This window comes from Stenotrophomonas sp. YJH_SMC_6 (genome assembly GCF_059371335.1).
The window spans coordinates 1-56416 of the sequence record NZ_JCAFUM010000004.1; the positions used below are offsets into that span (position 1 = coordinate 1).

General features: G+C 66.1%; 51 protein-coding genes (1 of these 51 cut by a window edge). 17 read left to right on the top strand and 34 right to left on the bottom strand.

The window, feature by feature from the left end:
• Positions 1-127 (top strand): integrase core domain-containing protein (locus AC5P9N_RS05010; protein WP_146257439.1); only part of this gene is annotated, 127 nt, incomplete at its 5' end.
• 117 nt (positions 128-244) lie between these two features.
• Here AC5P9N_RS05010 and AC5P9N_RS05015 read toward each other — a convergent pair.
• The 9 genes from AC5P9N_RS05015 to AC5P9N_RS05055 form a co-directional block, all read right to left on the bottom strand.
• Positions 245-667 carry a F0F1 ATP synthase subunit epsilon gene (locus AC5P9N_RS05015; RefSeq protein WP_005411127.1) on the bottom strand — a complete coding sequence of 141 codons (423 nt, stop codon included), beginning with the start codon at positions 665-667 and terminating at the stop codon, positions 245-247.
• A gap of 113 nt (positions 668-780) precedes the next feature.
• Positions 781-2187, bottom strand: a complete 1407-nt coding sequence (atpD, locus tag AC5P9N_RS05020; protein WP_005411128.1) for a F0F1 ATP synthase subunit beta — start codon at positions 2185-2187, stop codon at positions 781-783.
• A gap of 37 nt (positions 2188-2224) precedes the next feature.
• Positions 2225-3088: a F0F1 ATP synthase subunit gamma gene (gene atpG, locus AC5P9N_RS05025; protein WP_005411129.1), complete on the bottom strand. Its 864-nt coding sequence runs from the start codon at positions 3086-3088 to the stop codon at positions 2225-2227.
• A 97-nt stretch (positions 3089-3185) separates the two neighbouring features.
• Positions 3186-4733, bottom strand: coding sequence for a F0F1 ATP synthase subunit alpha (gene atpA / locus AC5P9N_RS05030; protein WP_005411130.1), 1548 nt, complete (start codon positions 4731-4733; stop codon positions 3186-3188).
• Positions 4734-4777: 44 nt separating this feature from the next.
• Complete coding sequence (locus AC5P9N_RS05035; RefSeq protein WP_005411131.1) at positions 4778-5305, bottom strand: F0F1 ATP synthase subunit delta; 528 nt, start codon at positions 5303-5305, stop codon at positions 4778-4780.
• A 2-nt stretch (positions 5306-5307) separates the two neighbouring features.
• On the bottom strand, positions 5308-5778 hold the full coding sequence (locus tag AC5P9N_RS05040; RefSeq protein WP_005419512.1) for a F0F1 ATP synthase subunit B: 471 nt from the start codon (positions 5776-5778) through the stop codon (positions 5308-5310).
• 106 nt (positions 5779-5884) lie between these two features.
• Positions 5885-6190, bottom strand: a complete 306-nt coding sequence (atpE, locus tag AC5P9N_RS05045) for a F0F1 ATP synthase subunit C (protein WP_005411133.1) — start codon at positions 6188-6190, stop codon at positions 5885-5887.
• Positions 6191-6263: 73 nt separating this feature from the next.
• Positions 6264-7064: a F0F1 ATP synthase subunit A gene (gene atpB / locus AC5P9N_RS05050; protein ID WP_005411134.1), complete on the bottom strand. Its 801-nt coding sequence runs from the start codon at positions 7062-7064 to the stop codon at positions 6264-6266.
• Between the two features lie 31 nt (positions 7065-7095).
• Positions 7096-7461, bottom strand: coding sequence for a hypothetical protein (locus AC5P9N_RS05055; protein ID WP_005411135.1), 366 nt, complete (start codon positions 7459-7461; stop codon positions 7096-7098).
• Between the two features lie 457 nt (positions 7462-7918).
• On the opposite strand from AC5P9N_RS05055, the gene AC5P9N_RS05060 reads away from it, so the two are divergent.
• On the top strand, positions 7919-8737 hold the full coding sequence (locus AC5P9N_RS05060) for a hypothetical protein (RefSeq protein WP_032967007.1): 819 nt from the start codon (positions 7919-7921) through the stop codon (positions 8735-8737).
• 454 nt (positions 8738-9191) lie between these two features.
• Here AC5P9N_RS05060 and lpdA read toward each other — a convergent pair whose 3' ends face one another.
• From lpdA to AC5P9N_RS05075, 3 genes are all read right to left on the bottom strand, one after another.
• The gene (lpdA, locus tag AC5P9N_RS05065) at positions 9192-11000 is read right to left on the bottom strand and encodes a dihydrolipoyl dehydrogenase (protein WP_495223816.1); all 1809 of its coding nucleotides are present in this window, start codon (positions 10998-11000) and stop codon (positions 9192-9194) included.
• 108 nt (positions 11001-11108) lie between these two features.
• The gene (gene aceF / locus AC5P9N_RS05070) at positions 11109-12827 is read right to left on the bottom strand and encodes a dihydrolipoyllysine-residue acetyltransferase (protein ID WP_164212738.1); all 1719 of its coding nucleotides are present in this window, start codon (positions 12825-12827) and stop codon (positions 11109-11111) included.
• 167 nt (positions 12828-12994) lie between these two features.
• The gene (locus AC5P9N_RS05075) at positions 12995-13510 is read right to left on the bottom strand and encodes a DNA-deoxyinosine glycosylase (RefSeq protein ID WP_005411139.1); all 516 of its coding nucleotides are present in this window, start codon (positions 13508-13510) and stop codon (positions 12995-12997) included.
• 186 nt (positions 13511-13696) lie between these two features.
• On the opposite strand from AC5P9N_RS05075, the gene AC5P9N_RS05080 reads away from it, so the two are divergent.
• The 3 genes from AC5P9N_RS05080 to glpK all read left to right on the top strand — a co-directional run bounded on the left by AC5P9N_RS05080 (position 13697) and on the right by glpK (position 17631).
• Positions 13697-14332 carry an OmpW/AlkL family protein gene (locus AC5P9N_RS05080; protein ID WP_005411140.1) on the top strand — a complete coding sequence of 212 codons (636 nt, stop codon included), beginning with the start codon at positions 13697-13699 and terminating at the stop codon, positions 14330-14332.
• A 188-nt stretch (positions 14333-14520) separates the two neighbouring features.
• Complete coding sequence (glpD, locus tag AC5P9N_RS05085; RefSeq protein ID WP_099484399.1) at positions 14521-16026, top strand: glycerol-3-phosphate dehydrogenase; 1506 nt, start codon at positions 14521-14523, stop codon at positions 16024-16026.
• 105 nt (positions 16027-16131) lie between these two features.
• On the top strand, positions 16132-17631 hold the full coding sequence (gene glpK / locus AC5P9N_RS05090; protein ID WP_005414549.1) for a glycerol kinase GlpK: 1500 nt from the start codon (positions 16132-16134) through the stop codon (positions 17629-17631).
• A gap of 106 nt (positions 17632-17737) precedes the next feature.
• Here glpK and AC5P9N_RS05095 read toward each other — a convergent pair whose 3' ends face one another.
• Both AC5P9N_RS05095 and AC5P9N_RS05100 read right to left on the bottom strand, forming a co-directional pair.
• A complete protein-coding gene (locus AC5P9N_RS05095) occupies positions 17738-18532 on the bottom strand; it encodes a MetQ/NlpA family ABC transporter substrate-binding protein (protein WP_012481327.1) in 795 nt (264 codons plus the stop codon).
• 26 nt (positions 18533-18558) lie between these two features.
• The gene (locus tag AC5P9N_RS05100) at positions 18559-19530 is read right to left on the bottom strand and encodes a helix-turn-helix transcriptional regulator (RefSeq protein WP_005411144.1); all 972 of its coding nucleotides are present in this window, start codon (positions 19528-19530) and stop codon (positions 18559-18561) included.
• Positions 19531-19611: 81 nt separating this feature from the next.
• Here AC5P9N_RS05100 and AC5P9N_RS05105 point away from each other — a divergent pair, with 81 nt between their 5' ends.
• Entirely contained in the window at positions 19612-20214 is a 603-nt protein-coding gene (locus tag AC5P9N_RS05105; RefSeq protein ID WP_005411145.1) for a LolA-like protein, read from the top strand.
• A 106-nt stretch (positions 20215-20320) separates the two neighbouring features.
• Complete coding sequence (locus AC5P9N_RS05110) at positions 20321-21097, top strand: DUF481 domain-containing protein (protein ID WP_005411146.1); 777 nt, start codon at positions 20321-20323, stop codon at positions 21095-21097.
• Between the two features lie 116 nt (positions 21098-21213).
• On the opposite strand, the gene hemC is transcribed toward AC5P9N_RS05110, so the two are convergent.
• The 5 genes from hemC to mdoH all read right to left on the bottom strand — a co-directional run bounded on the left by hemC (position 21214) and on the right by mdoH (position 27112).
• Positions 21214-22125, bottom strand: coding sequence for a hydroxymethylbilane synthase (gene hemC / locus AC5P9N_RS05115; RefSeq protein WP_099484400.1), 912 nt, complete (start codon positions 22123-22125; stop codon positions 21214-21216).
• Positions 22126-22687: 562 nt separating this feature from the next.
• Entirely contained in the window at positions 22688-23419 is a 732-nt protein-coding gene (locus AC5P9N_RS05120) for a LytR/AlgR family response regulator transcription factor (RefSeq protein ID WP_012481330.1), read from the bottom strand.
• A 10-nt stretch (positions 23420-23429) separates the two neighbouring features.
• A complete protein-coding gene (locus AC5P9N_RS05125; RefSeq protein WP_180863539.1) occupies positions 23430-24473 on the bottom strand; it encodes a sensor histidine kinase in 1044 nt (347 codons plus the stop codon).
• A gap of 3 nt (positions 24474-24476) precedes the next feature.
• Positions 24477-25136, bottom strand: coding sequence for an alpha/beta hydrolase (locus tag AC5P9N_RS05130; protein ID WP_099484401.1), 660 nt, complete (start codon positions 25134-25136; stop codon positions 24477-24479).
• A gap of 50 nt (positions 25137-25186) precedes the next feature.
• On the bottom strand, positions 25187-27112 hold the full coding sequence (mdoH, locus tag AC5P9N_RS05135; protein WP_049395441.1) for a glucans biosynthesis glucosyltransferase MdoH: 1926 nt from the start codon (positions 27110-27112) through the stop codon (positions 25187-25189).
• Positions 27113-27607: 495 nt separating this feature from the next.
• Here mdoH and AC5P9N_RS05140 point away from each other — a divergent pair, with 495 nt between their 5' ends.
• On the top strand, positions 27608-29653 hold the full coding sequence (locus AC5P9N_RS05140) for a TonB-dependent receptor domain-containing protein (RefSeq protein ID WP_049418129.1): 2046 nt from the start codon (positions 27608-27610) through the stop codon (positions 29651-29653).
• 60 nt (positions 29654-29713) lie between these two features.
• Here the strand turns inward: AC5P9N_RS05140 and AC5P9N_RS05145 are convergent, their stop codons facing one another.
• The gene (locus AC5P9N_RS05145; protein ID WP_005411154.1) at positions 29714-29887 is read right to left on the bottom strand and encodes a hypothetical protein; all 174 of its coding nucleotides are present in this window, start codon (positions 29885-29887) and stop codon (positions 29714-29716) included.
• Positions 29888-30103: 216 nt separating this feature from the next.
• Between AC5P9N_RS05145 and AC5P9N_RS05150 the strand changes: the two genes are divergently transcribed.
• Positions 30104-30490, top strand: a complete 387-nt coding sequence (locus AC5P9N_RS05150; RefSeq protein ID WP_024957921.1) for a DUF2628 domain-containing protein — start codon at positions 30104-30106, stop codon at positions 30488-30490.
• Between the two features lie 77 nt (positions 30491-30567).
• Here AC5P9N_RS05150 and AC5P9N_RS05155 read toward each other — a convergent pair whose 3' ends face one another.
• Positions 30568-33099, bottom strand: coding sequence for a methyl-accepting chemotaxis protein (locus tag AC5P9N_RS05155; RefSeq protein WP_099484402.1), 2532 nt, complete (start codon positions 33097-33099; stop codon positions 30568-30570).
• A 209-nt stretch (positions 33100-33308) separates the two neighbouring features.
• Positions 33309-34202 carry an NAD-dependent epimerase/dehydratase family protein gene (locus AC5P9N_RS05160; protein WP_099484403.1) on the bottom strand — a complete coding sequence of 298 codons (894 nt, stop codon included), beginning with the start codon at positions 34200-34202 and terminating at the stop codon, positions 33309-33311.
• Positions 34203-34701: 499 nt separating this feature from the next.
• On the opposite strand from AC5P9N_RS05160, the gene AC5P9N_RS05165 reads away from it, so the two are divergent.
• The gene (locus AC5P9N_RS05165) at positions 34702-35007 is read left to right on the top strand and encodes a KGG domain-containing protein (RefSeq protein ID WP_005411158.1); all 306 of its coding nucleotides are present in this window, start codon (positions 34702-34704) and stop codon (positions 35005-35007) included.
• Between the two features lie 10 nt (positions 35008-35017).
• On the opposite strand, the gene AC5P9N_RS05170 is transcribed toward AC5P9N_RS05165, so the two are convergent.
• Positions 35018-36490, bottom strand: coding sequence for an MFS transporter (locus tag AC5P9N_RS05170; protein ID WP_099484404.1), 1473 nt, complete (start codon positions 36488-36490; stop codon positions 35018-35020).
• Positions 36491-36616: 126 nt separating this feature from the next.
• Between AC5P9N_RS05170 and AC5P9N_RS05175 the strand changes: the two genes are divergently transcribed.
• Positions 36617-37246 (top strand): TetR/AcrR family transcriptional regulator, encoded by a 630-nt coding sequence (locus tag AC5P9N_RS05175; RefSeq protein WP_005414565.1) that lies wholly within the window; start codon positions 36617-36619, stop codon positions 37244-37246.
• A gap of 15 nt (positions 37247-37261) precedes the next feature.
• Here AC5P9N_RS05175 and AC5P9N_RS05180 read toward each other — a convergent pair whose 3' ends face one another.
• Positions 37262-37612 (bottom strand): VOC family protein, encoded by a 351-nt coding sequence (locus tag AC5P9N_RS05180; RefSeq protein ID WP_012481340.1) that lies wholly within the window; start codon positions 37610-37612, stop codon positions 37262-37264.
• 156 nt (positions 37613-37768) lie between these two features.
• Positions 37769-37969, bottom strand: a complete 201-nt coding sequence (locus AC5P9N_RS05185; protein WP_005411162.1) for a hypothetical protein — start codon at positions 37967-37969, stop codon at positions 37769-37771.
• 188 nt (positions 37970-38157) lie between these two features.
• Between AC5P9N_RS05185 and AC5P9N_RS05190 the strand changes: the two genes are divergently transcribed.
• Entirely contained in the window at positions 38158-41514 is a 3357-nt protein-coding gene (locus AC5P9N_RS05190; protein ID WP_099484405.1) for an autotransporter domain-containing protein, read from the top strand.
• A 115-nt stretch (positions 41515-41629) separates the two neighbouring features.
• Here AC5P9N_RS05190 and AC5P9N_RS05195 read toward each other — a convergent pair whose 3' ends face one another.
• From AC5P9N_RS05195 to AC5P9N_RS05210, 4 genes are all read right to left on the bottom strand, one after another.
• Positions 41630-41992: a hypothetical protein gene (locus tag AC5P9N_RS05195; RefSeq protein WP_099484406.1), complete on the bottom strand. Its 363-nt coding sequence runs from the start codon at positions 41990-41992 to the stop codon at positions 41630-41632.
• Between the two features lie 24 nt (positions 41993-42016).
• Complete coding sequence (locus AC5P9N_RS05200; RefSeq protein WP_005411165.1) at positions 42017-42397, bottom strand: hypothetical protein; 381 nt, start codon at positions 42395-42397, stop codon at positions 42017-42019.
• Positions 42398-42463: 66 nt separating this feature from the next.
• The gene (locus AC5P9N_RS05205; protein WP_099484407.1) at positions 42464-44992 is read right to left on the bottom strand and encodes an RHS repeat domain-containing protein; all 2529 of its coding nucleotides are present in this window, start codon (positions 44990-44992) and stop codon (positions 42464-42466) included.
• A gap of 317 nt (positions 44993-45309) precedes the next feature.
• The gene (locus tag AC5P9N_RS05210) at positions 45310-45762 is read right to left on the bottom strand and encodes a PA2169 family four-helix-bundle protein (protein WP_005411167.1); all 453 of its coding nucleotides are present in this window, start codon (positions 45760-45762) and stop codon (positions 45310-45312) included.
• A 554-nt stretch (positions 45763-46316) separates the two neighbouring features.
• Here AC5P9N_RS05210 and AC5P9N_RS05215 point away from each other — a divergent pair.
• Entirely contained in the window at positions 46317-49151 is a 2835-nt protein-coding gene (locus AC5P9N_RS05215; protein WP_099484408.1) for a TonB-dependent receptor, read from the top strand.
• A gap of 260 nt (positions 49152-49411) precedes the next feature.
• Positions 49412-50440: a hypothetical protein gene (locus tag AC5P9N_RS05220; RefSeq protein ID WP_088431962.1), complete on the top strand. Its 1029-nt coding sequence runs from the start codon at positions 49412-49414 to the stop codon at positions 50438-50440.
• A gap of 27 nt (positions 50441-50467) precedes the next feature.
• Here the strand turns inward: AC5P9N_RS05220 and AC5P9N_RS05225 are convergent, their stop codons facing one another.
• Positions 50468-51418, bottom strand: coding sequence for a DMT family transporter (locus tag AC5P9N_RS05225; RefSeq protein WP_180863538.1), 951 nt, complete (start codon positions 51416-51418; stop codon positions 50468-50470).
• A 7-nt stretch (positions 51419-51425) separates the two neighbouring features.
• Here AC5P9N_RS05225 and AC5P9N_RS05230 point away from each other — a divergent pair, with 7 nt between their 5' ends.
• Positions 51426-52229, top strand: a complete 804-nt coding sequence (locus tag AC5P9N_RS05230; protein WP_050557894.1) for an AraC family transcriptional regulator — start codon at positions 51426-51428, stop codon at positions 52227-52229.
• A gap of 85 nt (positions 52230-52314) precedes the next feature.
• On the top strand, positions 52315-52956 hold the full coding sequence (locus AC5P9N_RS05235) for a glutathione S-transferase family protein (protein ID WP_005411173.1): 642 nt from the start codon (positions 52315-52317) through the stop codon (positions 52954-52956).
• Positions 52957-52979: 23 nt separating this feature from the next.
• Here the strand turns inward: AC5P9N_RS05235 and AC5P9N_RS05240 are convergent, their stop codons facing one another.
• Together AC5P9N_RS05240 and AC5P9N_RS05245 are read right to left on the bottom strand one after the other, a co-directional pair.
• Positions 52980-53387 carry a hypothetical protein gene (locus tag AC5P9N_RS05240; RefSeq protein WP_099484410.1) on the bottom strand — a complete coding sequence of 136 codons (408 nt, stop codon included), beginning with the start codon at positions 53385-53387 and terminating at the stop codon, positions 52980-52982.
• Between the two features lie 49 nt (positions 53388-53436).
• Complete coding sequence (locus AC5P9N_RS05245; protein ID WP_005414575.1) at positions 53437-53856, bottom strand: H-NS histone family protein; 420 nt, start codon at positions 53854-53856, stop codon at positions 53437-53439.
• 118 nt (positions 53857-53974) lie between these two features.
• On the opposite strand from AC5P9N_RS05245, the gene AC5P9N_RS05250 reads away from it, so the two are divergent.
• Positions 53975-54367, top strand: a complete 393-nt coding sequence (locus tag AC5P9N_RS05250) for a DoxX family protein (protein WP_099484411.1) — start codon at positions 53975-53977, stop codon at positions 54365-54367.
• Between the two features lie 18 nt (positions 54368-54385).
• On the opposite strand, the gene AC5P9N_RS05255 is transcribed toward AC5P9N_RS05250, so the two are convergent.
• On the bottom strand, positions 54386-56161 hold the full coding sequence (locus AC5P9N_RS05255) for a serine hydrolase domain-containing protein (protein WP_239498889.1): 1776 nt from the start codon (positions 56159-56161) through the stop codon (positions 54386-54388).
• 61 nt (positions 56162-56222) lie between these two features.
• Positions 56223-56416, bottom strand: partial view of a hypothetical protein gene (locus tag AC5P9N_RS05260; RefSeq protein WP_062605565.1) — the 3' portion only. Its footprint extends 448 nt past the window's final position; only the last 194 of its 642 coding nucleotides appear in the window; its start codon lies beyond the right edge, outside the window — the gene reads right to left on this strand; the stop codon is at positions 56223-56225.

The following is a 56416-nucleotide window of genomic DNA, read 5'->3' on the forward strand; positions in this document are numbered from 1 at the left end:
CCAGCGCAATTCCGTGCTGACCCAATGGCTGCACCACTACAACTGGCACCGCCCTCACATGGGGATCGGTGGCCAGCCACCTATTTCCAGAGTCCTGCTGAACAACGTGGTGGGTTTACACAACTAACAGTCGACTCTACCCAGTCGACTCTACCCAGTCGAATCCACCCGGTCGACTCTACCCCGCCACCCGAACAAAAACGCCGGCACAGGGCCGGCGTTTTCGTGGATGCAGCGCGGAACCTCAGTGCTTGAGGGTCTTGCGCAGGCGTTCCAGGGCCTGCAGCTGGACGACGGCTTCGGCCAGCTTCTGCTGGGCTTCGGCCACTTCCATGGCTTCACCGCGGTTGGCCAGGATGCGCTCGGCTTCTTCCTTGGCCTTGCGGACCGAGGCTTCGTCGATGTCCTGCGCGCGGATCGCGGTGTCGGCCAGCACGGTCACCACCTGCGGCTGCACTTCCAGGATGCCGCCGGAAATGGCGAAATCCAGCTGCTCGCCATTCGGCGTGGTCACCACCACCTTGCCCGGCTTCAGGCGGGTGATCAGCGGCGCGTGCTTGGGCGCGATGCCCAGTTCGCCCAGCTCACCGGTGGCCACGACCAGGGTCGCTTCGCCACGGAAGATTTCCTGCTCGGCGCTGACGATGTCGCAACGGATCGTGCTCATGCAAATCTCTTCGCTGTTCGCGGCGGCGCAATGCCACCGTGGGAGTCCACCGGCGCGGGCGGTTGCCCGGCGCCGGCGTCAGGTCGGGCAGGATCGCTCCCGCCCGCCCCGGATCAGGCCTTCTCGGCCATCTTCTTGGCCTTCTCGACCGCTTCTTCGATGCCGCCAACCATGTAGAACGCCTGCTCCGGCAGGTGGTCGTACTCGCCATCGACGATGGCCTTGAAGCCACGGATGGTGTCCTTCAGCGGCACGTACTTGCCCGGCGAACCGGTGAACACTTCGGCCACGTGGAACGGCTGGCTGAAGAAGCGCTCGATCTTACGGGCGCGCGACACGGCCTGCTTGTCCTCTTCGGACAGTTCGTCCATGCCCAGGATCGCGATGATGTCCTTCAGTTCCTTGTACTTCTGCAGGGTCTGCTGGACGCGCTGGGCGGTGTCGTAGTGCTCGTGGCCGATGACCAACGGGTCCATCTGGCGGCTGGTGGAGTCCAGCGGATCGACGGCCGGGTAGATACCCAGCGAGGCGATCGAACGCGACAGGGTGACGGTCGAGTCCAGGTGGGCGAAGGTGGTCGCCGGCGACGGGTCGGTCAGGTCGTCCGCGGGAACGTAGACGGCCTGGATCGAGGTGATCGAACCGTTCTTGGTCGAGGTGATGCGCTCCTGCAGGACGCCCATTTCCTCGGCCAGGGTCGGCTGGTAACCCACGGCGGACGGCATGCGGCCCAGCAGTGCCGACACTTCGGTACCGGCCAGGGTGTAGCGGTAGATGTTGTCGACGAACAGCAGGACGTCCTTGCCCTTGCCGTTTTCGTCCTTCTCGTCGCGGAAGTACTCGGCCATGGTCAGGCCGGTCAGGGCGACGCGCAGACGGTTGCCCGGCGGCTCGTTCATCTGGCCGTACACCATCGCCACCTTGTCGAGGACGTTGGAGTCCTTCATTTCGTGGTAGAAGTCGTTGCCCTCACGGGTACGCTCACCCACGCCGGCGAACACGGACAGACCGCTGTGCGCCTTGGCGATGTTGTTGATCAGCTCCATCATGTTGACGGTCTTGCCGACGCCGGCGCCGCCGAACAGGCCGACCTTGCCGCCCTTGGCGAACGGGCACATCAGGTCGATGACCTTGATGCCGGTTTCCAGCAGTTCGGTGGCCGGGGACTGGTCTTCGTACGACGGGGCCGCACGGTGGATTTCCCAGCTGTCGCTGGCGGCCACCGGGCCGGCTTCGTCGATCGGACGGCCGAGCACGTCCATGATGCGGCCCAGGGTGCCGGCGCCGACCGGCACCGAGATGCCACGGCCGGTGTTGACGGCAACCAGGTTGCGCTTCAGGCCGTCGGTGGAACCGAGGGCGATGGTACGCACCACGCCGTCGCCCAGCTGCTGCTGGACTTCGAGGGTGATCTCGGTGTTTTCCACCTTCAGTGCGTCGTACACCTTCGGCACCGATTCACGCGGGAATTCGACGTCGACGACCGCGCCGATGATCTGAACGATCTTGCCCTGACTCATTGCTGCATCCTCTAATGTGTGCTTTGAACGAACGCGGTCAGACTGCTGCCGCGCCGCCGACGATTTCGGAGATTTCCTGGGTGATCGCTGCCTGGCGCGCCTTGTTGTAGACGAGCTGCAGGGTGCCGATCAGCTTGTTGGCGTTGTCGCTCGCCGCCTTCATCGCAACCATGCGTGCCGCATGCTCGGAGGCGACGTTTTCCAGCAGTGCCTGGTACACCAGCGACTCGATGTAACGCGTCATCACGTGCTCGAGCACGGTCGCGGCATCGGGTTCGTACAGGTAATCCCAGTCGTGGTGAGCGACCTGCTTCTCAGCCGGCGGCAGCGGCAGCAGCTGGTCGAAGCTGGCCTTCTGCACCATGGTGTTCACGAAGCGGTTGTAGACCAGGTACACGCGGTCGATCTTGCCTTCGGTGAAGGCGTCGAGCATGACCTTGATCACACCGATCAGCGATTCCAGCTTCGGCACGTCGCCGATGTGGGTCACGCTGCCGACCATGTTGACCTTCACGCGGCGGAAGAAGGTCGAAGCCTTCTGGCCGATGGTCACCAGGTCCACTTCCGCACCCTTGTCCTGCCATGCCTTGGCTTCGCCCAGCATCTTGCGGAACAGGTTGTTGTTCAGGCCGCCGGCCAGGCCGCGATCGGAGGAGATCACGATGAAGCCGACCCGCTTGACCTGCTCGCGCTCGACCAGGAACGGATGCTGGTAGTCGGTGCTGGCCTGGGCCAGGTGACCGATCACCTGCTTCATCGCCTGCGCGTACGGACGCGAGGTCTTCATCCGATCCTGCGCCTTGCGGATCTTGGAGGCCGAGACCATTTCCAGGGCGCGCGTCACCTTGCGGGTGTTCTGCACGCTCTTGATCTTGGTTTTGATTTCGCGTCCGCTTGCCATCTCTTGTTTCCCGTGGCGCGGGGCTGCTGCCCCGCGTTGTTCAACCGTTTGTCATCTGGTCCAGCGGAGCCAGCGGCTCCGCTCTACAGGACCGCGATTACCAGCTGCCGGTGGTCTTGAACTCGGCGATGCCCTTCTTGAAGGCACCTTCGATGTCGTTGTCCCAACCGCCGGTGGCGTTGACCTTGCTGACCAGCTCGCCCTGGGTGTTGGCGAAGTGGGCGTGCAGGCCTTCTTCGAACGCCAGCAGCTTGTTGACCGGCACGTCGTCGAGGTAACCCTCGTTGACGGCGTAGATCGACAGTGCCTGGTTGGCGATCGACATCGGCGCGTACTGCTTCTGCTTCATCAGCTCGGTGACGCGCTGGCCACGCTCCAGCTGCTTGCGGGTCGCTTCGTCCAGGTCCGAGGCGAACTGCGCGAACGCAGCCAGCTCGCGGTACTGGGCCAGCGAGATACGGATGCCGCCGGACAGCTTCTTGATGATCTTGGTCTGGGCCGAGCCACCGACGCGCGACACCGAGATACCGGCGTTCACGGCCGGGCGGATGCCGGCGTTGAACAGGTCGGTTTCCAGGAAGATCTGGCCGTCGGTGATCGAGATCACGTTGGTCGGAACGAAGGCGGACACGTCGCCGGCCTGGGTTTCGATGATCGGCAGCGCGGTCAGCGAACCGGTCTTGCCGGTGACCTTGCCTTCGGTGAACTTCTCGACGTACTCCTCGGACACGCGGGCAGCGCGCTCGAGCAGACGGGAGTGCAGGTAGAACACGTCACCCGGGTAGGCTTCACGGCCCGGCGGGCGCTTCAGCAGCAGCGAGATCTGGCGGTAGGCGACAGCCTGCTTGGACAGATCGTCGTACACGATCAGCGCGTCTTCGCCGCGGTCCATGAAGTACTCACCCATGGTGCAGCCCGAGTAGGCGCTGATGTACTGCATGGCAGCCGATTCGGAAGCGGTCGCGGCCACCACGATGGTGTGGGCCAGCGCGCCGTTCTCTTCCAGCTTGCGCACGATGTTGGCGATGGTCGAAGCCTTCTGGCCGATCGCAACGTACACGCACTTGATGCCGGTGCCCTTCTGGTTGATCACGGCATCGATCGCCATCGCGGTCTTGCCGGTCTGGCGGTCGCCGATGATCAGCTCGCGCTGGCCACGGCCGATCGGGATCATCGAGTCGACCGACTTGTAGCCGGTCTGCACCGGCTGGTCGACCGACTTGCGCCAGATCACGCCCGGCGCAACACGCTCCACCGGAGCGGTCAGGTCGGTGCCCAGCGGGCCCTTGCCGTCGATCGGCTCGCCCAGCGCGTTCACGACGCGGCCCAGCAGTTCCGGACCGACCGGCACTTCCAGGATGCGGCCGGTGGTCTTGGCGACGTCGCCTTCGCGCAGGTGCTCGTAGTCACCCAGCACCACGGCGCCGACCGAGTCGCGCTCCAGGTTCAGGGCCAGTGCGAAGGTGTTGTTCGGCAGTTCGATCATTTCGCCCTGCATCACGTCGGCCAGACCGAAGATGCGCACGATGCCGTCGGACACGCTGGTCACGGTGCCTTCGTTGCGCGATTCCGCGGCCAGCTTGACCTTCTCGATGCGGTTCTTGATCAGTTCGCTGATTTCGGAGGGGTTGAGCGTGGTTGCCATCGTCAAGTCCTAGTGCCGGCAGCGGGGCCGGACGTTAAATGAATTCAGTTAGCGAGCGCGGTCTGCAGACGGGCCAGCTTGCCCTTCAGCGAACCATCGATGACCACGTCGCCGGCGTCGATCACGGCGCCGCCGATCAGCGAGGCATCGACCGCGGTGGTCACGTCGACCTCGCGGTTGAAGCGCTTGCGCAGCGCGACCTTGATCGCGTCCAGCTCACCGGCCGACAGTTCGGCGGCCGAGGTGACGGTGGCCTTGACCACGTGCTCGGCTTCGGCGCGCAGGGCGTCGAACATGCCGGAAATCTCCGGCAGCAGCGGCAGACGATGCGATTCGGCCAGGATGGCCAGGAAGCGCGAGTAGGTCTCGCCGTGGGACACCGGCGCCAGCAGGGCGACGGCGTCGTCACGACCCAGCTCCGGGTTGGCGAGCAGGGCCGCCACGCGCGGGTCGGCGGCGACGTGGGCGGAGAACGCCAGGGCGTCCGACCACGGCGCGAACGCGCCTTCGTCGCGCGCGGTCGCGAACGCGGCGCGGGCGTACGGGCGGGCAAGCGTGAGGGCCTGGCTCATCCTTAGATCTCCGAGGCCAGCTCGTCGAGCAGCGCCTTGTGGGCGTTGGCGTCGATTTCGCGCTTGAGCAGCTTTTCGGCACCGGTCACGGCCAGCGCGGACACCTGCTTGCGCAGATCTTCACGGGCACGGTTGGCGGCGGCGTCGATTTCAGCCTGGGCCAGTTCCTTCTGACGGGTGGCTTCGGTGATCGCTTCGTTACGGGCAGCATCAACGATCTGGTTGGCACGCGCGTGGGCCTGATCGATGATCTCGTTGGCCTTGGTGCGTGCTTCCTTCAGCGCTTCGTTGACCTTCTCCTGCGCCTGGGCCAGATCTTTCTGGCTGCGGTCAGCAGCAGCGAGGCCTTCAGCAATCTTCTGCTGGCGCTCTTCGATCGCGTTCATCAGCGGCGGCCAGATCTTGGTCGCGATGATCCAGATCAGACCAGCGAAGGCCAGCGCCTGCGCAAGAAGGGTGAAATTGATATTCATGGTTAGCTCGATCGCTGGTTTCGGGGTGGACGCGCCGCCGTAGCGGCACATCCGGCCTTCATCCGAAACCGGGTGCATCAGCACCCGGTCGTCTCAAACCGCTGTATCAGCCGGCCAGAGCCTTGGTGACGGCGCCAGCGAAGGCAGCCGACAGCGGGTTGGCGAAGGCCAGCAGCAGGCCAACGGCGACCGAGATGATGAACGCGGCGTCGATCAGGCCGGCGGTGATGAACATGCGGACCTGCAGGACCGGGATCAGTTCCGGCTGGCGGGCGGCCGACTCCAGGAACTTACCAGCCATGATGGCCAGACCCAGACCGGCGCCCAGCGCGGCCAGGCCGATCATGATGCCGACGGCAAGGGCGGTGGAGCTCTGAATCTGCGCGAAGTTGGTCAGGACGGCGAAGTACATGGTTATCTCCAGGAACTTAAGTTGCTAAGGGTGATGAAACGGATGAAGGTTGAAACGCGTTGAAGCTTGAAACTCAGTGAGCGTCTTCCGACAGGCTCAGGTACACGATCGACAGCATCATGAAGATGAAGGCCTGCAGCGGGATCACCAGCAGGTGGAACAGCATCCAGCCGAGGCCGAACACACCACCGGCAATGGCACCGAAGAAACCGGCACCACCCAGCACCCAGATCAGCAGGAACACGATTTCGCCGCCGAACATGTTGCCGAACAGTCGCATCGCCAGCGAGATCGGCTTGCTCAGCCACTCGACGATGTTGAGGATCAGGTTGAACGGCATCATCCACTTGCCGAACGGGGCCGTCAGGAATTCCTTGATGAAGCCGCCCAGGCCCTTGGACTTGAGCGCGAAGAACAGCATCAGGAAGAACACGCTGATGGCCATGCCCAGGGTGGCATTGACGTCAGCGGTCGGCACCGGCTTCCAGTAGTGCACGCCCGCCCATTCCAGCGGCTTGGCGATGAAATCGGCCGGGATCATCTTCAGCAGATTCATCAGCAGAATCCAGAAGAAGATGGTGATGGCGATCGGCGTGACCAGCTTGCTCTTGCCGTGGTAGGTGTCCTTGGCCTGGCGGTCGACGAACTCCAGGCAGATTTCAACGAAGGCCTGCCACTTGCCCGGCACGCCGGCGGTGGCCTTGCGGGTGCCCAGCCAGAACGCGACAACGATCACCAGGCCCATCAGGACCGCGGTGAGGAAGGTATCGACGTGGATATGCCAGAACATACCCTCACCCTTGCCGACCGGCGCGGTCAGGTTGTGCAGGTGATGCTGGATGTAGCTGGTAGGGGTTAGAGCCTCGCCCGCCATGTGTCCGGAACCTTCAGTTAATTGAATTCTGTCAACGCCTGGCCATCGCCAGGACCTGGAACATCAAGCCGACGGCGATACCGGCCAACAGCGCCAATGCAGGCAGCTTGAAGACCAGGAACCCCGCCAGCAGGACGCCGAAAACCACGACCCACTTGGCCACGATCGCAATGATCAGGCGAGCCATCGCCGATCCTGCGGCCAGTGCCCCACCGCCCAGTGCCATCCGTGCCGCCACCCAGCCACCGGCCGAAATGGCCACACCGGACGCCAGCGCGCCGAGGGCGTATTTCGGACCTACCAGCAGGAAGGCCAGGGCCAGGACAGCCACTGCGGCCAGCGGGTAGACCGCGGCGCGCAGCATCAGTCGCCGACCCGCATCAACGGAGTTCAGCACAGGACGTCCCGCGTGGTTGCAAGTGGAGGGCTGAGGCGGCTACAGCAGGGGGGCCTCATCGAGCCGCCAAATTATAGCAATGGGACAATTTGCGAGACAACCGCTCCCTGTTCATCCCTGGAAGCCGCAAGTTGCGGTAACGGTTACATTTTTGCGTGCCACCAGGGGGACAATGACGTCCGCACCATGTTGCGACGCACTATTGAACTTTGGTCGCAGGCTGCGGAACTTTCGTCAGACATGCCGGTCCGATCATTCGACCTGCCTGCAGCATCCTCGTCGGCTCCGCCCCGCAGGTCCCACGATGGCCCCGAAGCCCGGCTCCGGGGCCATCTTTTTGCATCGTCGCGACAGCACTGAACCGTACACATGCCATGGACCATACGTTCACGCATGGTGGACGGGCCTGTCCGGCACAGTGGCCTTCATTCTGATGAACCACTGCAAGGACTCTTCGATGCGCCCCGTACCCACCCTGCTCGCCCTCTCCCTGCTCGCTGCCGGCGCCTCGTTCGCCAATGCGGCCCACGCCGCCGAAGGCGATGACCGCTTTGCCATCCGTCTGGGTGCGATGAACATCGATTCGGACAACACCCTCCGCGGCAGCACCACCGTGGCCGGCCAGGACATCTCCCTGAACCAGGACTTCAAGCTGGGTGGCAAGGAATGGGAGCCGCGCATCGACGGCATGTTCCGCATCAGCAACCGTCAGCGCCTCCTGTTCAACTACTTCAAGTACGACAAGGACCGCCGCGAGACCCTCGACCAGGGCATTTCCTTCGGCGGTGAGAACGTGCCGGCCGGCAGCTTCGTGAAGGGTGAGCTGAAGTACCAGGTGGCCAGCCTGGTCTATGACTACTCGGTGGTTGATACCGACACCTTCGACCTCGGCCTGCAGATCGGTGGCGAGTACGCCAAGGTCAGCACCAAGGGCTACGCCGACCTGGGCACGGTGTACGAAGGCCAGTTCCTCGACGAGAAGGCCGATGGCGTGGCACCTGTGGTGGGCGCCCGCATGACCTTCACTCCGTCCGAGCGCTGGATGATCACGCTGCAGGGCCAGTACCTCAACACGCGCTGGGGCAGCTTCGATGACTACAAGGGCGACCTGAGCCGCGCCAATGCCATCGTCGATTACCGCTTCACCAAGAACTTCGGTGTGTTCGCCGGCTACGACTGGTTCAAGCTGGACGTGGACAAGAAGGGCAGCGACGGTACTGTCGGCCTGAAGCAGGAATTCAAGGGCCCGGTGGCCGGTATCAGCTTCGTGTTCTGATCCCCCGCCCCTTCCACGGCACCCTCTCTCCTGGCGCGGCCTCCGGAACATCGGGGCCGCGTTTTTTGTGGCATCGTCGAGCAGAGAAGCAGGTTGGTCGAGCGCGGGGGGAGAGGGGCTTGCGTGCGAATGTCCCCCGGCGCCGGCCTACGGCCGACGCCTCCTCCTTTACTTCGCACACAAGCCCCTCTCCCCCCGCGTGTCAGGAATCCGGGCGGCTTTGGCACTGGCTCTGACTATCCGCAAGCCGAGCCACTGCGCGGGTGGCGGGCGTTTCGACAAAGTAAAGGAGGAGGCGACCGCCACAGGCGGGCGACGGGGGACATTTGTCGAAATGCCTGCCACCCGCGCAGTGGCCCGGACCCTCGCGATGACAACAGCCGAAGACATTCCTGCAGCCAACAAAAAACCCCGGCAGAAACCGGGGCTTTTCGTTCGGAACGGCGCGGGCGCCTTACTTCTTCTTCGGCATGTACAGATCGGTGATCGTGCCGTCGTAGATTTCCGACGCCATCGCCACCGACTCGCTCAGCGTCGGGTGGGCATGGATGGTGTGGCCGATGTCTTCCGCCTCCGCACCCATCTCGATCGCCAGGCCGATCTCGGCCAGCAGGTCACCGGCGTGCACGCCGACGATCGCACCGCCGATGATGCGGTGGGTTTCTTCGTCGAAGATCAGCTTGGTGAAGCCCTCGGTGCGGCCGATGCCGATCGCGCGGCCACTGGCGGCCCACGGGAACTTGGCCACGCCGACCTTCAGGCCCTTGGCCTTGGCTTCGGTCTCGGTCACGCCAACCCAGGCGATTTCCGGGTTGGTATAGGCCACCGACGGAATCACGCGGGCCACCCATTCCTTCTTGTGCCCAGCAGCCACTTCGGCGGCCAGCTTGCCCTCATGCGTGGCCTTGTGGGCCAGCAACGGGTTGCCGACGATGTCGCCGATGGCAAAGATGTGCGGCACGTTGGTGCGCATCTGGCGGTCAACCGGGATGAAGCCACGGTCGGTCACCTGCACGCCGGCCTTCTCGGCATCGATCTTCCTGCCGTTCGGCGAGCGGCCCACGGCCACCAGCACGCGGTCGAAGGTGCCCTGCGCCAGCGCAGGCGCCTGGCCTTCCTCGGCGGCTTCGAAGGTGACGGTGATGCCCTTGGCATCGGCGGTGACACCCGAGGCCTTGGTCTTCAGGTGCACTTCGATGCCCTGCTTCTTCAGGCGGTCGGCCAGCGGCTTGACCAGGTCCTTGTCGGCGCCCGGCATCAGCTGGTCCATGAACTCGACCACGGTGACCTTGCTGCCCAGCGCGCTGTACACGGTGGCCATTTCCAGGCCGATGATGCCGCCGCCGACGACCAGCAGCGAGCCCGGCACTTCGGCCAGCTCCAGCGCGTCGGTGGAATCCATCACGCGCTTGTCGTCCCACGGGAAGTTCGGCAGCTTCACCGCCTGCGAACCGGCGGCGATGATGCACTTCTGGAAGCGCAGCAGCTGGGTGCTGCCGTCAGCAGCGGTGATTTCCAGCTCGTTGGCCGAGATGAACTTGCCGACGCCCTGCACGTTGCGGACCTTGCGCTGCTTGGCCATGCCGGCCAGGCCCTTGGTCAGCTGGTTGACGACCTTTTCCTTGTACTGGCGCAGCTTGTCCAGGGTGATGGTCGGCTTGCCGAACTCGACGCCAAAATCACCCGCGTGGGCCACTTCGTCGATGACCGCTGCGGCGTGCAGCAGCGCCTTGGACGGAATGCAGCCCACATTGAGGCAGACGCCGCCGAGGCTGGCGTAGCGTTCGACCAGCACCGTATCCAGACCGACGTCGGCAGCGCGGAAGGCGGCGGTGTAGCCGCCCGGGCCCGAGCCCAGCACGACCATCTCGCATTCGATGTCGGCCGGCTTGCCGCTGGACAGCGCCGGCTTCGGCGCAGCCGGTTCGGCCGGGGCGCGGTGCGACGGGGTCACCGGCGGCTTGCTGGCCGGAGCGGCTGCAGCCGGAGCCGGCGCAGCGGCCTTGGCCGGGGCTTCGGCGGCGCCTTCAGCGTCCAGCACCACGACCACGGCGCCTTCGGACAGGGTGTCGCCCAGCTTGACCTTGATCTCCTTGACCACGCCGGCAGCCGAGGACGGCACTTCCAGGGTGGCCTTGTCCGATTCCAGGGTCACCAGACCCTGGTCCTTCTTCACCGTGTCGCCGACGGCGACCAACACTTCGATCACCGGCACATCGCTGTAATCGCCGATGTCGGGAACCTTGACTTCAATCGTGGCCATGGTGGGTTTTCCTCATGCCCGCTCGGCATGGCCGGTGGGCTGTCACTGCATCTGTTCACGCGGCCGCGCCAGGGGCTGCGGCCGCACGGTGGGGGCGAAGCGGGTGCCTTACAGCAGCACGCGGCGCATGTCGGCCAGTACCTGGGACAGGTACGTGGTGAAGCGTGCGGCCAGGGCGCCGTCGATGACGCGGTGGTCGTAGCTCAGCGACAGCGGCAGCATCAGCTTCGGTGCGAATTCCTTGCCGTTCCAGACCGGCTGGATGGACGACTTGGAGACACCGAGGATGGCCACTTCCGGTGCATTGACGATCGGAGTGAACGCGGTGCCGCCGATGCCGCCCAACGAGCTGATCGAGAAGCAGCCGCCGCTCATGTCGGCCGGGCCGAGCTTGCCGTCGCGTGCCTTCTTGGCCAGTTCGCCGGTTTCCTGCGCGATCTGCACCACGCCCTTCTTGTCCACGTTGCGGATCACCGGCACGACCAGGCCGTTCGGAGTGTCGGCGGCGAAGCCGATGTGGAAGTACTTCTTCAGGGTCAGGTTTTCGCCGCTGGCATCGAGCGAGGCGTTGAATTCCGGGAACTTCTTCAGCGCTGCGGCGCTGGCCTTGATCAGGAAGGCGAGCATGGTCAGCTTGATGCCGGCCTTCTCGTTCTCCTTGTTCAGCGCCACGCGCAGGCTTTCCAGGTCGGTGATGTCGGCCTGCTCGAACTGGGTGACGTGCGGGATCATCGCCCAGTTGCGGGCCAGGTTCGCACCGGAGATCTTCTTGATGCGCGACAGCGGCTGCACTTCGGTCTCGCCGAACTTGCTGAAGTCGACCTTCGGCCACGGCAGCAGGTTCAGGCCACCGCCGGCAGCGACAGCAGCACCGCCGGCAGCCGGCACGCCACCACTGAGCGCGGCCTTGACGAACTTCTGCACGTCACCCTTGGTGATGCGGCCACCCTTCTCGGTGCCGTTGATCTGCAGCAGGTCCACGCCCAGTTCGCGGGCGAACACACGCACCGCCGGGGTGGCATACGGCACCTTGGCGGGCAGCACGCCATCGGCGTTGAACTGCACCGGCGGGCTGGACGGGGTACCGGCCGAGGCGATCTCGCGGGCCGCCAGCTTGTCCGGCTGCACCGGCACAGCGACCGGCTCGACCTTGGTGGCGGTCTCGGCGGCAGCCGGAGCGGCCGCAGCGGCCGCCTTGGTCGGCGCCGGCGCGGCAGCGCCCTCGGCTTCGATGATGGCGACCACATTGCCCTGCGACAGAGTGTCGCCGACCTTGACCTTGATCTCCTTGACCACGCCGGCCACTGACGACGGCACTTCCATGGTGGCCTTGTCGCTTTCCAGCGTGACCAGGCCCTGGTCCTTCTTGACCGTGTCGCCGACGGCGACCAGCACTTCGATGACCGGAATGCCGGCGTAGTCGCCGATATCCGGCACCAGCGCTTCAACCGCACCACCGCTGGCAGCCGGGGCGGCCGGCGCAGCTGCGGCCGGGGCCGGTGCGCTCTGGGTGGCGGCAGCCGGGGCAGCGGCCTTGGCCGGTGCCGGCGCGGCAGCCGTCGGCTTGGCGGCTTCGGCATCGCCTGCGGCCACTTCGATCAGGGCCACGACCTTGCCTTCGGACAAGCTGTCGCCGACCTTGACCTTCAGTTCCTTGACCACGCCAGCCACCGAGGACGGCACTTCCATGGTCGCCTTGTCGCTTTCCAGCGTCACCAGGCCCTGGTCCTTCTTGACCGTGTCGCCGACGGCGACAAGCACCTCGATTACCGGGATATCGCTGTAGTCACCGATATCGGGGACAAGTGCTTCCTTGATTTCGGCCATGGGGATAACTCCGGCAATCTGGTGTAGGGAAACGTCTATTGTGCGGCCAGCGGGGTCCAGCGCCAACCGTTACAGGTGTTTTCAGTACGCACGCAGCCGGGACAGGCTGTTGCCCATGGGTCGCGGCCGCGACCAGTCGGTAGCGTATTGTCCGGACGATGTCCGCTTCATGTCGCCCGCGCGTCGGCCACCGGCTGCCAGGCCTGGCGCAGGCGCGGCAACGACCACGCCGCATTGGCAGGGCTGGTCGACGGCAATGCGACCAGCTTCGGCGGGGTTTCCAGCCGTGGCAGCACCCAGCGCTGGAATGCCTGCAGCGAGGCACCACCATTGCAGCCGATCAGCTTCAGCTCAGGCAGCGTGGCGATCAGTTCCGGCAGCGCATTGGCCACTTCCGTGCCACGCACGATGTCGGCATCCAGGCTGCCGCGCCGCTCGCAGCGGCCGATCACATCCCACAGGCCGATGCCCGCGGCGTTCAACGCCTGCAGCCGTTGCACATAGGGCAGAGCCGCGTCGAAACCGCAGATATCGGCCATCAGCGGCCAGAAGCGGTTGCGCGGATGCGCGTAGTAGCGCTGCTCCTGGAGGGATGCCACGCCTGGCATCGAACCCAGCAGCAGCACCCTGCAATCCACGTTCACCTGCGCTTGCAGGCCGACGCACAGCGTTGCCGCGCTCACATCTTCTCCAACTGAATGAATGCCACTGACGACCAGAAACCCCATGGATACAGGCTTTTCGCGCTGATCGCTGAACAAGGAAAACTATTTTTTAACGCGCGTCGGATTCGATTCATGTTGAGGCGACTACGGTGTGCTCGCCCCGCAACCGGGGGCCCAAAACAAGAAACATTAGGAGATACCCCCATGCGCTCCATCCGTATCCTGAGTCTCGCCCTGCTGACCTCCGCCGCCTTCGCGCCGGCCGCTTTCGCCCAGGACAGCAGCTCCACCGATACCGCTTCGGGCAAGCATTTTGCCGTGGTTGGCGGCGTCGCGCTGCTGCAGCCGAAGAATGATCCGATCGACGGCATCAAGAAGGTCGATGGTGGCCCGGCGCCGACCGTCAGCTTCAGCTACTACATCAACGACAACTGGGCCGTTGAACTGTGGGGCGCCGCCGACAAGTTCGACCACAAGGTGAAGGGCCCGAACAATGCCCGCCTGGGCAACGTCGAGCAGCAGCCGGTCGCGCTGAGCGGCCAGTACCACTTCGGCCAGGCTGACAACGTGTTCCGTCCGTTCGTGGGCGTGGGCTACTACCAGTCCAGCTTCAGCAATGAAACGCTGGCCGACGGCAGCAGCTCCGACATCCGCCTCAAGGACGCCAAGGGCGTGATCGGCACCGTCGGCGTGGACATGAACATCAACTCCACCTGGTTCGCCCGTGCCGATGCCCGCTACATGCGTTCGCGTCCGGACGTGAAGGTCGGCGGCGAGAAGATCGGCGAAGCCAAGATGGATCCGTGGACCGTCGGCTTCGGCATCGGTGCCCGCTTCTGATCCAGGCAGCACCGGCTTCACTGATGTAACGCGACGGGCCCTTCGGGGCCCGTCGTCGTTTCCGTCACCCGCGTTCTGTAGAGTCGACTGCCAGTCGACTGCTCTTTCAAAAGTCGAGCATGGCTCGACTCTACAAAAGGCAGTCAACTGACAGTCGACTCTACGCACACACAGGACACGGAGACGCGATGGACGACGTCGACCTGCTGGTGATCGGTGGCGGCATCAACGGCGCCGGCATCGCCCGTGATGCGGCCGGCCGCGGCCTGCGGGTGCTGTTGTGCGAGCAGGATGACCTGGCCGCGCACACCTCCAGCGCCAGCAGCAAACTGATCCACGGCGGCCTGCGCTACCTTGAACAGGGCGAGTTCGGACTGGTGCGCAAGGCACTGGGTGAACGCGAAGTGGTGCGGCGGCAGGCCCCCCATCTGGTCCGTCCGTTGCGCTTCGTGCTGCCATGGGAACCCCACCTGCGACCGCGCTGGATGCTGCGCGCGGGCCTGTGGCTGTATGACCATCTCGGCCGGCGCAGCCCGAGTTTTCCCGCCTCGCGCGCACTGGACCTGCAACGCGACCCGCTCGGCCCCTGGCTCTCCCCGGCGCTGCGGCAGGCCTTCAGCTACGCCGATGCGCAGGTCGATGACGCGCGGCTGGTACTGCTCAATGCGCTGGACGCCGCCGGGCGTGGCGCACGGGTACATGTGCGCAGCCGCTGCATTGAACTGCGCCCTGTGCTGGGCCGTTGGCAGGCCACGCTGGAAGCCACCGACGGCCGGCAGCAAACGGTGATCGCCCAGGCCGTTGCCAACGCAGCCGGCCCTTGGGCAGGAGGCCTGCTGGAACGTATGCAGGCGCGCGATGGCGGCCCCGCCCTGCGCCTGGTACAGGGCAGCCACATCGTGCTGCGCCGGCCCTGGCCCGACGACAGCGCCTGCCTGCTTCAGCAGCCCGATGGCCGCGTGGTGTTCCTGCTGCCGTTCGCCCACGACCACCTGCTGGTCGGCACCACCGACACCGACTACCGTGGCGACCCGGCCCGGTGCAGCGTGCTGCCTTCGGAGGTGGCTTACCTGTGCGAGGCCGCCAACCACTACCTGCGCGAGCCGATCACCCCGCAGGACGTGGTCTGGCAGTTCGCAGGGGTACGCCCGCTACTTGCCGATCCAGATCCGCGTGCAGCGAAGCTGAGCCGTGACTACCGCCTACAGTTGCAGTCCGGCCCGGCGCCCGCGCTGCATGTGCTGGGCGGCAAGCTGACCACGTACCGCGTGCTGGCCGAAGAAGCGCTGGACCTGCTGCGCCCCGCCCTGCCGCAGATGGGACCGGCATGGACGGCAACGGGCCACCCACTGCCGGGCAGCGACTGGGGCGACGCCACGCAGGCGTGCTCGCGCCTGCAGGCACTGGCACCGTGGCTGCCCGCAGAGATTGCGCGCCGCTGGGCCGGCGCCTACGGCAGCCGCAGCGCGGAGCTGCTGCACGGCCTGCGGGGTATGAACGATCTCGGCGAGGACTTTGGCGGCGGCCTGCATGCGCGGGAAGTGGCTTTCCTGCGCGACCACGAATGGGCGCGTAGCGCCGAGGACGTGCTGTGGCGGCGGAGCAAGCTGGGGCTGCGGCTGGATGCGGCGCAGGTGGCGCGGCTGCAGGCGTGGATGGGGGGTCGGATCCCTTTCCCAGGGAAAGGGCTCTGACCCCCGTATTGCCACGTGTGCCAACCAAGGTTGGCAGCTACCAGGGTGGCCGCGCGCGACGCGATCGATGCATTAGGATTTCCCCATCGCCACCGGAGACGCTGCATGACGCCCCGCTACGTGCTGGCCATCGACCAGGGCACCACCAGTTCGCGCGCGATCCTGTTCGACCGTGCTGGCGACATCGTCGGCAGTGCGCAGCGCGAGTTCGCGCAGATCTTCCCGCAACCCGGCTGGGTCGAGCATGACCCGCGCGAGATCCTCACCAGTGTCTATGCCACGCTGACCGAACTGCTCAGCCGCGAACAGATCGACCCGCGTCATATCGCCGCGCTGGGCATCACCAACCAGCGCGAGACCACCGTGGTCTGGGACCGCGCCACCGGCCAGCCGATCCACAATGCCATCGTCTGGCAGTCGCGGCAGAGCCATGCCATCTGCGAGCGACTGAAGTGCGACGGGCATGAGGCACTGGTCCGCGAACGCACCGGCCTGCTGATCGACGCCTATTTTTCCGCCACCAAGGTGCGCTGGATCCTCGACCACGTGGAAGGTGCGCAGCAACGCGCCGAGCGTGGCGAGCTGCTGTTCGGCACCATCGACAGCTGGCTGGTATGGAACCTCAGTGGCGGCCAGGCGCATGTGACCGACTACAGCAACGCCGCACGCACCCTGTTGTTCAACATCCACACGCTGGACTGGGATGACGACCTGCTGGCGCTGCTGGACATACCCCGCGCGATGCTGCCGCAGGTGCGCGATTCCAGCACGGTGTATGCGCACACCCGGCCGCAGTTCTTCTTCGACCACCCGATCCCGATCGCCGGCATCGCCGGAGACCAGCAGGCGGCGCTGTTCGGCCAGGCCTGCTTCCAGCCGGGCATGGTCAAGAACACCTATGGCACCGGCTGCTTCATGCTGATGCACACCGGCACGCAGGCGGTGCGCTCGCGCAACGGCCTGCTGACGACCATTGCCTGGGGCCTGGACGGGCGCGTGGAATATGCACTCGAAGGCTCGATCTTCATCGCCGGCTCGGTGGTGCAGTGGCTGCGTGACGGCCTGCGCATGATCGAGCGTGCCAGCGACAGCCAGGCACTGGCCGCGCAGGTGCCGGACAGCGGCGGCGCGTATCTGGTGCCGGCATTCGTCGGCCTGGGCGCGCCCTACTGGCGCAGCGATGTGCGCGGCGCGATGTTCGGCCTGACCCGTGGCACCCGCAAGGCACACTTCGTGCGTGCCGCGCTGGAGGCGATGGCCTACCAGACCCGCGACGTGCTTGATGCGATGCAGTCCGATGCGGGCATCGCGCTGACCGAACTGCGCGCCGACGGCGGTGCGATCGGCAACGACTTCCTGGCCGGCTTCCAGGCCGACATCCTTGGGGTGCCTCTGCTGCGGCCGCGGCTGACCGAGACCACCGCGCTGGGCGCGGCCTACCTGGCCGGTCTGGCCGTCGGGTTCTGGTCCAGCCGCGAGCAGATCGCCGCGCAATGGGGCCTGGACCGGCGCTTCGAGCCACAGATGGAAGTGGCGCGGCGCGAGAAACTCTATGCAGGCTGGCAGCAGGCCGTGGCGGCCACCCTCGCCTTCCACGTCGACTGAAGGTCGTGCCGGCCGCTGGCCGGCAACCCCATGATCCTTGGCGGCGTTTGCAGATTGCCGGCCAGCGGCCGGCACGACCGCATGGCCAGAACGCCCGGAGCGCCGGTCAGAACGCCGGCAGCACCGCGCCCTTGTACCTGGTCTCGATGAAAGCCTTCACCTGCGGGCTGGTCAGGGCCTTGGCCAGCTTCTGCACGCGGGCGTCGTCCTTGTTGTCCGGCCGCGCGACCAGGAAGTTCACGTACGGCGAGTCCTTGCTCTCGATCGCCAGTGCATCCTTGGTCGGGTTGAGGCCCGCATCCAGCGCGTAGTTGGTGTTGATCAGGGCCAGGTCGACCTGGTCCAGCACACGCGGCAGCATCGCCGAGTCCAGCTCGCGGAACTTCAGGTTCTTCGGGTTGGCAGTGATGTCACGCAGGGTCGACAGCGCGTTGGCCGGATCCTTCAGCTCGATCACGCCGGCCTTGTGCAGCAGGATCAGCGCGCGGCTGTTGTTGCTCGGGTCGTTCGGGATCACCACGTCGGCACCGTCGCGCAGCTCGGCCAGCGACTTGACCTTGCGCGAATAGGCACCGAACGGCTCGATATGCACGCCGATCACCTTCACCAGATCGGTCTTGCGATCGCGGTTGTAGGCATCCAGGTACGGCTCGGTCTGGAAGTAGTTGGCGTCCACCTGCTTCTGCACCAGCTGGTCGTTGGGCTGCACGTAGTCGTTGAACACGCGCACGTCCAGGTCCACGCCTTCCTGCTTGAGGATCGGCTTGACCACCTCAAGGATCTCGGCATGCGGCACGGCCGTGGCGGCCACCACCAGCTTCTGCGAGGGCTCGCCGGACTTGCCGCAGGCGGTCAGGGCCAGCGCAGCGGCGAGCAGGGGCAGCAACAGGGTCTTCTTCATGGGCGGAGGAGTTCTCGGGGGGAGTGTCAGGATTTTTCGTAGTTGCTCAGGGCCAGCTCGAGCAGCGCCTTGGCCTGCTCGCGCAGCATCACCGGCTCGACGATTTCGGCATCCGAGCCGTAGTGCAGCACGTCCATCAGCAGTTCGCGTGAGACGCTGTACGGCACCTTCAGTTCATAGCGGCCATCGGCCAGGAAGCGGCCCTGCTGCTTGGAGTGCCAATGCTCGTCGGCCACCCAGCGCGCGGCCTTGGCACTGAACAGGATGGTCGCCCAGCCCTTCGGCGCACCGGAGAAGATGCCGTAGCTGGCACCCAGCTGCTCGTCCAGCTCGCTGTCGGCGACGTCACGGGCAGTGCTGTCGACCACGCGCGCCTTGTGGATGCGGTCCACGGCGAAGCTGCGCAGGGCTTCGCGGTCATGGTCCCAGGCATCCAGGTACCAGTTGTCGCGGTAATGGGTCAGGCGCTGCGGCGAGACGGTGCGCTTGGTCGGCTCGTCGGTGGAACGGGCACGGTACTCGAACGCCAGCTGGCGGCGCTCCAGCACCGCCGAGGCCACGCTGCGGAAGCTGCCTTCATCGAACTTGCGGCCGCGGTGCGGGATTACCCGCACACGATCCACCGGCCAGTTGGAGACACCGGCCTGGGCAGCCAGCAGGCTCTCGATACGCTGCTGCAGCGGCGCCAGCACCGAGGACAGCACGCCGCCGCCGGTACGCGCCAGCAGGTGCTGCGAGGCCAGCAGGGCGTGCAGCTCCTCCGAGCTGAGCCACAGGCCAGGCAGTTCGAAGCGGTCGCTCTCGTCGGCCTGGTAGCGGAAGCCGGCCTCGCCGTCGCCCTCGATCGGTGCCATCAGCGCATCGCGCAGGAAGGCCAGGTCGCGGTAGACGGTGGCACGGGAACAACCGAGCTTGTCCTGCAGGGTCGCCACCGTCACCGGATAGCGCGCGGACTTGAGCAGACGATGCAGGGCGGTGATGCGTTCGTATCGGTCCATACCCCCGATTATGTCCGAGTCGCGGGTCTTGTGTGGGACGTTTGGGCTATCGTGGTCGCCCCCACCCCCATGGAATGCCCGATGCGCCGGTTGCCCGCCCTGTCCCTGCTGGCCTGCCTGCTGCTGGCTGCCTGCGATCGCGCACCGGCGCCGGCCAGGACCGAAGCCCCCGTGCCCGCGGCCAATCCGGCCCAGGCCGTACTGGGCGCCAGCCAACGCTTTGCGGCCCTGGGCAGTTTCCATGCCGAGCTGGAGGTGCTGGGCGCGCCGCAGCCGGTGCGCAGTGCCATGGACTTCGTCGCCCCCGACCGCTTCCGGGTGCAGACCCCGGGCGGGCCGCAGACGATCATTGGCGACACCATGTTCCTGCAGGCCGACGGTGCGATCCGCCAGGTTCCCACCCCGCCGGGCCTGCTGGAGCAGTGGCGCAATCCCTTGCCGGCCGACGCCCTGCCTGCCGAGCTGCAGGCCGAAGACCTGGGCAGCCAATCGCTGGATGGAGTCGAGACCCGCCACTACCGCCTGCGCGGCGCGCAGGCCGGCGAACGCCTGGAGTACTGGGTGGACGCCCAGGGCCTGCCACGGCAGATCGTGCGCAGCGGCAGCAGCAACGGCCGCAATTTCCAGCTGCGCCTGCGCTATTCGCGCTTCAACGACCCGGCATTGCGTATCGATCTGCCCTGAATAGGCGTCCGCGGCAACGTCTGCTGAAGCGCGCCTTGGATCGATTCTGACCGCCATCACGCTTCCAGTATCATCACCGGCTGTCAACCGCTTCGGAGAAGCCCCGATGTCCCTGCGCGTGTCCCTGCTGATCCCCCTGCTGCTGTGCGCGCCGCTCGCGTATGCACAGGATGCCTCCGAACTGGCGGCGATGTCTTCGCCGTGGAGCGGCAGTGGCGGCGAGCTCGGCTTCGCCTCGGCACGCGGCAACAGCAGCACCGAGAGCTTCAACGGCCGCCTGCGCCTGCGCTACACCGACGGCGACTGGGTACACAGCATGGACCTGGCCGGCCTGCGCTCCAGCTCCAAGGTAACCGAGACCCGCGACGACGGCACCACCACCCGCCGCAACAACACCACCGCCAACCGCTACACCGGCAGTGCCGGCAGCGCGCTGCAGCTGGGCGAGCACCGCCAGCTGACGGCCACGGTGCGTACCGAGCGCGACGACTTCGCCACCTACGACCGCCAGAGCTCGTTCGGTCTGGGTTACGGCACCCGCCTGTGGAACACCGAGCGCTTCTCGTTCGACGCGCAGATCGGCCCCGGTGTGCGCCGCACCCACAGCACCGAGGACGACCGCACCCGCACCGGCATGATCGGCCGCGGCCTGTTCGACATGAAGTACTCGCTGACCGACAACACCGACCTGGTCAACACCCTGCTGGTCGAATCCGGTTCGTACAACACCTTCGGCCAGAACGACTTCGGCGTGTCGGTGAGCATGAACGAGCACCTGGCGCTGAAGGCCGGCTGGCAGGCGCGTTACAACAGTGACGTGGCCGAGGACAAGCGCAAGACCGATACGCTGACCACGATGAACGTGGTCTACAAGTTCAAATAAGCAGAACGGGCGCCGAGGGCGCCCGTTCTTCTTCCGGTAGTGCCGGCCGCTGGCCGGCAACTGCATTCAACTGGGCACGAGGTTGCCGGCCAGCGGCCGGGACTACCCGCGGTGGCTCAGACGTTCAGCAGTTCGCCGGCGCCATCGTCCAGCAGCAGCTTCGCCACGCGCTGGCCCAGCGCTTCCGGATCACTGCCTGGGCCCACGGCTTCGGCGCGCACCGCACGGCCGTCGCTGGCGCTGCCAACCAGCCCCTGCAGGTGCAGGTCATCGCCCTGCCACTGCGCGATGGCCGCCACCGGCACGTGGCAGCTGCCATGCAACGCACGGTTCATCGCCCGCTCGGCTTCCACGCAGGCACGCGTGGCCGCGTCATCAAGCGGGGCGAACAACGCCATCAGCCGCGCATTGCCACCATCGCACTCCACCGCCACCGCGCCCTGCGCCGGGGCCGGCAACCACTGCGGCGGTTGCAGGCGCGCGACGATGCGCTCGCCCAGACCCAGACGCTCCAGGCCGGCCACGGCCAGCACGATGGCGTCGTAGCCACCGTTGTCGAGTTTGGCCAGCCGGGTGTTGACGTTACCGCGCAGGTCGAGCAGTTCCAGGTCCGGTCGCAGCGCGCGCAGCTGCGCCTGGCGACGCAGCGACGAGGTCCCGACCCGCGCACCGATCGGCAGCGCGTCCAGCGAGGCGTACAGGTTGGAGACGAAGCCATCGGCGGGATCGTGGCGGGTCAGCATTGCCGGCAACGCGAACGGCGGGTCCAGTTCCATCGGCACGTCCTTCAGCGAGTGCACCGCGCAGTCGGCCTCACCGCGCAGCATGGCCAGCTCCAGCTCCTTCAGGAACAGGCCCTTGCCACCGATGGCGGCCAGCGAACGGTCGAGCACTTCGTCGCCGCGGGTGCTCATCGGCACCAGTTCCACATGCAAGCCGGGATGGGCCTGGCGCAGGCGGTCGGCGACGTGTTCGCTCTGCCAGAGGGCGAGCGGGCTCTTGCGGGTGGCGATGCGGACGGTTTCCATCCGGTCATTATCGCGCCTTCGGCGCGGATACGGCCAACGGCGGAGCCCCTCGTGGCTGGCGGAGGGGTCGTGAAAGCAACAGCCGCGCTTGGCCGGACGGGGTGGGGTCACGGGGGACGCCGTGAATCCGTCCGTGGAGGCTTGGCCGCGGCATCCATGCCGCGGACACCCCCGCGACCCCACCCCGCCCGACCTCTGACAGCTTCAGTGCGCGTCAGCCACGGAAGATCAAAAGAAAAAAGCAGAAGCAAAAGCAACAGCCGACGGCTTCCGGGGTCAGATCCCTTTTCCGCAGGAAAAGGGATCTGACCCCTCTTTCCAAGCCGATAACAACAATGCTCTTGCTGTCCGATGCGTTGAAGAACGAGAGGGTTGGGCCGGGGTGGGGCGGCGGGACCGTTGGCGCCATGGATGGCGCCATCGAGCTACATGGATGTACTTGCAGCGTGTCCCGCCGCCCCACCCCGGCCCAACCCAGCACGTAGAAACAACGAGCCATGACCCGCTGTTGCTGTTGCTGTTGATTTCATAGCAGTCGCGGCCGCAGGCCGCGCGGGACCACTCACAGATGCCGCAGTTCCTGCTTCAGCGTCGCCACGCAGCGGCGGCTGACTTCCAGCGGCTGCTTGCCATGCCGCAGCACCGCCTGCACTTGACCACCCGTGCCTCGACGCAGCTCCACCAGCTCGTGGCGCGCCACCAGGCAGTTGCGATGGATGCGGATGAAGCGGCTGGCGAACTCTTCCTCCAGCGACTTCAGCGACTCCTCGATCAGGTCCTCGCCGCGCGCATGGTGCACCACCACGTACTTCTCTTCCGCCTGCAGGTAGTGGATGTCGTCCAGCGGGATCAGCCGCAGGCTGCCACGCAGGCGTGCGCACAGCATGCTGCGGGCCTGCTGCCCGCCGCTGTCCTGCGGCTGGCCGTCGCGGCCGGCCAGGAACGTGCGTGCACGTGCGATCGCTGCCGCCAGTCGCTCGGCACGCACCGGCTTCATCAGGTAATCGATGGCCGCCGCCTCGAACGCCGACAGCGCATGCGCGTCATAAGCCGTGCAGAACACCACCGCCGGGCGCGGCTCGAAGCTGGCCAGGTGGCGGGCGGCTTCCAGGCCGTCCAGCCCGGGCATGGCGATATCCAGCAGGACCAGGTCCGGCTGCAGCTCCGCGCACGCATGCAGGGCCTGCTCGCCGTTGCCGGCCTCGGCCACCACGTCCACCCCGTCCTGCGCCGCCAGCAGGCTGCGCAGGCGTTCCCGCGCCAGCGGTTCGTCATCGGCGATGACTACCCTCACGGTCGTCCCCTCACTGGATCGGCACTGTCACCTGGCAGGCATAGTAGCCCTCGCTCCAGCCAGCCGTCATCCGCGCGGCGGCGCCGAAGCGCCAGGCCAGCCGATGAGCGATGCTGTGCTGGGCATGGCCGGCACCGCGCGCCAGCGCCAACCCCGGCGCCTGCGGATCGGGCGCGGGATTGCGCACGCGGATCTGCAGCTCGTTGCCCTCGCGCACCAGCTGCAATTCGATGGTGCCGCCTTCGGGCAGCCGCGAAATGCCATGCAGCACTGCGTTTTCCACCAGCGGCTGCAGTACCAGCCTCGGCAGTGGCAGGTCCCACGGCAGCGGCTCATCGCGCTGCCAGCGCACCTGCAGACGCTCGCCGAGGCGCAGCGACTCTATCGACAGATAGCGCTCGGCCAGCTCGCATTCGTCACGCAGGGTGGAGTCGCCCTCGCCCGCGCCCAGGGCAGCACGGAACAGATCGGACAGATCCAGCACCGCGCGCTCGGCCACCGCCGGATCGCGATGCAGCAGGCTGGCGATCAGGTTCATGCTGTTGAACAGGAAGTGCGGCCGGATCCGCGCCTGCAGCGCGTCGGCCTGGGCACGCGCGTTGGCCTGCACCTGCGCGGCCCAGCGATCGCTCACATAGAAGTAGCGCAGGGCAAGTGCGGCGATCAGTGCCGTGGTTGCCGCACTGCCCAGGGTGAAGCGCCAGAAGCTGATGCCGCGGGCGAAGTTGTCGCCCAGCACCGCGTAGAGTGCATGCACGATGCCGGCACAGACCACGGCGATCAGGGTCGCCAGCGCGATCGCCGCGACAGCGCCCAGCACCTGCGGCAGCCTCGACAGTGCCTGCCGTAGGAGGCACAGGCTGGCGGTCACCGCCAGCGCCAGCCACAGCGCGAAGCCGCTGGCCGACAGCAGCTCGCCGAAGGTCCAGTGGCGGCTGCCATCGGGCGCCAGCGCCAGCACCACCACCACCAGCTGGGCCAGGCCGAGCATCGCCGCCAGCCGCGGCAGGCGGCACAGTTCCGGCATCCACGGCGATGTGCTGGCCGGGGGCATGGCTCAGGCAGCGCCCAACCGTTCCTGCAGCCAGTCACCCAGCGCCTGGATCTCTTCGGCGCAGACCTGGTGGGCCATCGGGTAGCTGTGCCACTCCACCTCCAGGCCCAGCGCCTGCAGGGCCTGCGCGCTGTGTACGGCCACCGCCTGCGGAATCACCGGGTCGCTGCTGCCATGGGCCATGAACACCGGCACCTGCACCGCACCGTCAACGCGCCTGGCGCTCTCGGCTTCCGGCAGGTAAGTGGACAGTGCGATCAGGCCGGCCAGTGGCGCGGTGCGCGCCAGCGCGGCGGTCAGGATGATCGCCCCGCCCTGCGAGAAGCCGGCCAGGAAGATCTTCTCCGGCGCGACGCCGCGCTCGATCTCACGTGCGATCAGCGCATCCAGCTGCAGCACCGACTCCTGCACGCCGGCCATGTCGGCACGCGACCGGAAGTCCATTCCGACGATGTCGTACCAGCCGCGCATCGGCACGCCGTTGTTGATCGTGATCGGCCGCACCGGTGCGTGCGGGAACACGAAGCGCAGCGCCGGCCAGTGCGGACGCACCAGTTCCGGCACGATCGGCGCGAAGTCGTGGCCGTCGGCGCCAAGCCCGTGCAGCCAGATTACCGACCACTGTGGCGAGGCGCCGGTTTCCTGTTCCACCGTTTGCAGCATGATGCGGCTCCTTCAAGTTCGAGCCGCATTATGCCGCTGGTGCAGGGCCATCAGTACAGCGGCGGTTGCTCGGCGGCTTCCCGGCGCAGCTGCGCGGCGCGCACCAGCACCGGTGGCGGAATGTTCTCTTCGGGGATGTCGAGCAGGCCGAGGCGATGCAGGAAGGCACCCGGGCCGCGCGAGGAGGTCAGCGCCACCACCGGAACGGCCAGCACCATGCCGATCACCACCGGCGCCATCCAGGCTGCCAGCGACGGCGACACCGCCCACGCCAGCACACCCATGAACGCACCAAACACACCCAGCCCGCCGTAGCCACGGATCAAGGCCATCCACGAGATGCCACCATCGTCACGCTGCTGTGCGTCCCAGCCGGAATCGCGGCCGGACAGCACTTCGGCCACGCCGCGCGACTGCACGTACATCACCACCGGTGCCATCAGTGCGGCCAGCACGGTCTCCACCAGCATCGACACGAACGCACGGATCGCACCGCCGCAACCGCGGCGGTCGACAGGGTCCAGCAGCATCGCCAGGTAGCCCAGCACCTTGGGCAGCAGCAACACCGCCATGGTGGCGGCGAACAGGCGCACCACCTGCTCCTCGTCCTGGGCCCGCCAGTACACGCTGGGTGACAGGTGCAGCAGGGCGTTGAAATCGATGCCTTCCTGGAACAGCGGGATCGCAATGCCGATCAGCATCAGCATCGCCCACATCGGCGCGGTGAAGTAATGGCCGATGCCGATCAGCATGTGGGTGCGGCTGATCCAGTGCAGGCCACGGCTGCCGACCACCTTGCCGTGCTGCAGGTTGCCCTGGCACCAGCGACGGTCGCGCACCAGCAGGTCGGTCAGGGTCGGCGGGCCTTCTTCGTAGCTGCCCCCCAGGTACGGCACCATGTGCGCGGCCCAGCCGCCACGGCGCATCAGCGCTGCTTCGACGAAATCGTGGCTGAGCACGTGGCCGCCGAACGGCTTGCGCCCCGGCAGCGCTGGCAAGCCGGCGTGGTCGGCGAAGGCACGGGTGCGGATGATGGCGTTGTGGCCCCAGTAGTTGCTCTCGGCGCCATGCCACCAGGCCACGCCACGGGCGATCACCGGGCCGTACACGCGACCGCCGAACTGCTGCATGCGTGCGAACAGGGTGCGGCCACCAATCACCGAGGGCAGGGTCTGGATCAGGCCGACATCGGCGTTGTGTTCCATGCCGGCCACCAGGCGCACGATGCTGTCGCCGGTCATCAGGCTGTCGGCGTCCAGGATCAGCATCTGCGGGTAAGCGCCACCGAAGCGGCGCACCCAGTCGGCGATGTTGCCGGCCTTGCGCCCGCTGTTGTCGCCACGGCGGCGGTAGAACAGCCGCGTCTGGCCGTCCGGCACGCGCTCGCGCAGTTCGGCGAATACCTGCTCCTCGGCGCGTGCGATGTCCTCGCGCCGGGTATCGCTGAGCACGAAGAAGTCGAAGCGTTCGAGCTGGCCGGTGGCGGCCACCGACTCGTAGATCGCCTGCAGGCCCGCCAGCAGTCGGCGCGGATCCTCGTTGTAGGTCGGCATCAGCAGCGCGGTGCGGCTGTGCACGGTCGGCAGCGGCTTGTCCGGGTCGATGCCAAGGCGATAGCCACGGTCGAACACGGCGGTCAGGAAGCCGGCCACGGCGCTGGCGAAGGACAGCGCGATCCAGGCAAACAGGCCGACGAACAGCACCAGCAGGCAGGCTTCCAGCACGCTGATGCCATTGGCCGACAGCACCCGCCACATCATGCGGGTGGCGATGGCGGTCATGGCCAGGGTGCCGCCGAAGATGTAGAACCGGCGCAGGCCGATCAGGCGTGGCGAGGTACGGTGCCGACGGACCTTCAGCTTGCCTTCGCGCAGGGTCTGTTCGGGCATCGGCAGCGGAGATTCGGCCGGCAGCAGCGCCCAACCGGCGTCGAGCCGGGGCGCATCCGCTTCCGCGTGGATGGTGTGACCCCCCATCACCGCTTACTCCCCACGATCGGCATGGCCGGCCGTCCCGGCCGGGCTGCATGCGCGAAGGTTCCCGGCGCGCCTTCCCGGCGCCCGCACTTGTCCTGGCTGTACCGGCCCTTGGCCGCACAGTCGCTGTCTGTCACTACCGGAACCCACACGATCTCCAACGGGGCGGAATCGAAAATGCGGCCCAGTCTAGGGCGCCGGATGTAAGCCGAGTGCGAAGGTCTACGCCGGGATTTATCCCCATTCAGCAAACAGCAGGCGATGGCGGACCGCGCAGCGGAATGTCGCTTCGTGGCACCGGGTACTGGATCGTAACAAACGCGAACGGTTATCATTTCATTAACCAGGCAGGTCGCCGTCTTCCGTACGGCCGAGACCCACCCAGCTGCGCCGGCCCGAACCGTGCGCCCTACGACCCATGGAAGGGGGCCTGCCTGCTTGTCTGCGTGTGCCCGCTGCTTCCATCCGGTCCCCCCTCATTCGATGGAAGCCGTCATGTCCCAGCCGTTCCGCTCCCGTTCCGCGCGCCTGCCGCGCACCCGCCTGGCCAGTGCCCTGGCCACCGCCTGCCTGCTGGCCCTGCCCGGCGTGGCCGCTGCAGAGGCCAGCGCCGATGCCTCCACCAAGGACCTGGATACCGTGGTGGTCACCGCCTCGGGCAACCAGCAATGGATCAAGGATGCGCCGGCCAGCATCAGCGTGATCAGCCGCGAGGACATCGCGCGCCAGCCGGTGCACGACCTGGCCACCCTGCTCAGCCGCGTGCCCGGCGTGACCGGTGGCCTCAGTGCGGTTGGCGAGCAGTCCAAGATCAAGCTGCGCGGCATGCCGTCGAACTACACGCTGGTGCTGGTGGACGGCAAGCGCATGGGCAGCTCGGCCTCGACCAACTACCGGCCGGACCTGGGCCGCCAGGACCTGAACTGGATCTCGCCCGACCAGATCGAGCGCATCGAAGTGGTGCGCGGACCGATGTCGTCGCTGTATGGCTCCGACGCCATGGGCGGCGTGATCAACATCATCACCCGGCGCATCGGTGATGACTGGAGCGGCAGCGCCACCCACAGCTATACCCGCCCGGGCGACGGCAAGCGCGGCGACACCCAGCAGATCGGTGCGACGTTCTCCGGCCCGCTCGGCGAGCGCTTCGGCCTGCGCATCGGTGCCAACAGCATGCGCCGCGATTCGGATCGCTCCAATGGTGGTGTCTACGGCAACGCGTATGCAGGCGAGAAGGACCGCAATGTCGATGCGCTGCTGCAGTGGAAACTGAGCGACGCGCAGGAACTGTCGCTCGAAGCCGGCCATGGCGTGCAGCAGGCCTTCATCGACGCTTCGCTGGAAAAGCAGGATGAAGGCGCCTGGGGTGCCAGCGAACTCAAGCGCAGCTCGCTGGCGCTCAACCACGATGGCAAGTGGAGCTTCGGCAATTCGAAGATCAGTGCGTACTGGACCGAGTACAGGAACGACATCGGTGCTACCGGCCGTTCCGAAGCCACCGATACGATCATCGAGGGCAGCCTGACCACGCCGTTCACCCTCGGCGTTGAACACCAGTTCGCCGTGGGCGGCCAGTGGAAGCGCCAGGAGCTGACCAACACCGACACCATCGGCCGCGCGCCGATCGACTATGCCGGCAATGCCGTCAGCGGCTCCGATCTGGAAGTGGATACCTGGGCCCTGTTCGTCGAAGACGAAGTGAAGCTGCACCGCACCCTGGCACTGACCCTGGGCGCGCGCCTGGACCACCATGAGACGTTCGGTGGCCACGTCAGCCCGCGCGCCTACCTGGTCTGGCATCCGGCCGAGCAATGGACCATCCGCGGTGGCGTTTCCAAGGGCTTCCGCGCCCCCAGCCTGACCGAGAACTCCGCCAGCGCCGCCACCCAGTCCGGTGGCCGTGGCTGCACCTCGCTGATTCCGCTGGGCTATACCCGCGGCGGCTGCTACATGGCCGGCAACCCGGACCTGGACCCGGAAACCAGCACCAACCGCGAAATCGGCATCAGCTTCGACAACGATCTGGTCGATGCCGGCCTGACCTACTTCCACACCGACTTCAGGAACAAGATCGAGTACGCACCGCTGGGCAGGTTCAACGGCATCTGGTGGACGCGGATGAGCAACGTGCAGCGCGCACGCACCAGCGGCATGGAAGGCAGCTTCAATGTCCGCTTCGGCGAGCACTGGCGCTGGCGCACCTCGGCGACATGGATGAAGGAAGCCAGGAACCTGACCACCGGCCGCAACCTGATCGATACCCCCGAATTCTCGGGCTATTCGTCGCTGGACTGGACGCCCGACGCGGTGTTTTCCAGCAGCCTGTCGGCGCAGTACACCGGCAGGCAGGCCGGCACGGCGACGACCTTCCTCAAGGCCTACACGCTGTATGACCTGACCGCCGCCTGGAACGTCAATGAGGTACTGACCCTGCGTGGCGGCGTCAGCAACCTGGCCGACAAGAAGCTGTATGCGGAAGGCTCCACCGATTACTTCGTGGCCGGGCGCAGCTACTTCCTCAGCATGACCGCGCGGTTCTGACCAAGAGCGTCCGCCGCGATCGCGCTGGCGACGGGCCAGCGCGATCGGCGGTGTTGCGGATTACTCGCTTTCCAATGCGGCGGCGGGCGCCGCGCTCTGCGTAGCCGCCGTGCGTGCACGGTCCATCGCCACCGCCAGTTGCTGGCGTGCGAGCAGCTGTTGTGCCTGCACCACTTCAGGTGTCGGCAGGAGCACCGGTCCCGGTGCGTTTTCCGGTGTAGCAGGTGTGGTCATGCAACCTCCATGGACATCCCGCCGCCGCACGGATTCAGCTGGTGCGGCAGCGGAACTGCGCACCCTATCCTAAAAACAAGGCGGGCGGGTGACGGTGCGCGCCCCTGCCGCAGCAGCCGGAACAAGGCAGGCGTCACATTTTTGACGGTGACGCTTGGATCCTGAATAGGACTTGTCCTATCATGAAAACGTTTTCTCACAGGGATGTCTCCCCCAATGAATACCACTGACCTGTCCCAGTTCAGCCCGAAGTGGCAGTTCCGCTTCAACTTCTTCCGCCAGCACGGCGCCCCCAAGAACCCCGGCTTCAAGCAGGCCTGGAAGGCGCTGTCCTTTGGTGACCGCCTGAAGATCAACCTGAACTTCTTCGCGTTGTTCTTCGGTGCCATCTACCTGCTGATTCTTGGCATGTGGCGCAAGGCACTGGTGGTGATCGGCATCAACATCGCGCTGGCCATCATCACCATGTTCCTTCCGGACGTCGTCGGGCGCATGCTGTTCATCGCCATGAACCTGCTGGTCGCCTCCAGCACCAACTACAGCTACTACCTGGAGAAGGTGGAAGGACGTACCAGCTGGAACCCGTTTGAAGGAATGTTCTGAGCCATCAGACCTGCGCAGGATGCGCGGCAAGGATGCAACCGACGCCCGGCCCCCGCCGGGCGTCTTCGTTTCCGGGATCAGGCCGCGCGGCGGGCCATGGCCTCCGGTTCGGCCTGCAGGCGGAAGCGCGAGACCGCCACGGCCAGCTGCTCGGCCTGCTCCTCCATAGCCCGCGCCGCGGCGCTGGCTTCCTCCACCAGCGCGGCATTCTGCTGGGTGGTCTCATCCATCTGCACCACGGTCTGGTTGACCTGCTCGATGCCGGCGGACTGTTCGCGCGACGCAGCCGAGATCTCGGCCATGATCTCGTTGACGCGCCCCACCTGGCCGACGATGGCCTGCATGGTACGGCCCGCACCGTGCACCAGCTGCGCACCGGCACCGACCTGCGCCACGGATGCGTCGATCAGTTCCTTGATCTCCTTCGCTGCGCCCGCCGAGCGTTGCGCCAGCGCGCGCACTTCGCTGGCGACCACCGCGAAGCCGCGGCCCTGCTCACCGGCCCGCGCCGCTTCCACCGCCGCATTCAACGCCAGGATGTTGGTCTGGAAGGCGATGCCGTCGATCACCGAAATGATCTCGGCGATGCGCTGCGAGGAGGCCTCGATCTGCTCCATGGTCTGCACCACCTGGTTGACCACTTCCCCGCCCTCGCTGGCAACGTCAGCGGCGGATGCTGCCAGGGTATTGGCCTGCAGCGCGTGGTCGGCGTTCTGGCGCACGGTGGAGGTCAGCTCCTCCATCGAGGCGGCGGTTTCTTCCAGGTTGGCGGCCTGCTGCTCGGTACGACGCGAGAGATCGCTGTTGCCCGCAGCGATCTCACCCGCCGCCAGGCGGATGCTGGCGGCCGACTGCTGGATCTGGCCGACGATCTGGGTCAACTGCTGCACGGTGCTGTTGGCATCGTCGCGCATCACCGCGAACACGCCATGGAAATCGCCGCGCATGCGTGCGCTGAGGTCGCCGGCGGCAATCGCGCGAAGCAGCGTCGAAAGCTCAGCCAGGTTGTGATCGCTGACCTGCATCATGATGTTGAGGGTCTCCACCATGCGGCGGAAATCGTGGTCGAAGCGCTGGGCATCACCGCGTACAGCGAAGTCGCCGGCCGCCGCGGCGGCGGCCAGCTGCTGGATCTGCTCGTTGATCGCGGCCAGGTTGCTCTTGGTGGTGGCCATCGCTGCGGTGAACACCGCCTTCTCGCCCGGCAGCGCTTCCATGTCCACGCTGAGGTCACCCACCGCGTAACGCTGCATCACCTCGACCAGGCGCTGGGTGACCGCATTGCTGGAAGCCACCAGCTGGTTGCTGTCGGCCACCATGCGGCCGTACTCGCCGGGGAAGGCAGTGGCGTCCATGCGGTAGCTCAGCTCGCCAGCATCGTGGCGGCGCGCCATTTCCGCCTGCGCCGCCATCACCGCCTGCAGCTGCCCGCGCATGCCCTGCATCGCGTCCAGCAGGCGGCCCACTTCATCGTTGCTGCGCGCAGGCAAGGTGCTGTCGAGCTTGCCGGCGGCGACGTCACCCGCCACCCGCACCGCTTCGGCCAACGGGCGGATCGCCAGGCGGCGCAGCAGCACGTAGACACCGGCACTCAGCGTCAGCGCGGCCACCACGCCCACCAGCAGCGTCAACCACAGCAGCTGGCGCGCCTCGGCCACGATCACCGCGTGCGGCATCACCACGCCCAGCGCGAAGCGCTGCGGGGCATTGCCCACGCGTAGCGGCACGTAGACGCGCACGTTGCCGGCTGCATCGGGCGTGAAGGCTTCGAACCGGCGGTCGGCGGCGATGTCGGCCAGCATGCTGCGGGTCAATGCGTCGGTGCGCGGCTTGCCGATCTCGGCGGCATTCGCCGAGGCGAGCACCACGCCGTTGGGCGAAAGCAGCTCGACGCGGCCTGCGCCCATCGGCGTCAGCGTCGCCAGGTGCTTCTGCAGCGCCGCCAGCGAGAAGTCGACGGTGAACACGCCGAGGAAGGTACCGTTCTCGACGATCGGCGAGCTCAGCGTGCTCATCAGCACCTGCTGGCCGGCGATGTCGTAGGCATAGGGTTCACTGACCTTGGGCAGCTTGTCGCGGCTGGGCACCACGTACCAGTCGGCCGAACCGTCGGCGGCTTCGGTGTAGTCGGTCATGGTCGACTGCTGCGGCTTGCCGTCATGCCAGGCCCAGTAGCTCATGTAGCGGCCGCTGGCATCATGCATCTCGGTATTGGCGAACTCGGCATCCTTGCCATCGAAGGCGTCGGCCTCCCACATGGTGCTCTTGCCCAGCCATTCCGGGTGGGTACGCAGCTGCTCACCGAGCACGGCCGCCAGGCTGGCGCGATCAGGCACGTCACCCCGCGCACGCTGGGCGAGCACGGCTTCGACCATGGCATCGTTGCTGGCGAACGCCGTGCCCAGGTCGGCGGCGACCTGGCGCGCTTCGGCGTTGGCCTCGCTGGTCATGGTCTGGCGCGAGGCATCGATCAGGCTGGCACTGGCCTGGCGATAGATCAGGAACGCCGTCAGGCCGAAGCACAGCAGCGCGATGACAGCGGTGCCCAGCATCAGCTTGTGGGCGATGCTGCCCGGACGGCGGGCAGCGGCGGAACGGGAAGAAGGCATGGAGGGGTCCGCAAGGCAGTTCAGGACGACCGGCACCGCGAGGGCACCGCGCAGGCGCGCGATCCGTCGCGCAGGCCACCGGCCGCCGGGACCCGCCCGGCGCAGGAAGCGCACCGGGTTAGCGGCCGCCTGCCAACGAGGTTGAGGCGACTGGTCTACACATTCCTGAATGCACTCAGGGACGGGACAGAAAGCCGTCCCGGCGTCCCCTATTCGGCCACCCGATCCTTGATCCACTCCGCGCGTGGCAACACCTCGATGCTGCCTGCGGCGTACTGCTGCAGCACAGCGTCCGGCCCGAAACGCGGTTGCCACCCCAGCTCCCTGCGGATGCGGGCGCTGTCGTAGACGCGGTCGACGCTCAGCGGCAACGGCCAGCCGCGGCGCTCGAACTCGGCCAGCAGCTGCGGTATGCGCCGGGCCAGTACATTGCGCGGCTGGGTGGCCAGTTCCAGGCAATCCTCGCGCCGGAACGGGGTTGCGGCGCAGGCGATGTAGCGGGCGAAGGCCGGCCCCTCATCCAGCAGCAGCGCGGCATGGGCACTGGCCACGTCACGGGCGTCGATCCCACGATGCAACCGGAACATCGCCATCCGTTCCGGCGGTTCCGGGAAGCAGCGCCCCATCCGCAGCACGCGCACCCCGAAGTCCGGTGCGGCGGCAGCTTCAGCCAGGGCCTCGGCCTGCAGCTTGCTGCGATGGTAGATCGTTCGCGGCAGCGGCTCGGTATCCTCATCGATCCAGCGGCATCCCCCTGCCACCACCGCGTGGCCGTACAGCGCGGTGGTACTGGTCAACACGAACCGCCGTGCGCCTGCCTCGCGCGCGGCCTGCAGCAGGTGCGCAGTCGCGTCCACGTTGATCTGCTGGAACACCGCGTCCGGTACCAGGCCGACGTGTGGCGCATGCAGGGCCGCGGTATGGATGACCGCGTCGACGCCCTGCACCGCGCGCACGACGGCTTGATGATCGGTGACATCGGCAATGATGCGCGTGGTGGCAAACGGACTGCGGTCCAGACCCACCACTTCATGGGCAGCCGCCAGCGCGCCGAAGATCGCGCGCCCGATCCGCCCGGAACTGCCGGTCAACAGAATCTTCATTGAGTCCATTCGCTCGAAGCGCCCGGGAACTACCGGGATGCTTCGATTCTAGGCATGCAACGGAACATCTGCGATAGGACGACCGCGCAACTGTGCGTTCATCTTGACGACTTCGGCGGAGCCAGCAGTTGACGCGCGATGGAGAGTGGATCGTCGCCGCCTGCCGCGTGGGGCGCGACACCGGTCCGTTCGCCGTTGCCACCGGTGCACAGTCTGATCGGTTGCCGGTCCGGAACGTTTATCTGATAGCCATCGGGCAGCAGCACAGGATCATCAAACATATGTGCGGCACCGCCACTGCGGCCGCCGGCGTTGCCGCACATCCGAGGGCCGCAGTGAATACGCGACGAATTCGGCCGCCGGGCCGGCTGCGTGATCATCCCGGTGCGCAGGGCGCGTGAAAACCGGGGCGAAGATGGCGACCTGGACTTAGCGTGCGATGGCCAAGCATGGACGCCGTCGTCCACGAAGGCGGCGTCCACACTGCAGGAGATTTCACATGACTGAGCAGAACCCGCGCAGCTCCAACCGGGGCTTCGCCTCGATGGACCAGGACAAACAGCGCGCGATCGCCGCCAAGGGCGGGCGCGCGGCACATGCCTCCGGCAATGCGCACGAATTCAGTCCGGCCGAAGCACGTGTCGCAGGCCGCAAGGGCGGCGAAGCGATCAGCCGCGACCGCCAGCACATGGCCACGATCGGACGCGAAGGTGGACACGCACGCCACGCCAACGCGCGCCAGCAGCAACAACAGCCTCAGGCGATCGAACGCACGACAGAGGACCCGCAACGCCAGCAGGGCTGAATGCTGCGCGTCAAGCCGATGAACGCTGCCGATGCAGCCCAAGCGCCGCAAGCAGGGCCAGCGCACCCGCCACCGCCATCGCCCAACCGAACCCGCTGGCCATCGCACTGCGGTACCAGGTCAGCACCTGCGGCGTGGCGTGCATCGAGCCCGGGTGCAGGATCAGTTCACGCGCCTGCGCAACAAGCCGCTGCTGCCCTGCGGCCTGTGCGCAGGCGGCGAACTGCTGTACGGCACGCTTGCCCATCAAGCTGCCCATCAGCGCGATGCCCAGGCTCATGCCTGCCTGGCGCAGCGCGTTCATCGTGGCTGACGCGATACCTGCGCGTTCGGCCGGTGCGTTGGCCATGATCGCCATGCCGGTCGCCGGCACCGCCAGCCCCATTCCAATGCCAAGCAGCATCAGCACGGCAGTGGCATAAGCGCGCGAAGTAGCCGCTTCGAACGTGGCCATTGCGCACAGCGCCACACCGGCCAGGACGTAGCCCAGCACCAGCGCGGCATGCAGCCCGAGGCGGGCAACCAGGCGCCCGAACAACAGCGAGACAACACCCATCAACAGGAACTGGGGAGCCAGCTGCGAGCCTGCCAGCGCGGCGCTGTGCCCCTGTGCCTGCTGGAAGAACAGCGACAGGAAGAACAGGCTCGCATAGGCGGTGAAGCCCAGCACGAACGAGGCCAGGTTGAGCATGCGGAAGCGACCGTCGGCAAACAGGTCCAGCGGCAGCAGTGGGCGTGCCACCCGCCGCTCGACGATGCCGAACAGGATCAGCCCCGCAGTTGCGGCGCCCAGCGCCAGAAGCGTCACCGGGGCCAGCAGGCCCTGCTCGCCGATCGCGATCAGGCCATAGCACAGTGCGCCCAGCGCGCCGATACTGAGCAGCTGCCCGGCCGGATCCAGCGCGGCGTGCTGCGGGTGCCGTCGCTCGGCGATGCCCCAGGCGCCAAGCACAAACGCCAGCAGCCCCAAAGGCAGGTTGATCAGGAAGATGCTGGGCCAGCCGGCCCGCTGCACCAGCGCACCGCCCAGCAACGGGCCAAGCACCAGGGCAAGCGCGCTGAAGGCGGACCAGCCACCGATCACGCGTGCACGCTGGCCCGGATCGGGAAATGCGTGACTCAGGATCGGCATCGCACTGGGAATCAACAGCGCACCTGCCACGCCCTGCACCGCGCGCCCGGCGACCAGGGTCGAAAGGTCCTTGGCGCAGGCGCACAGCAGCGAGCCCATGGTGAAGGTGGCGACGCTCAGCAGCCACATCCGCCGATGACCGTAGCGATCCCCCAACGGACCGGCCGACAGCATCAGCGCCGACAGTGCGATCGCATAGGCGTTGATCACCCATTGCAGGCCCGCCATGTCGGTCTGCAGCGCCTGCTGCAGGGTTGGCAGGGCCACGTTGACGATGCTGATGTCCAGCGAAGCGAGGAATGTACCGAGGTAGGCCGCCAGCACCAGGGCGGGCCGTTGGAGGCGTCTCATGCGTGGATCCGGGGGGAGGATGTGCGCGCATCCTATCGACTGACTGACCGTCGGTCAATGACTGGCGGTCAGTCAGTGCGAAGGGGCAGCTAGAATGGCGTCCGTCACACCCGGATACCGCCCACCATGCAGACCCCAGCTGTCGCCAGGCCTCGCACCAAGCCCGCCGAAACCCGCCAGGAGGAACTGATGGACGCCGCGCAGGCGTTGTTCCTTTCGCAGGGTGTGGACGCCACCACCATCAGCGACATCGTCGCCGCGGCCGACGTGGCCAAGGGCACTTTCTATACCTATTTCGCCTCCCGCACCGAGATCCTGCAGGCGCTGGCGCAGCGCTACACGCGGCAGTTCATGGACGAGGTCGAGCAGGCAGTGCAGCAGCACCCTGCCGGTGATGGCGCAGCGCGCCTGCGCGCCTGGATCCGCGCCAACATCGAGATCTACGCGCGCACCCACGCGTTGCATGACGTGGTGTACGCCAACCATCACCACCACCAGCGGGGCAATGCCGAGCGCAATGCGATCCAGCAGCAGCTGCTGGGCATCCTGGAAGCGGGCAACGCAGCCGGACTGTGGCAGCTGCCTGCTCCACAGGTCACCGCCTCGTTGATCTATGCCGGCGTGCACGGTGCCACCGACGACCTGATCGCCACACCCGCACAGGATGCCGATGCCTTCATCGCCGCTGTGGAAGCGGATTGCCTGCGCATGGTCGGCGTTCCGGCAGCGCCGACGCGCAGCGGCAGACGCCGCTGAAGGAACGCTTCCCGCTCAGGTGTGGGCGAGAATGTTCAACAGCCGCCCGAACGGGTCGCGGACGAAGAAACGACGCACTCCCCAAGGCTCGTCGGCAGGGCCATACTCCAGCGGGATGCCGGCCGCGTGCATGCGCTCCAGCACCTGCTGCAGGTCGTCCACTTCGATCGACAGATCGGGCACCGCGGTGCCGGAACCTCCTTCGCTGGCAAAGCTCACCTGCGCCAGCGCACTGCCCTGCCCGCCATGGGTGACGATCCAGCCATGATCCATCACCACCGGCATGCCCAGCAGCCCGCCATAGAACGCTGCGGCACGCGCCGGGTCGGGCGTGGCGATGTTGGCGACAATGCGTCTGACGGCCATGTGCAGCGGCTCCGGTGCGATTTCCCATCCTCGCCGCTGCGTGCATGGCCCGCAAGCGGGCTCGGGCCAGATGACCGCATCGCCATCTGAGGCGATCGCTGGAACAGAAGAGCCCCGTTGATGACGGGGCTCCGCGTACGGCTCAAACGGCGCGACTCACACGCCCATGCACAGATCGACCACGCAGGTGTTGTACGCCTGCTGGCATTCACCGGCATCGGTGCCACTGGCCAGGCACATCTGATAAGCCCGCCAGCACGGCTGGTCGCAGGGCTCGACCGGCCCTGCCACTGCCACCGAACCGGTACACGCCAACGCGAATACCGCCACTGCGATCACCTTCCTGACAACACGCATCGCCATCACTCCTTGATAAGCCTGGTGAGCCCAGGCCGGCCCACGTTAGCGAGGACACGGGGAGACGAAGTGAAGCCCACTGTCACGCACACTTAACCTGTTCACAATTTTCCTTTCACATGCATGGGGGATGTCGCCACGGATTGGCGTTAACGGCCTTGTTGCCCGTCCACCAAGGAAGTTGCCCGATGAATCACCCGCTGCACGGCCGTTCGTCCCACTCCCGCTCCCCGCTGCACAGCCGCCTCGCGCTGGCCGTGTCCAGCTCTCTGTTGCTTGCCGCTGCCGCGCCCGCCATGGCCGGCGAGGCGCTCGACGCATGGCAGCAACAGCGCCAGCTGCAGGCGGCGTGGGCACAGCCCGCCGTCAGCGCGCCTGCAGCATCGACGGCCGCCACGCCCGCGGCAACCGCCACCGCCCTGCTCGGCATTCCGGGCGATGCCGCCAGCTGGCGCAGCGATGAATTCAACGCCGACTGGGGCCTGGGTGCGATGGGGGCCGACCACGCGTATGCCCGCGGCCTGACCGGCAAGGGCGTGCGCCTGGCGCTGTTCGACACCGGCTCGGCACTGGCTCACCCCGAATTCGCCGGCCGCAACACCTCCAGCATCACCATCGGCCCGAACTGTGCGTCACCGGGAACCGTCGGCGGTACCGGCGCGTGCAGCCAGACACAGGGTGATCAACCGGGTATCAACTACTACACGCTCGGCGCGGGCGTGCCTGCTTCCCTGCAGGCCAACATCATTGCCGCAGGCCGTGAATGGGGTTTCCGCTATGCCGATCACGGCACGCATGTCCTCGGAACCATTGGCGCCAACCGCAATGGCACGGGGATGCACGGCGTCGCCTTCGGTGCCGATCTGACGACCGCCCGTGTATTTGGTGACACTTACTACGAATGGAGGCGCCAGGCGAGCGGAGGCTACCTGCCTGAAGCCGTGGAACGGACGGATCCCGATGGTGCCGCAAGGCTGGACATGTACGCGCAGCTGCAGGCACAAGGCGTGCGTGCCATCAATCACAGCTGGGGCATCTCCACCCGCAACATGACCGTGGCCGCACTGGATGCCCAGTACGCACGCATCGGTGCCGGCTACGACGTATACGGAAGCATCTACAAGGACAGTGCAAACGCGCCCGCTTCGCAGTTGATCCAGGTCTGGTCGGCCGGCAATGGCAGCGGCGCCGTCGCCGGTATCACCGCGGCCCTGCCGCGCTGGAAGCCGGAGATCGAGCCCTACTGGCTGGCCGTCGCCAACGTTCGCCAGCCCAATACAGCCAATGGTGAAACCGACTACGTGATCAACGCAGGCTCGAGCATCTGTGGCGCTGCCGCCAACTGGTGCATTTCCGCACCCGGCACGGCAATCCTCAGCACCATCGTTTCCGGTGACATCCAGGGGCGGCTGGAGAAGACCGCAGACTACGTCCGTCTTCTCATCGACAGCCAGAATCCCACGTACGACTACGGCCTGAAGACCGGCACGTCCATGGCCGCCCCCCATATCACCGGCGCACTCGGCCTGTTGATGGAGCGCTTCCCCTACCTGGACAACGCCCAGGTGCGCGACGTCCTGCTGACCACCGCGCGCGACCTCGGTGCGGCAGGCGTCGACCCGATCTACGGCTGGGGCATGGTTGACCTGCGCAGGGCCATCGAGGGCTATGGCTCGCTGCGCGTGGATACCAACGTGGTGATGAACCAGAGGGCCGGCGGCCTGAAGGTGTGGGAAGGCGATGCCTGGGACGACTGGACCAATGACATCGGCGGCCCCGGCACGCTGACCAAATCCGGCATCGGTTGGCTGCGCCTGAGCGGCGACAACAGCTTCAACGGCGCGGTGCTGCGCGAGGGCACGCTGGAGTTGAACGGCAGCAACACCCTCACCTCGGCGGTCGATGTGCAAGGCGGCCGGTTCCTGCTCAACGGCAGCCTGGTCTCCACCGCACTCACCACCGCCGGTGGCGTCAGCACGGTCAGCGCCAGCGGCGTTCTGAAGGACGGGAACCTGACCGTCAATGGCGGCGTGGTGTCCTTCAATGGCATGCAGACCGGCGGCACCACCACGGTCGGCAGCAACGGCCTGCTGAAGGGTATCGGCACGTTGGGCAGCACCCGAGTGGACGGCACCATCGCGCCCGGCAATTCGATCGGCACGCTGACCATCAACGGCGACTACGTGCAGGGCGCGACCGGCGTCTACGCCGCCGAACTCGCGCCTGGCGGGCGCAGCGACCAGTTGCACGTGACCGGTACTGCCACCCTCGGCGGCACGCTGGTCGCGTTGCCGGAACCAGGCATCTACTATCTCGGCGAGCAGTTCAACTTCATCCGCGCCGACGGTGGCATCAACGGCCAGTTCGCGAAAACCGACTTCAGCGCGTTCTCGCCGTTCCTGCAGTTCAGCCTCGCCTACGGAGCCAATGGCACCCGCATCGACGTGGCACGCGGTGCCTCGCTGGCCAGCGCCGCCACCACCCCGAACCAGCGCGCGGTGGCCGCCGCGGCGGACCTGCTGGCAATCAACCAGGGCCTGCCCAAGCCGCTGACCCAGCTGTTCCCGCAGCAGGTCGGCGGCGTGCTCGACGGCCTCAGCGGCGAACTGCACGCAGCCACGCCGCTCACACTGGTGGAAGGCAGCCGCTACGTACGCGATGCCGCGCTGTCCCGCCGTGCAGGTGCAGTCGCGCCAGGCGCCGATGCGGGCGACGCCACCGGCGCCTGGGTGCAGGCTCTGGGCGGCAACAGCAGGCTGGACGGCAACAGCAACACCGCCCGCACCGAAGCCAACAGCAACGGCCTGCTGGCCGGTATCGACCACGAGTTCTCTGGCTGGCAGGTCGGCGTGCTGGCTGGCACCGGCCGCACCGACGTCAAGCAGCAGGCGCTTCGTGCCAAGTCGAAGATCGACAACACCCACTTCGGTGCATATGCCAGTCACAACTGGGGCGGCCTCGGCCTGCGTGGCGGCGTCGCCTGGAGCAAGCACAAGGTGAAGAGCACCCGCGATGTCGACTTCGCAGGGTTCAGCGACAGCCTGAGCGCCCGCTACAACGCGCATACCCGCCAGGCCTTCATCGAAGCCGGCTACCGCTTTGGTGGCCCAGAGGCCGGGCTGGAACCCTACCTGCAGGTCGCGCGCGTAGAGGTGGACCTCAAGCCGATCAACGAGCGCGGTGGTGCAGCCGCCCTGCACGGCAAGGTGGATGACACCGGCACCACGATCGCCACCGCGGGCCTGCGCTTCGACAAGGGCCTGAAGGCATCGTTCCAGCAGGACAGCTGGCTGCACCTGCGTGGTGGCGTGGGCTATCGCCGTGCCTCGGGTGACCGCAGCCAGCTGGCCGACCTCGCATTCGCCAACAGCAGCACCACCTTCGTGGTCGAAGGCGCCCCGATTGCCGACAGCGCCGTGGTGGCCGAGCTGGGGCTGTCGGCTTGGCTGACCCCGCGCCAGCAGCTGGAGCTGGGTTACAGCGGCCAGTACGGCAGTGAAAGCCGCGACCACAGCGCCAACATGCGCTGGTCGGTTCGCTTCTAGACGCGTGTTCTCCTGACGGTTTGGGGCGGCCTCAGGGCCGCCCCTTTTTTATCCACGCCCCAGGGCTGTGCGCGATACCCCAGGATCATCGCGTCCTGGATCCATCCGTGGCAGATCAAGCGCGAATGGTGACCGACTGAAGCCCGGTCGCCCAACCATTGCAACCGGTGGAATTCAAGACCTCAAGCCGGACCTTCTTCCCCGATGTCAGCGCCGCCAGTGCCGCCGCATACGCTTCCTTTGCGCCCGGCATGGACATATCGATGGTGAAGATGTCCGTACTGCAGAGGTCCATGCTCGAAACGTGCACGTACACGACTCCCGCGGTGCCCCCAATGTACGGACGCAGCGAAAGGATCGTCAGATTGTCGCCGGACGGCTCCGCCTTCAGTGGTGCAGACAAGCACAAGGCCAACGTCAAGGCCAACCCCGCTCCCAACCTCCTGCGGAAGCCCGGCGTCGCGTCACTCATCATCATGTAGTTCCCCTGTGGATTCAGACATCAGGCCTCAGGCATCGTCACGGCCCTCAGCTGCATTACTCCGGAGGTGCAGCCGTCGACACGCAATCCGACACGCAGCTTGTTCTGCCAGGCGATGAGCAGCATCGAGACCATCTCCCTCTGCATCGGATGATCATTGAGGAGAATGAAGCGATTGCCACCCCCACAATCCGAGCCCGCTGGAAGCACACCTTGCGTCACCAGGTAGAACCCTTCCCCGCCCCAGCCAGTTGCGACGGATACGATCCGATGGCCTTCCAGATTGTAAGGCTCAGCATTTGCCGTTGAGGCCAGGCCAGTTCCCAGCACTGCCACCACCGCCAGCAGGACCTTGCCGCCGATGGCGCCACGCGGGCGCGATACAGCACGTACTCCAGCCATGTTCTTCCTTCCCCTGTCATGAATAACCGGTTGACGGTGCACTGCGGCCGGTGCAGCCCGCTACGCTCAGCCCAGCAGCAGCTGGTACAGCAGGGGCACGATGTCACCCTGCGGACGCTGGACATGCGAGACATCGGACACCGGCGTGCAGCTCCCCGTGGCGCCACAGGCAAGCACGCGATACGCATAGCTGGTGGCAGGGCGTGCGGCCGACGTCCAGTTCGCGGCGTTGCCTTCGTAGACCGTGGTCCAGGTCACCCCGTCCACGCTTTCCTCGACGACGTAGCGGACGGCAGAGGCCACAGGCGACCACCCAACGAAGTCCTTCGCGGCCGGCGAACGCCGCATCGGCACCGCTGCCTTGGCGACCAGGCTTCCGCCCAGGGTGATGTAATCGGTCCGTTTGTCCTCGCGCTCGCTCGCCTGGTAGCGGAGGACGCCGGCGTGGTCGTACATCGAGGTGATCCGTCCGAACGATGAATCTGTCTGTGTGCGGCGACCGTCAGCGTCGTAACGGTAGCTCTCGGAACCTGCCGCCGCACGCAGCCGGTTGCCGAAGTCGAAGGCGAACGGCTGCCCGTTCTTCGCCCGCAGATTGCCCTGCGCATCGTAGGCCAGGCCGACCACGGTTGACCCTCCGCAACCGTTGACCTTCACGTTGGTCAAGCGCCAGGCGTTGTCATAGCAGTAGTGATGGTCACGGTCGAGAATCGTCACCCGCGTGAGGTTGTCCAACGCGTCATAGCTGTAGCTCGCCGAGCCGAACATGGGCGAGGAAGCCGAAACGAGCCGATCCAGCGCGTCATAGCCCAGATTGCGGTTGCCACGCTGGTTGCGGCCCGTGGCACCGTCAGTAATTGCCATCACATTGCCGACCGCATCGTAGTCGTAGCCGTCGCTGAGGATCCGGGTTGCGCCAAGCGTGTCCTGGCTTTCATCCGGCAACTGGCGCGCGTTCTGCACCATCGTGTGGACAATACCGTTGCCATAGGTGAACTGACGAATCGCCCCATTGGGGTAATAGACCACGCCAGCGGCGTAGGAGCCCGCCTGCCCGGCCTGTCCCAGTGCGTTGGGCGCATACGCGACCACGTTGCCGGAGGGATAGCGATGCGCGGACAGGTTGCCCAGTGCGTCGTAGGCATACCCCATCGCCAGCGCTTCGCCATCGGTGGGGCTTTGCACCTCACCGATGAGCAGCCCGCGACGGTTGTACGCATAGCTGTTGTGCGTCTCCACCCCGGCGTTCAACGTTGTGACCTGCTTGACCAGGCCATCGGGCCAGTAGCTCCAGCGCTGGTTGCCATTGCCGTCGGGGAACTGCAGTGATGCGAGCCGGTTGCGTGCGTCATAGGAACGCACCACCCGGCGCCCGCTCGCCGCGGCACTGTCCTGGTTGCAGTTGCCTGCATCGGACAGGTCCAACCCCTGCGCGCTTCCCACCGGGTTCGATGCGGCGTCGTAGTCAATTACGGTGGCGCCGGTTTCCGGTTTGATCGTCTTGCACAACCGCTGCGCCGCATCGTAGACATAGCGCCGGGTCGACGTCACCGAGCCATTGCTGGCCCTGCGGGTGATCGACGTCGGCTTGCCGAAGACGTCCCGCGGGATATCCAGCACGGCTCCCTCTGCCAGTTCGATACGTACCGGCCAGTCAAGCTTCGCGGCATCTGCACCGGTGTAGGTCACGACGGTCGGGATACCCCTGGCATTGGTCGTGCGCACGCGCCGCCCCGGCAGGTACTCGGTTGTGCTGATCAGCGCGCCAATCTCGGAATCCTGGCTGACCTGGACCACCCGCCCAAGTGCGTCGTACGTCGTACGGACGCCAGTTCCGGCGTCCTGGACCGTACCGACCCCCGCGACAGGATAGGACTGGAAGGTGACCCGCCCCTCCGTGTCATAGGCGGTCACCGAGGCCCGCTGCGTGCCGGCTTCATTGCCCGCGTCGTACTCGCGCACCAGCAATGGGCGCCACAGCGCATCGTAGTAGGTGACCTTGCGCGCATTGCCGGTGCTGACCGTCTGCCGCCAATGACCGGCAGGAATGCCGTACTCGGCGCCGCCCACCTGGGCAAACTGTGTCGTGGTGGACGCCCAGTCCACCGTATCGCCGTCGGGGTAGTCGACCAGCGACATGCGCCCCATCGCGTCGTAGTCGTAACGCGTGGTGTTGCCCCGGCCATCGGTGATCCAGCGTATCCAGCCATTGTCATCCACGCCGGCAGACTGGGTCGAACCATCCGCATACTGGATGTTCCCGGGGATGCCGCGCTTCCAGCCGGACAGGCTCACCGTATTGCCACGCCCATCCACCACGGCGCGAACGGTACCGTCGCTGTTGTAGTGAATGGTCTGCTGGAGCTGGCCGAAGGCATGGATCCGCTGGGGCTTCGCGGTGGCCGGGTCATAATCCACCTGGGACTCGGTCCGGCCCGTGTCCTGGTTGACCGACGTCCGGACCTGGCCAAGCACCCACTTCGATAGATCATCGTGATAGGTGATGACGTTGGTCTTGCTGTAGGACTGCGCCCCCGCACTTCCCACAACCGTGCCCAGCAACATCATCGCGGAAAGTGCATTGACTCGACGCATCGTCAGTGGGCCTGTTCGCAATGGATGGCGATGGGACAACCAGGATCAGGCAACGGAAAGACCGGCGAAGCGCACATCACAGCAAACCGCGCACACGCACAAAGCCGGACGCGACTGCATCCGGTTGGCGATTGACGTTGATGCTGGACGAAGCCCCCTTCGTCATGCCGCGCCTGTTCCCTGGACTCGGCCAAGTATAACCATGGAAACGGGGCCGGACGCCCGATCCTTCGCAGCCCTGCCGGGCTGCGAAGGTTCCCGGGCCATGACGCGCCTCCGGGGCTCGACGGCCGCGATCGGCCGCCCGGCGCGGGACGTCAGGCAGCCTTCATGGCGTGCTTGCGTGCCCGCATGACGTTGTGGCACTCCTGCACATCCGGCAGCAGCTGGGTCACTTCCTGGCGCACCGCGGGCGGCAGATCGTTGTCCTGCAGCACATCCTTGAACGCGCCCAGCAGGCGGTCTTCGGATTCTTCCAGTTCGGCCACGTAGCCGTAGTTGGTATCACCAAACGCGGCGCGCACCTTGCCGTAGAACTGCTGCATCGAACCGACCATGGTGCCGTGCTCGGCCGGCTTGCCGCCGCTGGCGGCGACCGAACCACTCAGCGCCGCGACGATCCGCGCCTTGACCCCGGCGATACGGGTGAACAGTGCCGACAGTTCGGCATCCTTTACCTTCGTTGCGGCTTCCTCATAGAAGGACTTGCCATCACGCGCGATCTCGATCAGGTCGTTGAGGCGATGTTCGATGGTGGACTGGGTGCTCATGGCGTCGCTCCTGTGTGCTCGAAAGTCAGTGGAGAATGACAGCGCGTCGGCACTGCCTTCGACCTCACTATCACCGTCCTCGTGTGCCGGCCGGGTGAGTACGAATTGATGTACACATCACCATGCGGAACACGTGCTGACTTCTTCATTGCCGGCATCATTGAATGTTCACGGAAAACAAGCATGCGATGCCTGCCTCACCATGGCGCGATGACGATGATCACACTGATCAGCAGCGCAATCGCCAGAATCACCAGCAGCACATGCCATTGCTTCCAGCTGGGTTTCGGCTTGCCAGGCGTATTCATCGGCGGCCTCCTGTGTATGCCGGGAAAGGAGCTGCCAGACTGAAGCGAAACGACATTGCACAACGTCGACGCGACGTGCACTCCCCGTGCAGGACAGCGGCCAAGGGCGCGCGAAGATAACGCGTCCATAACGCAGTTCAAATGTGAGCGGGATGTTAGGTTCCTCTCGATTCCGGGTAACGGAATGCAGACCGGTCGTAGCGCCGCGCGCATTGCGACCACACAACGGATTTGGAGAGAGAAACAATGCACTACAAATACACTCTGCTTTCGGCAGGGATCGGCGCCGTGTTGGCTGCCGTTTTCTCGCCGGCTGCCAATGCACAGGACGACGCTGCGAAGTCTCCGAAGAACCTGGACCGCATCCAGGTGACGGGATCGGCGATACGCAGCGTGGATGTGGAAACCCAGCAGCCGGTGCTTGCCATCTCGCGCAAGATGATCGAGCAGCAGGGCTTCACCACCATCGCCGACGTCCTGCAGAACCTCACGTCGGCCGGCGCACCAGCGCTCTCGCGTTCGCGCACGCTGTCGTCCGGCGAAGACGTCGGCGGCAGCTACGCAAACATCCGCAACCTCGGCGCCACCCGCACCCTGGTGCTGGTGAACGGCAAGCGCCTGGGCGCCAGCACCAGCGGCCTGCAGGACCTGAGCCAGATTCCAATGAGCGCGGTCGAGCGCATCGACGTGCTCAAGGATGGCGCCTCGGTGCTCTACGGATCCGACGCCATCGCCGGCGTCATCAACATCATTACCCGCAAGAGCGTCGAGGGGCTGGAGCTTTCGGCGCAGCATGGCCAGTTCAGCCAGGGCGACGGCAAGGACAGCACGTTCTCGCTCGTTACCGGCGCGCGCGGCGAGCGAGGTGGCTACACCTTGGCCCTGGAATACCAGAAGGCCGACCCGGTGTTCGCCCGCGACCGCTGGTTCTCCAAGCATGGTGGTGCGGGGCCGGGTTATCCGCGCGCGGGCTGGAGCGACCTCAGCCAGAACGGCTCCTGGTGTGACCCGGCGCTTTACGACTGTGCCACCGGAAATTCCGTGTTCAAGACACTCAATCGTGGTGGCGACCCGAAGAACCCGAACGATTACCATCCGATCACGCCGGCCGAGTATTCCAACGGCAACGAGCAGATGCATGTGCAGACCGGCATCGAGCGCCGGTCGCTGTTCCTCAGCTCCGACTATGCACTGAGTGACCAGATCACCTTCACCACCGATATCGGCTACAACGAGCGCATCTCGGACCAGCAGATTGCCGGCTACCCCTACGAATCGACCAAGTTCGGGACGCCGCTGGCCGGCAACAGTGCGTTCAATCCGGTCGGCCATGACATCGCCTTCAACCGCCGCCTGTGGGAGCTTCCGCGCACGACCGAAAGCAAGCTGAAGTCGCTGCGCGTGGCACCGACGCTGTCGGGCTACTTCGAACTGGCCAGCAAAACGTTCGACTGGGAGGTGGGCGCGCTGTTCAACCGCAACGAGGTGACCAAGACCGGCCGTGGTGACATGAGCCTGATCGCCTCGCGCCAAGCGCTGGGACAGTCCTTTGTTGATGGCAACGGTGTAGCACGCTGTGGCAGCGCAGGTGCACCGATCGCCGGCTGCCTGGCCTGGAATCCGCTGCTGCCGTACGGCGTTGCTGGCGCCGGCTCGCTTGCCGACCCGGAACTGCAGCGCTTCCTGTTCCCCACGTTCACCGATACCGGCATCACCAAGACCCGAAGCTACTTCGCCAACATCTCCGGCCCGGTGCTGGAACTGCCGGCGGGCGAGCTCTCGGTGGCGATGGGCTACCAGTACCGCAAGGAAGAAGGACGCTACGTTCCCGACGCCTTTGCCCAGTCGCGCCAGAGCACTGCACTGGGGGCACAGACCACTGCAGGCGGTTACAGCCTCAATGAAGTCTTCGCCGAAGTGAATGTGCCGGTGCTGCGTGACCTTCCGTTCGCCAAGGAGCTGACCGTCAACGTTGCGGCACGCTATTCCGACTACAGCAACTTCGGCAGCACCACCAACACCAAGGCCAGCTTCGCCTGGCGCCCGGTCGAGGAGCTGATGGTCCGCGGCACCTTCGCCGAGGGCTTCCGTGCTCCCAGCATCTCCGACCTGTATGGCGGCCTGGGCACCAGCTTCGAAACCTACGTGGACCCCTGCGGCATCGGCGCCACCAACAGCGTCAACGGCAACGCGGCCTGCAACGCCGCCGGTGTTCCGCGTGGCTACGAGCAGCTGGCCCAGGGCCTGAAGCCCTGCACCAGCTACCCGTGCGCCACCCCGAACGAGTTCACCACGGGCTCGAACCCGAACCTGCGCCCGGAAGAGTCCAAGAGCAAGACCGTCGGTGTGGTCTGGAGCCCGCGCTGGGTCAACGGTCTGGACATCAACCTGGACTGGTACAGCTACAAGATCACCAACATGATCATCGAGGACAACGTCGATCGCATCCTCCGTGACTGCTACGTGCTGGGCAATGCCTCGCGCTGCGGCAGCGTCAAGCGTGCCGCTGATGGCCACATCACCAGCATGTTCTACGGCCTGACCAACCTCGGCGCGATGAAGACCGAGGGGTGGGACCTGGGCATCCGTTACCGCCTGCCGGAGTACGCGTTCGGTCGCTTCACCCTTGACCTGCAGAACAGCTACGTCTCCAAGTACGACGAGGAGAAGCAGAACTCGGCCGGTGACACCATCATGGACGGTCGTATTGGACGCCCTGGGGTGTTCCGCCTGCGGTCCAATCTCGGCGTCAACTGGCAGCTGGGCAACCTCTCGGCCCAGTACACGGTCCGCTACTACTCCGGGATGATGGAAGGCTGCATGCCAAACCGGCCCTGCACCGCGCCCGAACGCATCGCCAACGGCGAACCGGATGCCGTGCGCAGGGTCGGCTCGAATGCGTTCCACGACATCCAGGTCAGCTACAGGCTGCCCTGGGATGGCACCGTGGCAGTGGGCTCGAACAATGTGTTCGACCATCGCGGCCCGATCATGTTCTCCAAGCCGGAGAGTTCCTTCCCCTACTACGGCGGCTTCGACATCGGCCGCACGGTGTACGTGAAGTACTCGCAGCGCTTCTGACCGTAGCGTCCGTGCACGTGGCCGGCGGAAGGGGAGTTCCGCCGGCCACGCCGCACACAACCTCCACCCAATCTCCACGCTACTTCGACCCAATCTCCAACATCCGCGGCAACACTGGCGCAACGGCAGCAGATGGAGCAGGCAAGCGAGGAGCGCCCGCGTGGCATCCACCTCGCCCGACCTCTCCGGATTCACCACTGAATGCGATGGACCACCCCCTCCCCGCTGCGGGGATGAGGCTGGTCCAAGGGAAGCAAGCGATGACAACGGCAGTACACAGTGGCTTGACCGATCTGGTCATGGATGCGCAGCGCTACCTGCGCCGGATCCTGCCCGGCCTGGCCTCGGTGGTCGGCCCCGTGGCTGCGGCACGCTTCATCCCGCAGACCATGGCCTCGCGCTATCACATCGCCGAGCTGACCCTCTATGGTGAAACGCCGGCGATGCTGGCAGTTCCACGCGTCCCGGGCGAATCCAGCAGCCGCGTCATCCAGGATGTGAAAGTGCTGCGCTCAGCGGCAAAGGCCATGGTGCTGTATGTCTCGCCGTACCTCACCCCCACCCAGCGCAGGTTCCTGGTCGAGAACCATATCGACTTCGTGGTACCGCACAACCAGCTGTACGCCCCCAGCCTGGCGATCGAATTCCGCGATGCGCCCGACCACGAGAAGAAGGCGATTTCGCTGCTGCCTTCGGCGCAGGCCGTGCTCATCCACGTACTCCTGTCCGGCCAGGCACGCTGGTGGTCGCCGCGTGAGGTCAGCCGTGCTGCCGGATACACCTCGATGACCGCGTCGAGGCTCTCCGCTGAACTGGTCGGTCGCGGACTGGCCGAACGCTCCACCGGCGGACGCGAACGCTTCCTGAGACTCGCCGGCAGCCGCGGCGAGGTCTGGGCGAGAGCGCAGCCGTTCCTGCGCTCCCCCGTGCTGAAGGAAGTGGAGGTCTGCTGGAAACAGGTCGCCGACGTTCTGGCCCGACATGCTCAATCCGCCCCCCAGGCAGGGACGGAAGCAATGCTTGCGGTGCCGTCGAAAGACCACGGCATCACGCGCGCCCTGTACATCGATGCCTGGCGGAAGCTGGGGGCACTGCCTGCAGCCGGCCCCGACTGCACGCGCAGCGGAACGTTGCAGATATGGTCGTATCCGCCTGCCTTCACCGGTAGCGGTGACCGCGTGGACCCGCTGTCGCTGTACCTGAGCCTGCAGGGCAAGCGCGGCTACGACGCCGACGCGCTGGAGCAGGAGGTGGAGCAGGCGCTGTGCGGGACGACACGCCACGGCTGAGGTCCGCGCGGGTCCGGCCCGACCGCGTCAGGACGCTTCGCCCCCACTCGCCATCGTCGCGCGCTTCGCTGCGTACTCGGCGAAGACCACACCGGATACCGCCAGCACGCCCCCCGCCAGTACCCAGCCACTGAGCGATTCGCCCAGCAACAGCACGGCCAGTGCGGCGGTCACGATCGGCACCAGGTTGAAGAAGCCGGAGACACGCGCTGCGCCCAACCGTGACAATCCGGTCATCCAGGTCAGCGGGGCCAGGATCGACGCGCATACTGCCGCAAACCCGATGCAGCCGACCGCAGTGAGATTGTTCACCCCGGTACCGACCAGCAGCTGCACCGGCAACAGGATCAGCGACGCGGCCGTGGCCTGCAGGAACAACGATTCCAGCACCGACAGCGGAATCTTCCAGCGCTGCATCAGCACGTTGTAGGCGGCGAAGGCCAACGCACCGATCAGCATGATCGCATCACCACGGTTCAGGCCCTGGGCGGCCAGTCGCGCCAGGTCGCCCTGCGAGACCACCGCCACCACGCCGACAGTGGAAATCACCGCACCGGCAATGGAGGTACCGCGCACCGGATGCCCCATGAACACGCGCGACAACGCCAGTGCAATCAGTGGAATCAACGCCTGGATCACGCCCATGTTGGTGGCCGAGGTGAAGTGCGCCGCATAGTACGCAAGGCACTGGTACATCACCCCGCCCAGGCACCCCAGCAGCAGGAAGCGGCCAAGGTTGGCACGCACGATCTGCAGGTTGTTGCGCAGCCGCGGCAGCGCGAAGGGCAACAGGACAATGGCCGCCATCAGCCAGCGGAAGAAACCAATATCGATGGGACCGACCGCGCCCGAGGCCAGCTTGGTCACGATGGTATTCGCGCCCCACAGCAGGCAGGCAAGGATTGGGAAGAGGTAGTTCAAGAGCGTGGGTGTACGTGGGGGAATGGCCAGCGTACGCTTGGCGCATATCGAGGACATCCTGAAAATGCGTCACTCCGACCCCGGGTTGCGGCAACCGATGGAGCCCATCCCCACCTTCCGCCAGCTGCCCGGTCCGGTGTACTTCCGGCAGGGTGCGATGGAGCCCACCGACTGGGGCACGCACAGCCATCCTTGGGGCCAGTTCAACTTCGTCGCACAAGGGGTGATGGAGATGAAGATCGACGGCGAGTGGATGGTGTCCCCACCCCATTACGCGATCTGGATCCCACCGGGAATGCCCCACTATTCGCGCAACCGGTCGCGGCTGGCCTATCGCTCGGCCTACCTGTCGCCGGCGTTGTCACGCCGCCTGCCCGAGCGTTGCAGTGCGCTGGAAGTCAGCCCATTGCTGCGCGAGCTGCTGCACGAGCTGGCGCGACAGGGCGCGACCGATCCGCGGACGCCGGCCCAGCGGCGCATGGCCGCCGTGGTGATCGACCAGATCCTCAATGCCGCAGTGCTGCCCAGCTTCCTGCCGATCGCCAGCAGCGATGCCCTGAAACAGGTGATGGCGTACATCGAGAAGCACCTGTCGGCAGCCGAGTCGGTCGCCGATATCGCGCAGCGGCATCATATGAGCGTACGCAAGCTGGAGCGCATGGCGCGCAGCGAGCTGGGCATGTCACTCGGTGACTGGCGCGGTCGGGTGAAGTTCGTGCGTGCCACCGAAGCGCTGTGCACACGCCGGCCGATCAGCCGGATTGCCGAGGAGCTGGGCTACTCCGGCGTCAGCGCCTTCGCAGAGATGTTCAAGCGGCACGCACAGTGCACGCCGGACCAGTACCGGAAACTGCATCGGGCGGGGTGAAGAGCGCATCGAGGGATGTCGATTTCCGTCCTCGTCGTTCGTCGGAACAGAAGAGACAGGCCTTCCCGCCTGCAGGAGCGCCGCGATGTCCCCCATCCTCACCGCCTTTGCCACCTCCCCCGACCGCGGCCAGGGCCTGGCCCGTGACATGCGCGTGCGCTGGGCGCTGGAGGAACTGGGCGTGCCCTATGACGTGCAGCTGCTGACCTTCGCCGAAATGAAGCAACCTGCCCACCTGGCGCGGAATCCCTTCGGACAGATTCCCACCTGGCAGGAGGGCGACCAGGTCCTGTTCGAATCCGGCGCGATCGTCCTGCACCTGGCCGAACAGCATGCCGGCCTGCTCCCCGTTGGTCCGGATGCGCGAATGCGCGCAGTCATGTGGGTGTTCGCCGCGTTGAATACGGTGGAGCCACCCATCGTCGAGCGCTCGATGGCCTGGGTGCTGGAGCGCGAACAGCCCTGGTATGCACAGCGATTGGTGATGCTGGACGAGCGCGTGCGGATGCGTCTCTCACAACTGTCCGCGTGGTTGGGCGCGGCAGCGTGGCTGGACGGCGGGTTCAGCGTGGGCGACCTGATGATGGTCTCGGTACTGCTGCGCCTGAAGAGCAGCGGCCTGCTCGACGAGTACCCGCTGCTTGTGGCCTATGTGGCACGGGCGACGCAGCGTCCCGCCTATCAGCGCGCGTTTGCTGCGCAGTTGGCGGTATTCCAGAACGGGTAGTTCCACGCCATGGGTGGAAACACTCAGCGCAGGCTGCGCCGGCAGGCGGCCTGCACCAGCATCAGCTGCGCTACCAGGATCATCATCGCGCAGCCTGACAGCAGCCACGGGTCGATGTACCACTGCGCGTTGAAACTGAAATCACCGGCGGAAATGCGCTTCCAGCCGTTGAAGTGCTGCATCGCTGCAACCACGAACGCGAAGCCGCCCGCTGTGTACGACAACCAGGGCACGATGAGGCTCCCCGGCCGCGCGAACAATATCAGCACGCCCAGCACACCGATGACAGTGCGTTGTACGCGGCAGTATGGGCAGACATAGGCCATCCCGCTCCATTCCACCGCCCAGGCCAACAGGCTGACCAGCACGGCCACGCCTGCGGCTGTGTACAGGACTTTCGGCGTGATCGTCATGCCACCCTCGTGTGCCATCCGGTGCTCCTTGGTTGAAAGACCCGGGCAGGGTAGCAGTGCTGCAGCCTCATCCCTTCTTGATGACAGTCCGCTTGCCGATGGTGCTGGTCTTGCCAGCGGTCGGCCTGGCCAAGCCAGGAATCAGGAAATCGGTGGCCTTGTGGCCCATCGAGACCTTGGACGCCAACCAGCGCGGCATGCGCCCGCGACCGGTCCAGGTCAGGCGCTTGTATTCCGGGTCGCGATACTTGGGCGCGACTTTGCCGGATTTACGGCGGGTGGGTTTGCGGGCGGGCGCAGGTGTTTCCGAGGCTTCGCCACCGAAGAGTTCTTCGAGGGTGTAGCCGGCTTCGGCCGCGGCAGCCTTCAACATCCGCCGCACCGCGCTGGCCGGACGGCGGCTGGAAATGAGCTGTTTCCGCTGTTCAGCGGCAACCACCAAGGCGCCCAGCTCCCGAAGGCTGAGCGATTCAATATCGATCGTCATGGTGGAAAGGTGTCCTGCGGCCGGCCAGCTGTCAAGCCGCCTTGCCCGGTACGTAGACACGGGCTTCACTGCCGGTGGGCTCCGATCGCCTTCGGCAGCCATCTCCGAGGACTTCGACGTGAGCAACTCATCGCATTCGCTCGCCTACCTGCTTGCGCGCATCCTGCTGATGGCACTGTTCCTGGTGTCCGGCATCGGCAAGCTCGGCGACCTCAGCGGTACCCAGGGCTACATGGAATCGATGGGGGTACCCGGCATCCTGCTGTGGCCTACCATCGCCTTTGAGATCGGCAGCGGCCTGTGCATCCTGCTGGGCTCCCAGACCCGGCTGGTATCGATCGTGCTGGCAGGCTTCAGCCTGGTCACCGCCTTCATCTTCCACCACAACGTTGCCGACCCGACCCAGCAGATCATGTTCCTGAAGAACCTGGGGCTTGCCGGTGGCTTCCTGCTGCTGGCCTGCACCGGGGCGGGGCGCTACAGCATCGATGGGCGTGGGCGGCGCGGATGAGCACGCGGCATGCCGCCATCATCCCCGGCCCACGGGCTGGACGCGCTGCAGACGCAGGTTGCGCCATGTCGGCTGGGAGCTGCGGAAATCCACCGCTTCGCCATCGCTGGTGAACAGCAGGCCTGGCTCCACTTCAGTGACCAGGCGGATGCCATCGATGTACAGCCAGCCCTGTCGCTGCTCCAGCACAACGGACATCGCCGGTTTCCCCCATTGGTCGATGCGATAGCGCCCCAGCCAGGGTCGCCAATGGGACGCCTGCGGCCCTGTGGCCCCATCGATGGGATCGTTCTGGTCCAGGCCATCCTCGCCGTTCGTACATTCCAGGTGCGCCGGCAGCCTCTCCGTCGCCGCATGGTAACGGTACGTCGCAACCTCTCCATCGGTGTCCGTGGTGAACAGCTGGTCGCTGTCGATGGCCGCAAACCGTCTGCCCACAGCTTGCGCCCCACGATGCAGTTGCAGTTCACCGCTTCCGGCAACCACGATCTTCGCCTTGCCGCTGCGCCCTATCCAGTCTCCCGCCATCCGCTGCATCTGGTCCTGGTTCAACCTGATCGGCGCCAGGGACGATAGCGGCACACGCGGCTGACGGGGCCCGAAACGCGCCGACAGCAATTGGTCGAGCAGACGCTCGCCGATGCCGTACCCCGCGGACGTCGCGCGGTTGAACATCGCGGCAAATCCAGCGTTGGCCTGCCTGCAGTAGGTGAACACGCACCCGAATCCGAATCCTCCGCCGCGATGGTGCAGCAGCCGCACCGGTGTACCACCGTAGAGGCGTTCGCTGCGCATTACACCGAGCCCGTAGTCACCGCCCAGGCCGAAACCATGCATCTCTTCCCAGAGACGGGGCTCAAGCAACTGCTGCGCGCCGGATTCTTCGCCGCCGAGAAGGAAGCCAAGATACTTCGCCATGTCGGCGGCACTGGTCCAGACGCCTCCCGACACCACCAGCGGTGTCACTGGCGGCACCTGCGCATGGCCCTCCTGGGTTCCCAGTGCCCGACCATTGCTTGCCAGGTAGACCGACGCATCGGCCGTACTGTCGTGCATTCCCAGCGGCTCGAAGATCCGGCGTTGCAGCCAGGCCGGATAGCCAATGCCCGCAACCTGCTCAAGGACATGACCGGCAAGGTCGAAGCCCAGGTTGGAATAGCGATAGCGCGTACCCACCGGAAAGCGCAGCCATGTCTGCGAGATGCTGCGGACGTGCGCATCAAAGCCCGGTGACGCCGGTTCGTAATTGTTGCCCAGCGGCGCCTCGTGCGTGAATCCCGCGCGGTTGGCAAGCAGCAGGCGCAGGGTGATGCGCTCCTGCGGGGAATGCTCGAAGCGACTGCGCACGGTGAACGACGGCAGATAGCGGGTAATGGGCGCATCCAGATCAAGAATGCCGTCCTGCACGGCCAACAGCACCGCCACCGCCGCGAAATTCTTCGAGGTGGACTGGATGCTGAACATCGTGCTGGCGTCCGCGGCCGCGCTACCCTGGCCTGATACGTGACCGAAGCCTTCAGTCCAGCGCACCTGCCCGCCTTCGACCAGGCAGACGGCAGCGGCACCGATGCCGCTGCCTTTCATGGCGGAGCGGATCACGCCGCGTTCCGCGTCGATCAGGCTCCCGGTGGTGACGGTTGGCTGCGCCACCGTGGCAGCGCCGGTGGGCAGGAGCGTGGCCGCCGGAACAGCCGCGGCATTGGCCAGGAAGGTGCGACGACTGAGCGTACCAGGCATCAGATCACTCCACTTCGGGATGCCGCCATCTTCCCGCCAGCAGAAATGGCGGGGCATGTGTCATTCGGCACAGAGTGCGGTGATCGACGGTGCTGCGCCTTCGCCGGCCGAGCAGTCCTCAGCCCGGAGGGTCCGGCAAGCGGATTCCCTGCGCCGAAACAAAGGCGCGGGACTCGTTCCAATAGGCCTGTGGCGGTTCCCGCAACTCTGGTCGCGCCCAGTAATCGTCGCCATTCAATACGCTCATCACATGACGCCAGCCATCACGCGGATCATGAACCTGAAATCGACCGCGATGATGGCGCGGATGAT

Excerpts from the sequence above, each read along its gene's own strand:
- AC5P9N_RS05015 (WP_005411127.1), bottom strand. The coding sequence starts at position 667 with ATGAGCACGATCCGTTGCGACATCGTCAGCGCCGAGCAGGAAATCTTC.
- hemC (WP_099484400.1), bottom strand. The coding sequence starts at position 22,125 with ATGGAAACCGTCCGCATCGCCACCCGCAAGAGCCCGCTCGCCCTCTGG.
- AC5P9N_RS05245 (WP_005414575.1), bottom strand. The coding sequence starts at position 53,856 with ATGACGATCGATATTGAATCGCTCAGCCTTCGGGAGCTGGGCGCCTTG.
- AC5P9N_RS05150 (WP_024957921.1), top strand. The coding sequence starts at position 30,104 with ATGAATACCACTGACCTGTCCCAGTTCAGCCCGAAGTGGCAGTTCCGC.
- AC5P9N_RS05060 (WP_032967007.1), top strand. The coding sequence starts at position 7,919 with ATGCGCCCCGTACCCACCCTGCTCGCCCTCTCCCTGCTCGCTGCCGGC.
- AC5P9N_RS05105 (WP_005411145.1), top strand. The coding sequence starts at position 19,612 with ATGCGCCGGTTGCCCGCCCTGTCCCTGCTGGCCTGCCTGCTGCTGGCT.
- AC5P9N_RS05195 (WP_099484406.1), bottom strand. The coding sequence starts at position 41,992 with ATGATGATGAGTGACGCGACGCCGGGCTTCCGCAGGAGGTTGGGAGCG.
- atpG (WP_005411129.1), bottom strand. The coding sequence starts at position 3,088 with ATGGCAAGCGGACGCGAAATCAAAACCAAGATCAAGAGCGTGCAGAAC.
- AC5P9N_RS05145 (WP_005411154.1), bottom strand. The coding sequence starts at position 29,887 with ATGACCACACCTGCTACACCGGAAAACGCACCGGGACCGGTGCTCCTG.
- AC5P9N_RS05235 (WP_005411173.1), top strand. The coding sequence starts at position 52,315 with ATGTCCCCCATCCTCACCGCCTTTGCCACCTCCCCCGACCGCGGCCAG.
- atpB (WP_005411134.1), bottom strand. The coding sequence starts at position 7,064 with ATGGCGGGCGAGGCTCTAACCCCTACCAGCTACATCCAGCATCACCTG.
- AC5P9N_RS05200 (WP_005411165.1), bottom strand. The coding sequence starts at position 42,397 with ATGGCTGGAGTACGTGCTGTATCGCGCCCGCGTGGCGCCATCGGCGGC.
- aceF (WP_164212738.1), bottom strand. The coding sequence starts at position 12,827 with ATGGCCGAAATCAAGGAAGCACTTGTCCCCGATATCGGTGACTACAGC.
- AC5P9N_RS05180 (WP_012481340.1), bottom strand. The coding sequence starts at position 37,612 with ATGGCCGTCAGACGCATTGTCGCCAACATCGCCACGCCCGACCCGGCG.
- AC5P9N_RS05185 (WP_005411162.1), bottom strand. The coding sequence starts at position 37,969 with ATGCGTGTTGTCAGGAAGGTGATCGCAGTGGCGGTATTCGCGTTGGCG.
- glpK (WP_005414549.1), top strand. The coding sequence starts at position 16,132 with ATGACGCCCCGCTACGTGCTGGCCATCGACCAGGGCACCACCAGTTCG.
- AC5P9N_RS05155 (WP_099484402.1), bottom strand. The coding sequence starts at position 33,099 with ATGCCTTCTTCCCGTTCCGCCGCTGCCCGCCGTCCGGGCAGCATCGCC.
- AC5P9N_RS05080 (WP_005411140.1), top strand. The coding sequence starts at position 13,697 with ATGCGCTCCATCCGTATCCTGAGTCTCGCCCTGCTGACCTCCGCCGCC.
- AC5P9N_RS05230 (WP_050557894.1), top strand. The coding sequence starts at position 51,426 with ATGCGTCACTCCGACCCCGGGTTGCGGCAACCGATGGAGCCCATCCCC.
- mdoH (WP_049395441.1), bottom strand. The coding sequence starts at position 27,112 with ATGGGGGGTCACACCATCCACGCGGAAGCGGATGCGCCCCGGCTCGAC.
- glpD (WP_099484399.1), top strand. The coding sequence starts at position 14,521 with ATGGACGACGTCGACCTGCTGGTGATCGGTGGCGGCATCAACGGCGCC.
- AC5P9N_RS05175 (WP_005414565.1), top strand. The coding sequence starts at position 36,617 with ATGCAGACCCCAGCTGTCGCCAGGCCTCGCACCAAGCCCGCCGAAACC.
- AC5P9N_RS05160 (WP_099484403.1), bottom strand. The coding sequence starts at position 34,202 with ATGAAGATTCTGTTGACCGGCAGTTCCGGGCGGATCGGGCGCGCGATC.
- lpdA (WP_495223816.1), bottom strand. The coding sequence starts at position 11,000 with ATGGCCACGATTGAAGTCAAGGTTCCCGACATCGGCGATTACAGCGAT.
- AC5P9N_RS05100 (WP_005411144.1), bottom strand. The coding sequence starts at position 19,530 with ATGGACCGATACGAACGCATCACCGCCCTGCATCGTCTGCTCAAGTCC.
- AC5P9N_RS05040 (WP_005419512.1), bottom strand. The coding sequence starts at position 5,778 with ATGAATATCAATTTCACCCTTCTTGCGCAGGCGCTGGCCTTCGCTGGT.
- AC5P9N_RS05225 (WP_180863538.1), bottom strand. The coding sequence starts at position 51,418 with ATGTCCTCGATATGCGCCAAGCGTACGCTGGCCATTCCCCCACGTACA.
- atpA (WP_005411130.1), bottom strand. The coding sequence starts at position 4,733 with ATGGCAACCACGCTCAACCCCTCCGAAATCAGCGAACTGATCAAGAAC.
- AC5P9N_RS05110 (WP_005411146.1), top strand. The coding sequence starts at position 20,321 with ATGTCCCTGCGCGTGTCCCTGCTGATCCCCCTGCTGCTGTGCGCGCCG.
- atpE (WP_005411133.1), bottom strand. The coding sequence starts at position 6,190 with ATGTACTTCGCCGTCCTGACCAACTTCGCGCAGATTCAGAGCTCCACC.
- AC5P9N_RS05215 (WP_099484408.1), top strand. The coding sequence starts at position 46,317 with ATGCACTACAAATACACTCTGCTTTCGGCAGGGATCGGCGCCGTGTTG.
- AC5P9N_RS05095 (WP_012481327.1), bottom strand. The coding sequence starts at position 18,532 with ATGAAGAAGACCCTGTTGCTGCCCCTGCTCGCCGCTGCGCTGGCCCTG.
- AC5P9N_RS05130 (WP_099484401.1), bottom strand. The coding sequence starts at position 25,136 with ATGCTGCAAACGGTGGAACAGGAAACCGGCGCCTCGCCACAGTGGTCG.
- AC5P9N_RS05140 (WP_049418129.1), top strand. The coding sequence starts at position 27,608 with ATGTCCCAGCCGTTCCGCTCCCGTTCCGCGCGCCTGCCGCGCACCCGC.
- AC5P9N_RS05240 (WP_099484410.1), bottom strand. The coding sequence starts at position 53,387 with ATGGCACACGAGGGTGGCATGACGATCACGCCGAAAGTCCTGTACACA.
- AC5P9N_RS05125 (WP_180863539.1), bottom strand. The coding sequence starts at position 24,473 with ATGCCCCCGGCCAGCACATCGCCGTGGATGCCGGAACTGTGCCGCCTG.
- AC5P9N_RS05210 (WP_005411167.1), bottom strand. The coding sequence starts at position 45,762 with ATGAGCACCCAGTCCACCATCGAACATCGCCTCAACGACCTGATCGAG.
- AC5P9N_RS05205 (WP_099484407.1), bottom strand. The coding sequence starts at position 44,992 with ATGCGTCGAGTCAATGCACTTTCCGCGATGATGTTGCTGGGCACGGTT.
- AC5P9N_RS05165 (WP_005411158.1), top strand. The coding sequence starts at position 34,702 with ATGACTGAGCAGAACCCGCGCAGCTCCAACCGGGGCTTCGCCTCGATG.
- AC5P9N_RS05035 (WP_005411131.1), bottom strand. The coding sequence starts at position 5,305 with ATGAGCCAGGCCCTCACGCTTGCCCGCCCGTACGCCCGCGCCGCGTTC.
- atpD (WP_005411128.1), bottom strand. The coding sequence starts at position 2,187 with ATGAGTCAGGGCAAGATCGTTCAGATCATCGGCGCGGTCGTCGACGTC.
- AC5P9N_RS05190 (WP_099484405.1), top strand. The coding sequence starts at position 38,158 with ATGAATCACCCGCTGCACGGCCGTTCGTCCCACTCCCGCTCCCCGCTG.
- AC5P9N_RS05220 (WP_088431962.1), top strand. The coding sequence starts at position 49,412 with ATGACAACGGCAGTACACAGTGGCTTGACCGATCTGGTCATGGATGCG.
- AC5P9N_RS05255 (WP_239498889.1), bottom strand. The coding sequence starts at position 56,161 with ATGCCCCGCCATTTCTGCTGGCGGGAAGATGGCGGCATCCCGAAGTGG.
- AC5P9N_RS05170 (WP_099484404.1), bottom strand. The coding sequence starts at position 36,490 with ATGAGACGCCTCCAACGGCCCGCCCTGGTGCTGGCGGCCTACCTCGGT.